At 41.4% G+C, this 57,671-nt stretch carries 42 protein-coding genes, 10 tRNA genes, 1 pseudogene and 1 other annotated feature (2 of these 54 running past the window's edge); of the genes and pseudogenes, 13 read left to right on the top strand and 40 right to left on the bottom strand.

Annotation, left to right across the window (positions count from 1 at the left end; translation table 11 throughout):
- Both T543_RS09135 and T543_RS09130 read left to right on the top strand, forming a co-directional pair.
- Window positions 1-485 carry the end of an MFS transporter gene (locus T543_RS09135; protein WP_035767727.1) on the top strand. Its footprint begins 799 nt before the window's first position, so the window shows 485 of its 1,284 coding nt (coding positions 800-1,284); the start codon falls outside the window, past its left edge; its stop codon occupies window positions 483-485.
- Entirely contained in the window at window positions 475-1,590 is a 1,116-nt protein-coding gene (locus T543_RS09130; protein WP_035767725.1) for a helix-turn-helix domain-containing protein, read from the top strand. Before T543_RS09135 ends, T543_RS09130 begins: the two co-directional genes overlap by 11 nt.
- A 689-nt stretch (window positions 1,591-2,279) precedes the next feature.
- Here the strand turns inward: T543_RS09130 and T543_RS09125 are convergent.
- From T543_RS09125 to T543_RS15265, 15 genes and pseudogenes are all read right to left on the bottom strand, one after another.
- Window positions 2,280-2,363 (bottom strand) — tRNA-Leu (locus T543_RS09125).
- Between the two features lie 27 nt (window positions 2,364-2,390).
- Window positions 2,391-2,474 (bottom strand) — tRNA-Leu (locus tag T543_RS09120).
- A 65-nt stretch (window positions 2,475-2,539) separates the two neighbouring features.
- On the bottom strand, window positions 2,540-3,112 hold the full coding sequence (locus T543_RS09115; protein ID WP_035767724.1) for an anthranilate synthase component II: 573 nt from the start codon (window positions 3,110-3,112) through the stop codon (window positions 2,540-2,542).
- Window positions 3,109-4,614: an anthranilate synthase component I gene (gene trpE / locus T543_RS09110; RefSeq protein ID WP_035767723.1), complete on the bottom strand. Its 1,506-nt coding sequence runs from the start codon at window positions 4,612-4,614 to the stop codon at window positions 3,109-3,111. The genes T543_RS09115 and trpE overlap by 4 nt, the downstream gene beginning before the upstream one ends.
- Complete coding sequence (gene trpA, locus T543_RS09105) at window positions 4,604-5,380, bottom strand: tryptophan synthase subunit alpha (RefSeq protein WP_035767716.1); 777 nt, start codon at window positions 5,378-5,380, stop codon at window positions 4,604-4,606. The genes trpE and trpA overlap by 11 nt, the downstream gene beginning before the upstream one ends.
- Window positions 5,373-6,563 (bottom strand): tryptophan synthase subunit beta, encoded by a 1,191-nt coding sequence (gene trpB / locus T543_RS09100; RefSeq protein ID WP_035768328.1) that lies wholly within the window; start codon window positions 6,561-6,563, stop codon window positions 5,373-5,375. The genes trpA and trpB overlap by 8 nt, the downstream gene beginning before the upstream one ends.
- A gap of 33 nt (window positions 6,564-6,596) precedes the next feature.
- Window positions 6,597-7,163 (bottom strand): annotated as a pseudogene (locus T543_RS16665) (phosphoribosylanthranilate isomerase); the annotation flags it as partial.
- Window positions 7,164-7,173: 10 nt separating this feature from the next.
- Window positions 7,174-7,953: an indole-3-glycerol phosphate synthase TrpC gene (gene trpC / locus T543_RS09095; protein ID WP_035767714.1), complete on the bottom strand. Its 780-nt coding sequence runs from the start codon at window positions 7,951-7,953 to the stop codon at window positions 7,174-7,176.
- A complete protein-coding gene (gene trpD / locus T543_RS09090; protein ID WP_035767713.1) occupies window positions 7,940-8,962 on the bottom strand; it encodes an anthranilate phosphoribosyltransferase in 1,023 nt (340 codons plus the stop codon). Before trpD ends, trpC begins: the two co-directional genes overlap by 14 nt.
- 96 nt (window positions 8,963-9,058) lie before the next feature.
- Window positions 9,059-9,299, bottom strand: a binding site (T-box leader).
- Window positions 9,300-9,388: 89 nt separating this feature from the next.
- Entirely contained in the window at window positions 9,389-9,724 is a 336-nt protein-coding gene (locus T543_RS09085; RefSeq protein ID WP_035767711.1) for a hypothetical protein, read from the bottom strand.
- A gap of 70 nt (window positions 9,725-9,794) precedes the next feature.
- Window positions 9,795-10,577, bottom strand: coding sequence for a hypothetical protein (locus T543_RS09080; RefSeq protein ID WP_035767709.1), 783 nt, complete (start codon window positions 10,575-10,577; stop codon window positions 9,795-9,797).
- Window positions 10,578-10,585: 8 nt separating this feature from the next.
- Window positions 10,586-11,350, bottom strand: coding sequence for an adaptor protein MecA (locus T543_RS09075; RefSeq protein ID WP_035767707.1), 765 nt, complete (start codon window positions 11,348-11,350; stop codon window positions 10,586-10,588).
- A 291-nt stretch (window positions 11,351-11,641) separates the two neighbouring features.
- Complete coding sequence (locus T543_RS09070) at window positions 11,642-12,964, bottom strand: flagellar hook protein FlgE (RefSeq protein WP_035767705.1); 1,323 nt, start codon at window positions 12,962-12,964, stop codon at window positions 11,642-11,644.
- Window positions 12,965-13,135: 171 nt separating this feature from the next.
- On the bottom strand, window positions 13,136-14,095 hold the full coding sequence (locus T543_RS09065; protein WP_035767704.1) for a serine O-acetyltransferase: 960 nt from the start codon (window positions 14,093-14,095) through the stop codon (window positions 13,136-13,138).
- 15 nt (window positions 14,096-14,110) lie between these two features.
- Complete coding sequence (locus T543_RS15265) at window positions 14,111-15,418, bottom strand: CAP domain-containing protein (protein WP_051638660.1); 1,308 nt, start codon at window positions 15,416-15,418, stop codon at window positions 14,111-14,113.
- A 162-nt stretch (window positions 15,419-15,580) separates the two neighbouring features.
- On the opposite strand from T543_RS15265, the gene T543_RS09055 reads away from it, so the two are divergent.
- Window positions 15,581-15,654 (top strand) — tRNA-Pro (locus T543_RS09055).
- A gap of 79 nt (window positions 15,655-15,733) precedes the next feature.
- On the top strand, window positions 15,734-18,439 hold the full coding sequence (locus tag T543_RS09050; protein ID WP_051638659.1) for a translation factor GTPase family protein: 2,706 nt from the start codon (window positions 15,734-15,736) through the stop codon (window positions 18,437-18,439).
- Between the two features lie 95 nt (window positions 18,440-18,534).
- Here the strand turns inward: T543_RS09050 and T543_RS09045 are convergent, their stop codons facing one another.
- The 12 genes from T543_RS09045 to T543_RS08990 form a co-directional block, all read right to left on the bottom strand.
- Window positions 18,535-18,750, bottom strand: a complete 216-nt coding sequence (locus T543_RS09045; RefSeq protein WP_035767703.1) for a DUF1858 domain-containing protein — start codon at window positions 18,748-18,750, stop codon at window positions 18,535-18,537.
- 96 nt (window positions 18,751-18,846) lie between these two features.
- Complete coding sequence (locus T543_RS15260; RefSeq protein ID WP_051638658.1) at window positions 18,847-20,151, bottom strand: putative bifunctional diguanylate cyclase/phosphodiesterase; 1,305 nt, start codon at window positions 20,149-20,151, stop codon at window positions 18,847-18,849.
- A gap of 129 nt (window positions 20,152-20,280) precedes the next feature.
- Window positions 20,281-21,066, bottom strand: a complete 786-nt coding sequence (locus T543_RS09035) for a hypothetical protein (RefSeq protein ID WP_035767702.1) — start codon at window positions 21,064-21,066, stop codon at window positions 20,281-20,283.
- Between the two features lie 69 nt (window positions 21,067-21,135).
- On the bottom strand, window positions 21,136-22,626 hold the full coding sequence (locus tag T543_RS09030; protein WP_035767698.1) for an ATP-binding protein: 1,491 nt from the start codon (window positions 22,624-22,626) through the stop codon (window positions 21,136-21,138).
- Between the two features lie 24 nt (window positions 22,627-22,650).
- The gene (locus T543_RS09025; protein ID WP_051638657.1) at window positions 22,651-23,997 is read right to left on the bottom strand and encodes a vWA domain-containing protein; all 1,347 of its coding nucleotides are present in this window, start codon (window positions 23,995-23,997) and stop codon (window positions 22,651-22,653) included.
- Between the two features lie 2 nt (window positions 23,998-23,999).
- The gene (locus T543_RS09020; RefSeq protein ID WP_051638656.1) at window positions 24,000-24,944 is read right to left on the bottom strand and encodes a leucine-rich repeat protein; all 945 of its coding nucleotides are present in this window, start codon (window positions 24,942-24,944) and stop codon (window positions 24,000-24,002) included.
- 172 nt (window positions 24,945-25,116) lie between these two features.
- Complete coding sequence (locus tag T543_RS09015) at window positions 25,117-25,908, bottom strand: ABC transporter ATP-binding protein (RefSeq protein ID WP_035767697.1); 792 nt, start codon at window positions 25,906-25,908, stop codon at window positions 25,117-25,119.
- 29 nt (window positions 25,909-25,937) lie between these two features.
- Entirely contained in the window at window positions 25,938-26,819 is an 882-nt protein-coding gene (locus T543_RS09010; protein WP_035767696.1) for an ABC transporter permease, read from the bottom strand.
- An 85-nt stretch (window positions 26,820-26,904) separates the two neighbouring features.
- Entirely contained in the window at window positions 26,905-28,035 is a 1,131-nt protein-coding gene (locus tag T543_RS09005) for an ABC transporter substrate-binding protein (RefSeq protein ID WP_035767694.1), read from the bottom strand.
- Window positions 28,036-28,359: 324 nt separating this feature from the next.
- On the bottom strand, window positions 28,360-28,848 hold the full coding sequence (locus T543_RS09000) for a dihydrofolate reductase (RefSeq protein WP_035767692.1): 489 nt from the start codon (window positions 28,846-28,848) through the stop codon (window positions 28,360-28,362).
- A gap of 15 nt (window positions 28,849-28,863) precedes the next feature.
- Window positions 28,864-29,715, bottom strand: a complete 852-nt coding sequence (gene thyA / locus T543_RS08995; RefSeq protein ID WP_035767690.1) for a thymidylate synthase — start codon at window positions 29,713-29,715, stop codon at window positions 28,864-28,866.
- 109 nt (window positions 29,716-29,824) lie between these two features.
- On the bottom strand, window positions 29,825-31,426 hold the full coding sequence (locus T543_RS08990) for an MBL fold metallo-hydrolase RNA specificity domain-containing protein (RefSeq protein WP_035767689.1): 1,602 nt from the start codon (window positions 31,424-31,426) through the stop codon (window positions 29,825-29,827).
- A gap of 241 nt (window positions 31,427-31,667) precedes the next feature.
- On the opposite strand from T543_RS08990, the gene T543_RS08985 reads away from it, so the two are divergent.
- Both T543_RS08985 and T543_RS08980 read left to right on the top strand, forming a co-directional pair.
- On the top strand, window positions 31,668-32,531 hold the full coding sequence (locus T543_RS08985; protein WP_035767687.1) for a DegV family protein: 864 nt from the start codon (window positions 31,668-31,670) through the stop codon (window positions 32,529-32,531).
- A gap of 41 nt (window positions 32,532-32,572) precedes the next feature.
- Entirely contained in the window at window positions 32,573-33,919 is a 1,347-nt protein-coding gene (locus tag T543_RS08980; protein ID WP_035767686.1) for an MATE family efflux transporter, read from the top strand.
- A gap of 78 nt (window positions 33,920-33,997) precedes the next feature.
- On the opposite strand, the gene T543_RS08975 is transcribed toward T543_RS08980, so the two are convergent.
- The 11 genes from T543_RS08975 to T543_RS15255 form a co-directional block, all read right to left on the bottom strand.
- Window positions 33,998-34,079 (bottom strand) — tRNA-Leu (locus tag T543_RS08975).
- Window positions 34,080-34,182: 103 nt separating this feature from the next.
- On the bottom strand, window positions 34,183-37,314 hold the full coding sequence (locus tag T543_RS08970) for an alpha-mannosidase (protein WP_035767684.1): 3,132 nt from the start codon (window positions 37,312-37,314) through the stop codon (window positions 34,183-34,185).
- 18 nt (window positions 37,315-37,332) lie between these two features.
- The gene (locus T543_RS08965; RefSeq protein ID WP_035767683.1) at window positions 37,333-38,625 is read right to left on the bottom strand and encodes a glycoside hydrolase family 125 protein; all 1,293 of its coding nucleotides are present in this window, start codon (window positions 38,623-38,625) and stop codon (window positions 37,333-37,335) included.
- A 42-nt stretch (window positions 38,626-38,667) separates the two neighbouring features.
- A complete protein-coding gene (locus tag T543_RS08960) occupies window positions 38,668-39,777 on the bottom strand; it encodes a GntR family transcriptional regulator (protein WP_035767682.1) in 1,110 nt (369 codons plus the stop codon).
- 252 nt (window positions 39,778-40,029) lie between these two features.
- Complete coding sequence (locus T543_RS08955) at window positions 40,030-43,965, bottom strand: alanine-zipper protein (RefSeq protein WP_035767681.1); 3,936 nt, start codon at window positions 43,963-43,965, stop codon at window positions 40,030-40,032.
- A gap of 301 nt (window positions 43,966-44,266) precedes the next feature.
- Window positions 44,267-45,769 carry a M20 family metallopeptidase gene (locus tag T543_RS08950; protein WP_051638655.1) on the bottom strand — a complete coding sequence of 501 codons (1,503 nt, stop codon included), beginning with the start codon at window positions 45,767-45,769 and terminating at the stop codon, window positions 44,267-44,269.
- Between the two features lie 70 nt (window positions 45,770-45,839).
- Complete coding sequence (locus tag T543_RS08945; RefSeq protein WP_035767680.1) at window positions 45,840-46,616, bottom strand: amino acid ABC transporter ATP-binding protein; 777 nt, start codon at window positions 46,614-46,616, stop codon at window positions 45,840-45,842.
- Entirely contained in the window at window positions 46,600-47,388 is a 789-nt protein-coding gene (locus T543_RS08940) for an amino acid ABC transporter permease (RefSeq protein WP_035767677.1), read from the bottom strand. The genes T543_RS08945 and T543_RS08940 overlap by 17 nt, the downstream gene beginning before the upstream one ends.
- Window positions 47,389-47,391: 3 nt before the next feature.
- Window positions 47,392-48,369, bottom strand: coding sequence for a transporter substrate-binding domain-containing protein (locus T543_RS08935; protein ID WP_051638654.1), 978 nt, complete (start codon window positions 48,367-48,369; stop codon window positions 47,392-47,394).
- A gap of 465 nt (window positions 48,370-48,834) precedes the next feature.
- Window positions 48,835-49,638, bottom strand: a complete 804-nt coding sequence (locus T543_RS08930; RefSeq protein WP_035767675.1) for a response regulator — start codon at window positions 49,636-49,638, stop codon at window positions 48,835-48,837.
- A 70-nt stretch (window positions 49,639-49,708) separates the two neighbouring features.
- The gene (locus T543_RS15255) at window positions 49,709-51,019 is read right to left on the bottom strand and encodes a sensor histidine kinase (protein WP_051638653.1); all 1,311 of its coding nucleotides are present in this window, start codon (window positions 51,017-51,019) and stop codon (window positions 49,709-49,711) included.
- Between the two features lie 184 nt (window positions 51,020-51,203).
- Here T543_RS15255 and T543_RS08920 point away from each other — a divergent pair, with 184 nt between their 5' ends.
- From T543_RS08920 to T543_RS08890, 7 genes are all read left to right on the top strand, one after another.
- On the top strand, window positions 51,204-52,064 hold the full coding sequence (locus T543_RS08920; RefSeq protein ID WP_035767673.1) for a YihY/virulence factor BrkB family protein: 861 nt from the start codon (window positions 51,204-51,206) through the stop codon (window positions 52,062-52,064).
- Window positions 52,065-52,212: 148 nt separating this feature from the next.
- Window positions 52,213-52,286 (top strand) — tRNA-Pro (locus T543_RS08915).
- A 29-nt stretch (window positions 52,287-52,315) separates the two neighbouring features.
- Window positions 52,316-52,386 (top strand) — tRNA-Gly (locus T543_RS08910).
- Window positions 52,387-52,435: 49 nt separating this feature from the next.
- A tRNA-Arg gene (locus tag T543_RS08905) sits at window positions 52,436-52,509 on the top strand.
- A 44-nt stretch (window positions 52,510-52,553) separates the two neighbouring features.
- A tRNA-His gene (locus T543_RS08900) sits at window positions 52,554-52,627 on the top strand.
- Between the two features lie 83 nt (window positions 52,628-52,710).
- A tRNA-Gln gene (locus T543_RS08895) sits at window positions 52,711-52,782 on the top strand.
- A gap of 36 nt (window positions 52,783-52,818) precedes the next feature.
- Window positions 52,819-52,891, top strand: a tRNA-Lys gene (locus tag T543_RS08890).
- 88 nt (window positions 52,892-52,979) lie between these two features.
- On the opposite strand, the gene T543_RS15250 is transcribed toward T543_RS08890, so the two are convergent.
- Window positions 52,980-56,066 carry a response regulator gene (locus T543_RS15250; protein ID WP_051638652.1) on the bottom strand — a complete coding sequence of 1,029 codons (3,087 nt, stop codon included), beginning with the start codon at window positions 56,064-56,066 and terminating at the stop codon, window positions 52,980-52,982.
- 238 nt (window positions 56,067-56,304) lie between these two features.
- Window positions 56,305-57,671, bottom strand: partial view of a glucosyltransferase domain-containing protein gene (locus T543_RS08880; RefSeq protein ID WP_035767672.1) — the 3' portion only. Its footprint extends 193 nt past the window's final position; only the last 1,367 of its 1,560 coding nucleotides appear in the window; its start codon lies off the right edge, out of view; it ends in the stop codon at window positions 56,305-56,307.

Raw genomic sequence — 57,671 nt, 5'->3', positions numbered from 1 at the left:
TTCTAAGCTTTGGAGGTGTTTTTGCTTCACTTGGTGGCATTGTGGGAGCAGCTCTTTTACCCTTGTTCGCCAGAAAGTTTTCAGCCTTGCAGTCAGTCTGCATCGGAACGGGAATCGAAGGCATAGGTCTTTTTGGAATAGCTATGGGAGGTATTGTTAGTGGTAAAGCAATTCTATGCTATATAGATGTGAGCGCATGTTTTTTTGCCATGATGCTTGCCGCCACACTAATTGGTGGCATCATCGGAATACAATTCATGAAAACAGTTGATTTAGAGTATATGGCTCGGGCCTCTGCTGTATTTAATGCTTTTTCCACAGCTGCAATGCCCATTGGTTCACTACTTGTCAGCTTGTTCGTATCACATATATCCACTAAAAATATCATGTTATTTGGTGTTATCTTTGCTGTAATTGTTTTATTTGTAATACTGGTATCAAGACCGTCTTTAGAAAAAGGGGAAGAAATTGTCGATGCAGCTTAATTTATGTGAAAATATAAAAAAATACCGAAAAGAGATGGGATTGACACAAGAAGAACTCGCTGAGGCCTTTGGAATCACTGTTGGCGCAGTATCGAAATGGGAAAGCGCCAGTACCATTCCTGACATAATGACCTTAATCGAGCTGGCAGACTTTTTTGGTATTTCCATTGACGTACTGCTTGGGTATAGCATTTCATCAAAAAATGTGGATGTTACAATCAAAAACATTGACGCCCTTCTTAGGAAAAACAATTATAATAAAGCAATATCCGAAGCTGACAAAGCTCTGATCAGGTATCCAACAAACTTTAAGATAATCTATGGAAGTGCAAAAGCCTATAATGTAGCCACTTCAGCTAACGTATATAAAAAGTATCTGGACAAAACTATCAATCTTTATGAATCAGCCCTTCGATTGATAGACCAAAATACCGATCCCGACATCGATGAATTCTCAATCAGATTATGTATAGCAGAACTCAAAAGTCAGGCTAGTCCCGAGGAAGCCCTTGAAGAATTCAAAAAGATCAACTATAAGGGAATTGCAGATATTAATATCGCAAAAATTCTGATGGATATGGGCATGCATGAAGAAGGAATGGATAGATTTACAAAGGTTCTGGTATCTATCCTATTAAACAGCCTACAATATTCCAATAGTATGGCTATTGCGCTTGTTAAAACCGGTAAAAAAAATAATATCATGGAGGCCCTTGATGTTTTGGACTGGTGCATAAAAATATATGAAGCAACAGCTGGCAGCGAAATAAGCTATCTTACTAAGATGCAGGCCATTTTACTGATTCTTAAAGCTATGACTCTTTCTTGTCTTGGGGACTATGAAAACATGAGACAGTCTATAGATGAGGCATATAAACTTGCTGTGAAATTCGACAGATCTCCAGTCAATAGTATCGACGGAAAGATACGATTTTGGCATGCTAAAGAGAATTATAAGCCAATGCTATACGATGAACTTGGAGTAGGCGCCGTTGAGAGCATTGATTCATTATTTTCTCAGGAGCCTCACCCTACCAATCCCATGCCTGACAACATTCAAAAAATGTTAAAACATGCTGAGAAATACTGGAAAGAGATAAAATGACATGAGCTATAGATTTTTTTAACCATCACAACTTCTTCGTTTTGATACTCAATCATGAATCCATTTTTCAAAAACAATTTATAAGATGGATTATCCGCTGCAATATCATTGGTGAAATACCCCAAGATCATATGAAAACAGCAAGACTTGTTGCTTTTGCACTTTCTGCTCCAGCGCTGCGGAGCGGTAAAAGCCCCAAGTTGCCATGAAATCGCGGGGACTTGTTGCTTTTTAGAAATTCGGAGATGCGATGACAGGACGAATTCTTCTTCTGATATGGGTGAAATACCCCAAGTTCATATGAAAACAACAGGACTTGTTGCTTTTGCTCTTTTTGCCACAGCGTTGCGGAGCGGCAAAAGCCACAAGTTGCCACGAAAACAAGGGAACTTGTGGCTTTTTAGAAATTCGGAGATGCGATGACAGGACAAATTCTTCTTCTGACAAGGGTGGAAAAAGAAAAAGGTCCGGGGATCTACGTTTCACTTCGGTCCGCGCAAAGCCGACGTCCCCCGGACGTCGTGCGCCCTTTTTCCCACCGAACCGACCGACGAAGCCCGTCAGGGCGAGGAGACCTTGAACCTTGGGTTCAAGGGACTCCTCGGCCTATTAACTAAGAACTAGGATGCATGTCATATTTTTTAAAGTAAAAAAAGAACTAGGAATGCATCCTAGTTCTTAGTTAATCGTGCGGAAGAAGGGACTTGAACCCTCACGATGTAACCATCACAAGATCCTTAGTCTTGCTCGTCTGCCAATTCCGACACTTCCGCATAAATCAATATAGAGTTTTCGAAAGATGCAGGAAAAGGGACTTGAACCCTCATGATATTGCTATCACACGGACCTGAACCGTGCGCGTCTGCCAATTCCGCCATTCCTGCACGCAACATATTGATTTTAGCCATCTTTATGCTCTTTGTCAATGACTATTTTTATTACTATCCATTTATGCTGAAATACTTAAAAAATTGGACAGCATTTTCATGCCATCATCAGTCAGTATTGATTCCGGATGGAACTGAACCCCGTATACTTCATATTCTCTGTGTTTCACGGCCATTATTTCACCGTCATCGGTTTTTGCAACCACCTCAAGACATTCCGGTATAGTATCGCCTTTTGCAGCAAGTGAATGATACCTTGCTACCCCGGTGCGCTTTCCTATTCCATCAAAAAGCTTACAATCACCCATGATATTTACATCAGATTTTTTCCCATGCATAAGCGTAGACGCATAGGTAATGGTCGCACCGAAGCTTTCGCATATAGCCTGATGTCCAAGGCACACTCCCAAAATCGGCACTTTCCCCGCAAAATATCTTATAGCATTCTCACAGATCCCGGCATCCTGTGGCCTTCCGGGACCCGGAGAGATTATTATGTGACTTGGATTTAATTCTTCGATCCCGCTAAGGCTTTTCTCATCATTTCTTATCACCATAATGTCACTGTTGATCATCCCAACAAGCTGAACGAGATTGTATGAAAAACTATCATAGTTATCTATAAGCAATATCATTTTTCCACCCACTTTATCGCAGATTCTTCCAAAGCCTTCGTGCATGCCCTTGCCTTGTTTATGCACTCTGTGTACTCCTTTTCAGGCACAGAGTCCGCAACAATTCCTGCTCCGGATCTTACAAACACCTTTCCGTTTTTCTTGTATGCTATCCGGATTCCTATACAGGTATCCATGTTTCCTGCAAAATCAATATATCCGATAGCTCCGCCGTAGATTCCGCGCTTGTTATTTTCAAGTTCGTTTATAATTTCGCAAGCCCTTATCTTTGGCGCTCCGGACAAAGTCCCTGCAGGAAGCACTGCAGATATTGCATCAACGGCGTCATACTCTTTCCTTATTTCGCCTCTCACAGTCGAGCCGATATGCATGATATGTGAGTATTTCTGCACAGACATATAATCCTCAACTTTTACCGAGCCATACTTACTGATCTTTCCCAGATCGTTTCTTCCAAGGTCAACAAGCATGTTGTGCTCAGCACATTCCTTCTCATCTGCAAGAAGTTCCTTAGTAAGAGCCTCGTCCTCATCCGCATCTTTTCCTCTAGGCCGTGAACCCGCAAGAGGAAAAGTGTGAAGAACTCCGTTTTCCAGCTTAACAAGTGTCTCAGGTGATGCCCCCGCAACTTCGACATCATCTCCGCTAAAATAGAACATATACGGCGACGGATTGATCGTCCTTAGCACTCTGTATGTGTTTAACAGGGAGCCTTCCATTCTGGCTTCAAGCCTGTTTGACAAAACAACCTGAAAAATATCCCCTTCGTATATGTACTTTTTCCCTCTTTCAACCATCTCCATATACTGCTCTTTATCAAAAAGAGGTTCAAAATCCGACTTTAAAACAGCCGGCTCATCCTCAATCTCTTCGCCGCTTAGGATAAGCTCAATAATTTCATCAATATCTTCAACTGCCTTGTTATATCCTCTCTCAAAATCCCTGGTATCCACATTTACGATGATAATGATCTTCTGCCTTAAGTTGTCAAAACATATAACCTTGTCAAAAAGCATGAGATCCACATCTTTAAAGCACTCTCTGTCCTTCGCGTCAAGAACAAGCTTTGGTTCTGTATACTTGATGAAATCATATCCAAAGTATCCCACAAGCCCACCGGTAAATGAAGGCATTCCCTGTATCTTTGGACTGGTATATTCGGAAAGAAGCTTTTTAAGCGATGCGATCGGATTTTCCTTATATGTCTTTTCACTTCCGTCTTTCGTGCTTTTTACTGTAACCTCTCCGTCAATGCAGGTGAAATCAAGAAGCGGCTCGTATCCTAAAAATGTATATCTTCCCCATCTCTCCTGATGTTCCACTGACTCCAGAAGATAACAGTATTTACTCTTTAATTTTAATTTTTTCAAAAGATTTATCGGAGTAATGACATCACTTAAAATCTCGCCCGCTACAGGAACATATCTGTAGTTTTCTGCATACTTTTTAGCCTCATCAAAAGACGGAAAAAGCGTATCTTTGCTGCTCTTTTCAGGATGCATGATAAGCCTCCTTCATCTCTGTGACCATTTGTCCGACGTATTTTGGTGCATCCTTTTTGTATTGTCCTATTATCCTTACAATTGCGGAACCAACTATCGCACCGTCCGAGATATCAGCCATTTCTGCTGCCTGAGCAGGTGTCGATATTCCAAAGCCTACAGCGCAGGGAACATCTGTGTTTTTGCGAACTCTCTGAACAAGTGACTTGATGTCACTTGAAATGCTATCTCTTGTTCCGGTCACGCCAAGGCTTGAAACAATGTAAATAAACCCTTTTGCTTCCTGCGCAATTTTATCTATCCTCTCTGCTGAAGTAGGCGCGATCATTGAAATAAAATCTATCCCATACGCCTCACATATTTCCTCAAACTCTCTCTTTTCCTCGAAGGGAACATCCGGAAGTATCATACCGTCAATTCCAACCTCACGGCAGTTTTGAACAAATTTCTCTATTCCGTATGAAAAAACAACATTGGCATAAGTCATAAAAACCATGGGAACAGTTACACTCTCCCTAAGTTCCCTCACCATATCAAAAACGTCATCCGTAGTGATACCATTCTTCAAGGCCCTGATATTGGCCTCCATGATCACCGGTCCCTCAGCAGTGGGATCTGAAAAAGGAATGCCCAGTTCTATAAGGTCAGCTCCGCTTTCCGCAAGTTTTTTTACTATGTTTTTGGTAGTCTCAAGATCGGGATCACCGCAGGTAATAAACGGTATAAATGCCTTTTTATTTAAAAATGCCTCAGCTATCTTACTCATGGATGTCCTCCCCTCTGTAACGTGCTATTGCAGCACAGTCCTTATCTCCTCTTCCTGAAATGGTAACTATTATTATCTTGTCCTTATCCATTGTTTTTGCCAGTTTTCTTGCAAAAGCAACTGCGTGTGCGCTCTCAATTGCAGGTATTATACCCTCTGTCTTTGACAGGTATTCAAAAGCATCAACCGCTTCATCATCTGTAACAGGAACATACTTTGCTCTGCCGATATCGTGCAGATATGCGTGTTCAGGTCCAACACCCGGATAGTCAAGACCTGCGGATATGGAATAAACAGGTGCTATCTGTCCGTATTCATCCTGACAGAAGTATGATTTCATGCCATGGAAAATCCCGACTTTTCCGGTGTTTACAGTAGCTGCTGTTTCAAAAGTATCTATTCCTCTGCCTGCTGCCTCACATCCATACAGCTCAACGCCCTCATCATCTATATAGTTATAAAAGCTTCCGATTGCATTGCTTCCGCCGCCAACACATGCAACCACTGCATCAGGAAGTCTTCCCTCTTTCTCGAGGATCTGCTGTTTTGACTCCCTTGATATGACTGCCTGAAAATCTCTTACTATCGTAGGGAAAGGGTGCGGTCCCATGACGGAACCAAGGCAGTAGTGAGTATCATCAATTCTCTTTGTCCACTCTCTCATAGCCTCTGAAACTGCATCCTTAAGTGTTGCCGTTCCTGATGTAACAGGGATTACTTCAGCTCCCAAAAGCCTCATTCTGTATACGTTAAGCGCCTGTCTCTCTGTATCCTCTTTTCCCATAAAAACAACACATTCCATACCAAGAAGTGCTGCTGCAGTCGCTGTTGCAACTCCATGCTGACCTGCGCCCGTTTCAGCGATAAGCCTTGTCTTACCCATCTTTTTTGCAAGAAGCGCCTGTCCAAGAACATTGTTTATCTTGTGAGAACCCGTATGATTAAGGTCTTCTCTCTTAAGATATATCTTTGCTCCGCCCAGATCTTTTGTCATTTTCTCTGCATAATATAAAAGGCTTGGTCTTCCGGCATAATTGTTCAATAGATCTGTCAGTTCCCTGCAAAAATCCGGATCGTCCTTATATTTGTTATATGCTTTTTCAAGCTCATTTACTGCATTCATAAGTGTTTCGGGAATATACTGTCCTCCATGCATCCCGAACCTTCCTCTTGCTTTAGTCATCTTCTTATCCTCTCTAACTTTCTCTACAAATCTTTTCATCTTCTCTTTATCTTTATCTATCCCAGTCTCAATGCCTGAACTTACGTCAACTCCGTAAGGATGTAATTTATCAACCGCATATCCTACATTTGCGCTATCAAGACCTCCCGCAAGGAAAAACGGTCTATGAAAGTCTTTAATAAGTGACCAGTCAAACTTTTTTCCTTCGCCCTTGCCTGCATCAAGCATCACGTAATCAGCAGGCGATTCAGCCGCCAGATTCAGGCTTTTTTTATCCTCTATCTTAAAAGCCTTGATAACAGGAACTTTCTCATTTTTTAAGGACTTTATGTAGTCATCATTTTCTTTTCCGTGAAGCTGAGCCACGTCGATTATCCCTTCTTTAAAAAGACTAAGAACATCGCTTTTGGGGGCATCTACAAATACTCCGACAGACTTTATTTTGGGGCTGAGCATATTCTTTAATGCTCTTGCCTTATCCTTAGTAATATAGCGCCTGCTCTTATCCCAGAAAACAAATCCAACATACTCGGGAAGGAGCTTGTTTGCTTCTTCTATATCTTCTTTTTTAGTAAGTCCGCAAAACTTTATAACCGCCATTTTTTACACCTTATCCTTTAAGTCTTGAAAGCATCTGCCTTTTATCTGCTGCCTTCATAAGCGCTTCGCCTATCAAAACCGCGTTCACACCTGCTTCTCTAAGTGCCTTTATATCTTTAGCATCTCTTATTCCGCTCTCGGATACATAGATAACATCATCCGGAATCAGGCTTCTTAATTTCCTGCTGTTTTCAGTGTTTACTGAAAAATCCTTCAAATTTCTGTTGTTTACTCCTATGATCCTTGCTCCGCATTCGATTGCAGTCCCGATTTCTTCTTTATCGTGAGCTTCCACCAGAGCACTCATTCCGAGATTGTCACATATTTCTATGTATCTTTTTATCTCATCCCCTGAGAGTATTGAGCAGATAAGAAGTACCGCCTTTGCGCCAAGTACTTTTGCCTCGTATATCATGTACTCATCAACCGTGAAGTCTTTTCTGATGCAGGGAATACTTACATTTTCTGCAATTTCTCTGAGGTACTCATCGCTTCCAAGAAACCACCTGGGCTCTGTCAAAACCGATATGCAGTCAGCACCTGCCATCTCGTAGTCTTTTGCAATCTGCAGATAGGGGAAATCCTCTGCTATCATTCCCTTTGAAGGAGAAGCCTTCTTGCACTCACAGATAAAAGCCATATCCCCTTCTTTTTTCAGAGCTTTTTCAAATTCATAGCTCCCCTTTGGAAGCGAAAGCGCCATTTCTTTCAGGGCAGATAGCGAAACTTTTTCCTTTGCTTTGCTTGTTCTGTATCTTGCATATTCAGCCAATTCATCAAGTATTGTCATTACTAACCTCTATAAATCTTTCAAGTGTTTCAAGCGCCTTTCCCGAAGCAATTATTTCTTCTGCAAGTTTTACGCCATCTTTAAAGCTCTCAGCCTTTCCGCCGATATAAAGTGATGCGCCGGCGTTTAACAGAACTGCATTTGTTTTGGCACCCTTTGCTCCGCCGAGGATATCTCTTGTGATCTTTGCATTTTCCTCAGGTGTTCCGCCCTTTAGATCATCCTTAGTGCATTTTTCAAAACCAAAATCCTCAGGCTCTATAACGTAGGATTTAAACCATCCGTTGTTTATCTCACATACTCTTGTCGGAGCACTCATGGAGATTTCATCGAGTTTATCCATTCCATAAACTACCATTCCGCGCTTAACTCTAAGATTTATAAGTACCTGTGCAAGCGGCTCAACAAGGTATTCATCATACACACCAAGAAGCTGCATCTTAGGTGATGCCGGATTGGTAAGAGGTCCTAAGATATTGAAAACCGTTCTGAATCCCAGTTCCTTTCGAATAGCACCTACATACTTCATTGAAGTGTGATACTTCTGTGCAAAGAAGAAACACATTCCAACCTTTTCAAGTAGCTCTACGCACTTTTGAGGATCCTGATCTATATTTACCCCAAGTGCCTCAAGACAATCAGCGGTTCCGCACAAGGATGAAGCCGCTCTGTTACCGTGCTTTGCAACCTTCATTCCGCCTGCTGCCGCAACAAGTGCAGAAGTTGTTGATATATTAAAGCTGTGAGCGTTGTCTCCGCCCGTTCCAACTATCTCAAACACATCCATGTCGGTTTCTACCTTTGTTGCATGTGATCTCATAGCAGCCGCGCAACCTGCGATTTCATCAGTTGTCTCCGCCCTTGCACTCTTTGTCGAAAGTGCGGCAAGAAATGCGGCGTTCTGAGTAGGAGTACTGTCTCCATTCATGATTTCATTCATTACTTCGAAGGCTTCGTCATAGCTAAGGTCTTCCTTGTTTACAATTTTCTCGATTGCTTCTCTGATCATTTTTTTAGTCCCCTTTTCTTTGATGTTTTGCCTATCAGAGATCTTTCCGTTCCGATTTTTAACGAAAAAAAATCCCTGATAGAAATATAAATTTCTATCAAGGACGAATTATTATATCCGCGGTGCCACCTTGAATTCATAAGCAAGCTTATGCTCTTTTCAGGATACCAACATATCCCTTGCAACTAACGTATGCATACGTTGTAGAATACTCTGCCAAATGCATTTCCCTACACCCTCAGGAGTCCATTCCCAAATTGCTATCCTACTGCATCCCAGCTACGCAGCTCTCTCTTAGGCATCACAAAGAGGTACTCCTCTCCTTCAACGGTTTAAAGCTTTATTAAATTGAAGTAATGTTATCATTCTGCTTTTTTATTGTCAACGCAATTTATTGATAATTTTTATTCAGTTTATTGATGTATTTTACTCTTTTATTGTAAGAAGGTCCGAAGCCTTATATAATTCCTCCAAAATCGAGTTCTTCTGGTAGTAGATCATGATAGATGCAATAAAAAGAAGCACGAAAACAAGCACAACCCCAAGCATCGGAGCAGAGGGGTATGAAAAAAGTCCCGTCAGCGAAACAGCAAGACCTACTATAATCGCAGCTATCAAGATCATCTTTCTGACAAGTTCATTTTGAACTGCCTTGATCAATATCAACAGCTCCTTCTTTTCGTTTATGAGCTCCTCATCGGATAAAAGCTCAATTTCCATTTTTTCAATTCTTCTTAATCTGTCTCTGATTCTCTTGTCCATTATGCTGCTAAGCCCCCCATATATCGTTAATTCTGTCTATAATTATATCACTAATACATTTTTTCACAAACTAAAAACTGTCAATAATCATACTATTAACCGCATTACTTGCAGATATTCCTATATCTGTAAAAAGTCGCTCATCATCCGGCATACATTCCCCACAGACATCAACTGCAAGGATTCTGTCAGAAAACCGCTTTTTCAGCTCATCAAGGCAGTGCCTTAGTCTTTCTATGCTCATATTTCCCTGATCCCAGTTAGTAGCCAGTTCGCTATCACTTATAACGTCCTTGTCTATGGACAGATACACATTTGTTATTTCGTATTTTTCGAGTTCATCTATCTCATGAAGGAAGGCAACTCTTTTAGCATATTCAGGATTTTCCTGTACAACTTCACTTATCAGTTTTTCGTCAGCTCCTATAATGTAGACCCTGCCTATCTCCTCATGATCTTTTAACGCATTAAGGACCCAGCTTCCGCAGGATAATATATCTCCGTATGATGTCCACTTCATATCAGGGTGATGGTCAAACATTATGATATCGAACTCATCGAACTTATCGCTATTATCCTCGCACATGAGATCTATCAGTAGTTTTGACATATAGTGATAATTTCCGGAGTCGAAAAATCTCACCTTGTATTTGTTTATATCAAGTTCTCTTAGTCGTTTTTTTATCTCTTCACAGGCATAGTCATCACAGATACAGTTTGTGCCGGTAACATCTTTAAAACTTGCATAAAATGTATCCTCATTTAAAACTAAACGAGAGCTTTTGTCTCCCGTTAGAAAGGTAAAGCCCTCGTTTTCGTATATTCCTGTAAAATCAATTGCTATAACATTCATATTTCAGGTTATGAAAGCATATCCTTAAGATGTGTAAGCGCATCTTCTTTGATGATACACTTTGCTGTCTCCTCAATGTGTGTCTGCTCAGCTGAATTCATCATGAGTTCTCTTGCATACTCAAGCCCGGTTCTTCTAAGGTCATAAACCGCATTATCTCCGTCGGGTTCAAGTACCAGTGTAAGATAATACTCTGATCCGCTCTTGTAAAGCTTTGATTCCGTGATCGGAAGCGCTGCTGAAATCTTGGCAAATCTCGCTGCAGAATCGATTGAATCAAATATAGCCATGTACTTCTCGGTATTGACCAAAGGCTTTGCCATAGCTTCAATCTCAGGCTCCTGTGCCTCATCCGGTTCATAGATTTTCTCTATAAGTTCTGAAACCTGGCTGATCATCTCATTGAGTGCCTCGCCCTTTTCCATTCCGGCCTTTTGTTTGATGGCATCAACTCTTTCCTGAGTCATCTCTTTAAGTATTGCTTCTGCTGAACCTCTGATCCTGTCTGCAGATTTCTGAATATCCTCGTTGGACATCTTTATTGCAAAGATCCGGACGCTGCCGTCCATCATCATGTTCTTGCTCATCATTAGAACTTCTGTCTCAGGGTTGTAACCCAGCTGCTCTCCTACTTCCCTATTAAGCTGAGCCATGAAGGGTACTGTCTTCTTTTCCCCATTCATGATTGCCTCGGGTGTGAGGCCTATTTCACGAAGTTCTGATGCAGCAATACTGCACTCTACCGTAGTATTGTTCATTTTTACGATTACCATATAGCCTCATCTCCTTCCTTGGTAATAACTTTGCGTTCCATCTTGTGATTATATACTCTTTTATTAGCACTGTCTAGTGTTGAGTGCTAATTGTCGCAAAATTGCTTCTTTCTAACTATATTGTACTATATATTTAGCCGTCTGTCCTCTGTCTAATTATAAGTATTCCATGTTTTATAAATTATATTTTCATAAAAAAGACCGAAAAGGGATACTTCTTTCAAAGCATTCTGTTCGGTCTGTTTTCAATGTGCTTTATTGTTTTTTACCAAATGAGGTAAGACAATCACGTTATCTCTTTAGTTGTCTGAGCTCGTCCAGCAATGTGTCTGTTACTGTGATCACTCTGCTGTTTGCCTGGAATCCTCTCTGGGTAACTATCATATTGGTGAACTCGGTCGAGAGATCCACATTACTCATTTCAAGAGTTCCGGCTGTCATGTATCCGCCGTCATCTGTAACGAACATATAATTGGGCTCTCCTGAGTTACCTGTTACCGAGTACAGGTTCTCGCCTTCTTTTTCAAGACCTGTGACATTGGCAAATTCGGCAACTACTATCTGTCCTGCAAACATTGTCTGTCCATTGCTGAAAAGTCTGGTTATTGTGCCATCGCGTCCTATTGATACGCCTGTCATCTTGCCTTCAGGATAACCTTCCAGATTGCCTTCGGCATCGCCCCTATAGGCTTCAAGTGAAGAACTTGAGCTTCCGTTTAGAGGTGCATAGTTGGTAGTTGCGCTAAAATCAAGTGTAAGTGTTCCAGCTGCAGCTGCATCTCCCTGAAAAGCTACGACAACCTGCCCGTTGTCCTGCCCATCTGCAGCTGTAAATTTACCTGTTGTAGGATCATAAGTTAAAGCTATTGTATTATCTTCAGGCACTCCGCCCGCGATGTCATTGTGGTTTGCATCATATATATTGGAGATTGTTGCCTGATATGTCGTGTCGTTGTCATCTCCTGCATCTGTAAATCTAAGTCTCATGGTGTAGGTGTTGCCATCTGTTCCATAAAACTCAAGGTCGAGTGTTCTTCCGCCTTCTTTGCTAAGCTGAGTATCTGTTCTGCTGATATTGCCGGCAACTCTTGCATAGGTTGTAGCTTCTCCGGCCATTGTCTGTATATTGCCTTCATCATCTATCGGAAGAACCTGGATCCTGCCGAGATTTGCAGCTTCTTGGCCTTCCTCGGTTATACCTCTTACATAGTATCCGTTGCCCCTGGTTACAAGATAGCCGTTGGCATCAACTGTAAATGATCCATCTCTTGAATAATTGAGCTGTCCGCTGGCATTTTCTATTACAAAAAATGAATCACCGGTTATGCTGACATCAAAGGGTGCATCCGTTGTCTGGATGGATCCCTGTTTTGCAACATTTGTCATGATCGCAGATGTCTTTGCTCCAAGACCAATCTGCTTTGCATTTGTTCCGCTTCTTACCGCTGAAGGTGCATAAGCCTTCTTCGAAGTCTGATAAAGCAGATCTCCGAAAGTGGAACGCTGCGATTTATATGAAGTGGTATTGACGTTTGCTACGTTGTTACCTATAACATCCATTTGCTGCTGATGTGTTTTGAGCCCTGCAACTCCTGACCATAAAGATCTAACCATAAACTCACCGCTTTCTAAATGTAAAAAAATCATCCGTGATATAGTTTGCGGTCACATCCTTGTGCCGGCGCATTGCGTAGTTATATTATTCCTACGTCTTCTATATCGGATGATTTCTCTACTTACTTTATAGCTTTTTTTATTTTTTTGAAAAACAATCTCTTTTTATGATCAGAACCTCTGGTTGCAGTCAAGATCTTTTCTTTCCACAGATTCATCTGAGCCGTTATTGTACTGAAGCTCCTGGTTTTTGATGCTCACCTTGGTGCCGGGGCAGATTGAAGATGTTATGAAAGCATTTGATCCAATAACACTGTCATGCCCGATTATCGTCTCACCGCCAAGGATAGAAGCTCCTGCATAGATAGTTACGTTATCCTCAATAGTAGGATGTCTTTTTGCCCCCTTAAGTGACTGACCGCCTCTGGTTGAAAGCGCACCTATAGTTACTCCCTGATATATCTTCACGTGCTCACCGATAATTGATGTCTCACCAATAACTATGCCTGTTCCGTGATCGATCATGAAGTATTTTCCAAGTGTTGCACCGGGATGAATGTCGATTCCCGTTATGGAATGAGCATATTCCGTCATCATTCTTGGAATAAGCGGCACCTTGAGAAGATAAAGCTCATGCGCGATCCTGTTTATTGTACCTGCCATGAGTCCGGGATAGGACAGGATTATCTCTTCCTTGTTGTATGCTGCGGGGTCTCCGTCAAAGGTTGCCTGAAGATCTGTATCAACAAGCTCTCTTATATGCGGTATTCTTCTGAAAAACTCAAGTGTGATACATCTTGCACCGCAGGTAAGAGTGTCATCAGTTGCACTCTTGTAATCCTCGCTGTGCCTGAAAGCAATAGCCATCTGCTTTTGCATGTTATAAATGACATCTTCTATAACAACCGCAATACGGTTGGTATCATTATAGCTTCTGTAAATCTTATCTCTGTAATATCCGGGGAAAAGAATGCGCATTATTTTTCTTACGATATCAACAACCGCATCCCGGTCAGGCTGGTTAAACACATCAAGGTTATCAACATCCCTTCCCTTGTTGTAATCATCCAGTATAAGACCAACGATCCCTTCTATTTCATGATTAAGATTCTGACGTTCTCCTATGTCCATCGATATCTCCAATCCTTATGTTCTTGCTATGATAATGTTAGATTTTTTGCCATATATTTTATCACCATGTGCAACCCTGTAGGGAACAACATAGTAATAATATTTCTTTTTTCGGGATGCCTTTTTGTCTGTAAAAGTAAGTGTATCCTGCTTTTTCACAGTGCCAACCTTGGTGTAGCCCTTGTTTTTCTTTGTAGAGCGATATATTTCATATCCTGCAGCACCATTTGACCTTGTGTATGTAAGAGCAACCTTTTTACCCAAAACTTCTGCGGTATTTATCGTCACCGCTCTCGGAGGATAATCCTTTATCTTGGCATTGAGGCTCTTTATGGTCTTCTTATACTGGCTTATGTCATCAGCCGCAACATCTATCGACACCTTCTTGAAGCCGTTTACAGCCTTGGTGTAGTCGGAGTCTTCAGTGGTATTGGCAAATTCCTGAACCCAGTAATTAACTCCGTTTAGCTTCACGTGTCCAAAAGCACATACATTGTATGAAGTACCAAGCATGTTTCTTCTGTGCCCCTGACCGACGTAATAACTATTTGTTTCCTGAAAAGCTTTAAAAGCGGCAGATGCTGATTTATAGCCGTATGCGATATTCTCTCCCGCTGCGGTATAAATATATCCCGACTCGCCGTAGGCACTAAAGCAGTCCTTTCCGTTTGGACGCTCATGCGCAAATTTAATGGCTATTTCCGCAGCCCTGAGCATTGCTATCTTTTCAAGAGTGTAGTCATAGCTTAGCTTCGCAAGCCCTGACATATAGACCTTCTGGCTATTTGTCGAATTCCAGGCCCATGCTTCAGAGCCGGTCCTGAACTCATTAACCATCTTGTGCATCTTTCTTGCTGCTTTTTGTCCGAACTTTAGCTTCACTTTTATTCTGGACTCGATAACTCTGGTAATAGTCTTAGTAGCTGAGTCTGCAGAAACATTTTCTCCGCAAAAAGCCCTCACCATATATGTGTATATTCCGCCATCCTTCATGGCATCATCATCAACATAAGATGTGGCATCAGCGCCATATACAGTACCGACCAAAAGCCATTGCTGCGTAGATTTCTGCCTTCTGAAGACATAATAACCTTCCGCATCAGATGATCCTTTGAAAGTAACCTTCACGCCTTCATATTCATTTGAAAGTTCTGTGATAGCCGGTCTGGAAATAACCGTTTCAGCTGCATTTGCCGTAATGCATGTCCTTATCCTAGCCCCGGGAACACCCCCGCAGACTGATATTGCAGCTACCGTCATACAGACAGATAATGACAGACATGCAATTCTTTTTAATCCGTTTTCCACCAAAAACTTTTTCATAGCATTTCAAACCATCCCTCATTTTGTTTTGTAGTCGCGCATATCTTGCTTAGTTTATTGTAAAAGAAAACAGTAAAAAACAAAAGTTTTATATAAAAACAAAATTTTTTTAATTTAGGTGTTGATTTTATTCTCATGGCATGATAATATACTTTTCGTTGCCGGGGTGTAGCGCAGTTGGTTAGCGCGCTATCTTAGGGAGGTAGAGGCCGCGAGTTCGAGTCCCGCCACTCCGACTATTAAAAGACATTCGTTTGAATGTCTTTTTTTGCGTTCAGCTAGTTATTTTCCAAGCGATGTAATAGAATAGACTCCATGAGCGATAAAAACATAAACAACAAACATTTAAATATAGGAATATATGCACACGTTGACTCCGGTAAAACAACATTATCGGAGGCACTTTTATTTCTTTGCGGAGCTATAAGAAAATCAGGAAGAGTCGATCACGGTGACACCTTCCTTGATACCTATGCCCTTGAAAGGAGCCGTGGAATCACCATCTTTTCCAAGCAGGCGGAGCTTGATCTTTCAGAAAACACTCATGTTACATTGCTGGACACTCCGGGACATGCTGATTTTGCTCCCGAGACAGAAAGGACCATGAAAGTCCTTGACGCTGCCATACTTATAATAAGCGCAGCCGATTCTATCACTAATCACGTGCAGCTTCTGTGGAAACTTCTATCTCACTACGAGGTCCCCGTTTATATCTTTGTCAACAAAATGGATCAGCCTCAGGCAGATAAAGAAAAGCTTCTCAAGGATATACAGGCAAGACTTTCTGAGCATTGCCTTGATTTTTCCGGAATTATTGCAGATGAAAAATGTCTGGATGACCCTGCTATCCAGGAAGAACTTGCAGTTTGCGACGACGATCTCCTTACAGGTTTTCTTGAAAATGAAACTCCTGTCGGACATAGCGATATCATAAAGCTCATAATAGAGCGCAAATTATTTCCCATTCTGTTTGGCAGTGCGCTAAAGATGCAGGGCATAGAAGACCTCATAAAGCTTATAGACCTCTATGCCCCTGCCCCTGAATATCCGGGAGAATTTGCTGCAAGGATCTACAAAATATCCCGTGATCCTTCCGGTACAAGGCTATCCTGGATGAAAATAACAGGCGGAAATCTTGAAGTCAGATCAGAGATCATCCCCGGAGAAAAAGTCGATCAGATACGCATATACTCCGGAGACAAATATGAATCTGTAAAGAAAGCTTCGGCAGGTCAGATTGTTGCCGTGACAGGTCTTAATTCATCACGCGCAGGCATGGGCCTTGGCGCCTTAAAAAATGAAGCACCTGATATACTCCAGCCTATCTTATCTTCACGGATCATACTCCCTGAAGGCACAGATACCTTTAAGGCCTACAAACAGCTTATGGAAATAGCTGAGGAAGAGCCCTTATTATCAATTAAAAGATCTGAAGAAACAGGTGATATCTCAGTCCAGATAATGGGTCAGGTTCAGATGGAGATTTTAAAGCATCTTTGCAATGAACGATTCGGACTTAATATAGATTTTGGTCCGGGCACCATCGTATATAAAGAAACTATACGGTCGGCAGTTGAGGGTGTAGGTCATTTTGAGCCGCTTCGCCACTATGCTGAAGTTCATCTCATGCTTACTCCGCTCGAACCCGGAAGCGGTCTTAAGTTTGACACCGACTGCAAAACCGATATCCTTGCAAAGAACTGGCAGAATCTTATTCTGTCCCATCTGCATGAGTTCAATATAAAAGGTGTCCTTACAGGTTCCGAAATTACTGATATGAAGATAACCGTAATTGGCGGAAGAGCGCACGAAAAGCATACCGAAGGCGGAGACTTCAGGGAAGCTACCATGAGAGCCGTAAGACAGGGACTTATGATGGCAGAAAATATTCTGCTCGAACCTGTCTATGATTTTTCAATAGAAGTTGGAAGTGAACATGTTGGCAGAGTTCTAAGTGATATCCAGAAGATGAACGGATCCTGTAATCCTCCTGAAATCATTCAGAATAGCACCGGGGATCCTGATGACTTAATTTCTCTCATAACAGGAAGCGTTCCTGCGGCAACCCTTAAAGACTATGCAAATGAGCTTATCTCCTTCACTCACGGAAAAGGCAGGATAAGTCTGTCATTAAAAGGATATGAGCCCTGTCACAATGCAGAGGAAATAATATTGGAAAAAGCTTACGACCCTGAAAGCGATCTAAATCAGCCCACAGGAAGTGTATTTTGTTCTCACGGCGTTGGAACTGTGATCCCATGGGACCGCGTAAGAGATTACATGCATGTTGATCTGGGATTTTCTTTTGAAAACGATAATGCAAGTGGTCAAAACGATATTCCTATTACAGACCTTGACCTTATGGGTGATAAGCTAAAAGCCTTCAGATCCGGTGAAGTAAAAAAGGAAGAAAACCTATCATTTGCAGAAAGAAGCAAGGCTTTTGACGCATCGATCCAGGAGCTTGACAGGATCTTTGAACAGACCTACGGACCTGTAAAGCCAAGGTACGACAGAAAAGCTGATGAAGAGAGAAAGCGCCGTGCAAAAGAGGCTCCTGCCCCCAAGAAATACAAGGCAAAAAGCAATTTTTCGCCGGATGATGCCTACATTCTTGTAGATGGCTACAACGTAATCTATGCAAATCCGGAACTTAAGGCTCTTGCCATTAAGGATATGAAATCCGCAAGAGACAAGCTCATGGACATTTTATCTAATTTCCAGGGTTTTAGAAGGGAAACCGTGATCCTTGTATTCGATGCCTATAAGGTGCCGGGCGGAAGTGAACATGTACTTAAATACCACAATCTCGACGTTGTATTTACAAAAGAGGCTGAAACCGCCGATCAGTACATCGAGCGCACCGCTCATGAATACAGCAAAAATTCAAGAGTGACCGTTGCAACTTCCGATGCGATCGAGCAGGTGATTATTTACGGAGCAGGTGCTATCAGGATGTCTGCCGGCGATTTCTGGATGGAAATAGAAAGAACTGAATCCGAGATACGTGATAAGCTCTGACATATACTAAGCACAACGAAAAACGGAGTCGTTAATCCTCTTATGAAACAAGCAGGATAAACGTCTCCGTTTTATTCTTCATGCACCTATATATCTCAAGAATTATGCTCTGACAGATAGTCATTTAATGCATCTGTAATCTCATCACCATCGATACCATGTACAGCACATGCTTCTGCAAGTGATTCCATCTGTGACGCAGGACAATGAATGCAGCCCATTCCACACTCCATAAGGAACTGTGCAGCTAAAGGGTGCTTCGTAATAATCTCTCCAACAAGCATACTTGAATCGATCAATCCTTCGCTCATTATTGCCTCCTAGTACTAATAAATAGAAATCGTAAAAAGTTTTGTTACGTTTTTGAATTGTACACGATATATTATCATTTGACAAGCTATTACTATTCACAACTTGTACTCTTTATTCACAAGTCTCTTCCTGAACTCATCCTTAGGAAGAGGTCTGTCATAGTAAAATCCCTGAATGACATCGCAGCCAACAGTATTTACAAACTTCACCTGATCCTCGCGCTCAACACCTTCCGTCACAATATCCATTCCGAGCTGTTTTGCCATATGGATCACATCCGTCAGGATAATCTCATCCTTCCAGGAAAAGTCATCCGTATTTATAAATGACCTGTCTATCTTAAGTGTGTGTACCTGAAATTGTCTAAGTGTTGCAAGTGATGAGTAGCCCGCTCCAAAATCATCGATCGCTGTCATAATATTGTTCTTATACAGAGTACTTATAAATGTCGCCAGTTCTCCATGTTCCTGTTCATCAACAGTCTCGGTAACTTCTATTTCTATATATTTTTTATCAATACCGGATTCTGTAATGATATTATCAATATTTTTAGCAAGATCCGTATCAATCAGATCTTTTCTTGAGAAATTAACAGATACCGGAACAGGTTCTACGCCCTCTTCTATCCACTCTTTGATGTCCCTGCAGACCTTCTTTAGCACATAATAATCAAGGTGAAGTATATCCCCGTTTTGTTCAAGAGGCGGAATAAAAACACCGGGAGAAACCATTTCTCCGTTGTGCATCCATCTGACAAGTCCTTCTGCGCCAACCAGCTTCTGCTTTTTGGAATTGACTTTTGGCTGATAATAAACAAGAAACTCCTCTTCCTCCAGTGCTTTCTGATAGCTCTCAAGTACAGTTTTCTGCATTGCCACGCGCTTCATCATATCCTCTGTAACTTCAACTACGGGCTGATGAAGAATATGCTTTGCATGCTGAAGAGCAACCGATGGTCTTCCTATTATCTCTCCGTGATCTTTGACTTCTCTGTCTATATCCCACACTCCCAGCGTAGCACAGATCTGGACTTTCTCCGTCTTATCCCCTACCTTGAATGATATCTCGATACCGCTTAAAAGTGCGCAAAACTGCCCTTTTCTTTCCTTCTTGATCATTGCCACAAAGTTGTCTCCGCCCAAATGACCAAGAAGCTCATCCTCAAGAAGAAAAGCGCTCACTTTGGCGGTAAACTGGATCAGTATTCTGTCGCCGACATCCATACCATATCTTTGATTAATTGTTGCAAAGCCCTTCAAATTAAAATAAAAGGCAGTGTAATTCTTAAGATCGGTCGTCTTGGACAACATGATAATGTTCTGCAGATATCCTCCTGCATTTGGAAGCCCTGTTAAATAATGAACCATTCGTTCATTACCAGGCTGTAGTATGTTTTCCATCCACAATTTCCTCCGGTTCACCCTGTGGATTAAGTTTAACACAATTTATTATATATTTGTATTCTTATAAATACACAAAAAGAAGACTCCCCATATCACTACCGAAAGCCTCCTAATAAAAATTATTCTTTACCCATTTTTGATCCTTATAAAGTGTGATAGCTTCGCAGTTTTTTTCTTGTTTCCAAGCTTAACATGCGTAGTGTCTGATAATACGGTAAAACCATCGATAAAGCCCTGATTCCAATCAACCATCTTATCGTAGTTACTTATATGAGTTCCGCAAACACCTACGCACAAATCCTTATATCCTGCAGGAACTTCTATGGTAAAGCTCTTTGCGTAAGATACGTAATAGTCATAGGAGCCGCCATTCCACCTTACAGTCTGAGGCTTATATACTTTCCAGCCATCAAATTCCTCATTGGCATCCGATTCCTTGTAGTTGAAGCCATATTGTTGATTTTCCTTAAGCTTCAGATTCTCACCTGTACGATAGTCAACTATACATATATCCAGATAATCTATGAAGTAGGCTCCACTAGTTACTCCATTATCAAGTTTTTTCTGAAAAGCTTGTGCTATCTTTTTAGGCATCCTCTTAGGGAACTGAACCTGAATTGTTATCTTATAGCTGACTCCGCTTCCGGAGCCACCGCCTGAACTTCCACCGGATCCTGAGCCTATCGGCTTTGTACTGTCATAATACTTTGTGATCTTGGCATATATCTTCTGAAGCTTCTTTGATCCCGGTAGCTTCGTATAAACAGCTACCCAATTACCTTTTTGAAGATTAAATGCGACTCCGCTTCTCTTTAGATCCGCAAATTTAGCACTTGCATTAAAGGGAAAAGCAGTAAACATCAAAGCAAAAATAAGGACTACTGACAATAGATTTTTTCTGATTCTCTTCATCTTATCCCCCTCACCGGAAAAAAATCATTTTTTTATCAGCTATACCACATTTGTTATATCGTCAGTTTCTTACAAAATACTTAGTACTTTTTCTCTTAATTCCTGTTTTTTATCGCGCAAAAGCAAAAGCTTATTGTACTCATAATATTTCTCGCAGCCCTCATTCTGAATAAAGCTTAGGCTGTAATGTCCCGAATCAAGTCTTGTAAGGAAAAGCACCATCTCCTGCTCTTCCCCGTATACTTTTGCTATGAAGTCAAAGCAGTTATTTAAGTGTGCTGAAGTTTTTTCAGCAGCCTCTCTTCTTCCTATCTCTCTTCCTGTAAACCACTCTTTTAGAAGCGCTTTTACATCATCACCTTTCTTGCCGATTGCAAGCTCTTCGAATTCCCTGGAAGCATCGATAACTTTTTTAAGTACAATCTCCTGCTCATGATCCATAAGATGTTCACCGGCCTTGGATTCATATTCCCTGATAAGAACCTCCTGCCTCTCACGCAAAAGATCAGACAAGCTGCCCTCTTCAGACTTCTTTACGATGTTTGTGATCTCATCCCTTAGCCTAAGCTGAAGTGAAAGGTCTCTGTTATACTGCACAAATTCCTGAGTGAGCTTATCCATAAACAGGCTGAGTATGCTTAATTTTTCATCAAAAGGAGCCTTCCTTAACTTATCCCTGTCAACCTCTGCCTTCCCTTCCATGATCTCTGAGATGTTGTACGCAGCCTCATATTTTTTATAGAGGGCATAGAACATCGCAAAGTCTCTGGCTATTTCAGGCTCCTGTAGGTACTGCCTTGTTACCTTCTCATCAACCTCTATTCCCAGCTTTTCATACGTACGGATAAGCTGTGAGAGGTCTTCCCAGCCTCTTGCTGTCACGAACTGCTTGCCGTTTATGTCATTCTTTATTCTGTAGAAATTGTCCTTGTGAATATCAAGATATGCAAGCACTGCTCCGTGAATGCCGGTCTTATCCGCATATTCCTTGAAAGTATCCAGATCCTCTTCAATTTCAATTTTCTTTACTCTATCAAGTGTAACTATATCAAAATCCCTTACAGCCTTGTTGTATTCCGGCGGGTTACCTGCGGTCACGATTATAAATCCGTCCGGCACCTTATGAGCTCCGAAGGTTTTGTACTGAAGGAACTGAAGCATTGTAGGCATCAGAGTCTCCGATACGCAGTTTATCTCATCAAGGAAAAGTATTCCCTCATGGATTCCTGTCTGCGCTATCTTATCGTATACAGAAGCGATGATCTCACTCATCGTATATTCTGTTACCGACATTTCTTTGTTGTCATATTTCTTTTTGGAAATAAAAGGAAGTCCTATGGCGCTTTGTCTTGTATGGTGAGTTATCGTATATGAAACCAGATTTATCGAAAGTTCCTCTGCCACCTGCTCCATGATCGCAGTCTTGCCGATTCCCGGAGGTCCGATGAGCAGTATCGGTCTTTGCTTCTGAACCGGAATAAGATATCCTCCCATATCATCTTTTTGCCTGTAGGCCCTGATAGTATTTATTATTTCCTGTTTTGCCTCTCCTATATTCATGTTAAAGCCTTTCTAAAAAAAATATTAGTCTATATACAGCTCTATAGCCCAGTCAGGCATGTGCTGCGTATCGGTTTGTGTTCCAAGCGGAAAAACAAATGCTGTCTCGTAATCGGTAGGCTCCGTTGGATAATCTCCAAAGCCATCCGTAAAATACATAAGTCCTCTAAGATTCCTTAGTTCACCCTTTCTCCTTAGCTTATCCACATACTCAAAAACCGGTCTGAAGTCCGTCCCGTATCCACCTGTTATCTTGAAATTCTCTGCATACTTTTCCATTTCGGAAGGATCCTTGATCAATATATCATTCTGAAGTCTGTTATCACATTCCAAAATATGAACATGGATCTGCCTAAAGAAGTTCTCACTTCTTCTCAAAATAGCTGCCGTCTCATTAAGGAATGTCTGGACCAGGCTCTCCGAGCAGGAAGCGGACGTATCTATTGCTATCACAAATTCATCTATTTTGTGGTTCTCGCTATATTCATTTTCTTCAAAAAGCGGCATATTTCCGTATAGTTCCAGACCATAATTGTACAACCCGTAGTCAAAGGAATCGGGATCAACCTTAAGCTCCTCCCTGACAACCGCTATCTTATTTAGAAACTGCGTGAAATACGTTTTGTCGGAATACTCCGCTTTCAGATAAAAGCTAAGGCTTCCGGTGGCTTTGCTCTTTTCATCACCAAGACTTGCCAGATCGCTTTTTACTCTCTTTGCAACCTGTTTCCAGGCATCCTCGATTTCTTTCTTGTTTGCCCTTCTAAGCTGAAGTCTTGCCTGCAGGTCTATATCTTCGGGAACATCCTTTTCATTGTCATTTGGCTTATCCTCAAGTCTCTCCCATATATCGTGGTCATCAAGCTTAAATTCCCTTACGAGCTTATCAAAAGTTACTTCTCCATACAGATCCTTCTCTTCGATGAAGCGATATATTCTCTCTGCGGTAAGCACACTTACCTCATCCTCTAAAGTCTTATACCACCTGTCTCTTAGATCTGACGAAACCCTGTAAATGCACTGATAGTCCATTGAATCAAGCATATGCTCAACTGCAATGTCGCAGGAGAGAGCCCATATTTCGGTATTTTCAAACACCGGAGGTCTGTACATATGCCTGAACAAGCAATGCAAAAGCATATGCAGATATGTCCTGTTAAGTTTAGAGGGATCCTCTACAAAAGTCCTCAGAACGTAATCGGGATTGTATAAAACATTCTCTGCGTCCGTTCCTACAGTCCTTGTAGACAGTTCAAGCCTCGTACCAAGGAGCGACAGCGCAGGAGCAAGAAACCTCATATCAAGAAGAAGCTCTGTTTTTACCGCACTCCATATTTGATTTGATGTAGATTCAAGTTCAGCTTTTTTCACTTTTAAAAATCAAGCTCCAACATATTATTTGATGTGACATGATTGTCACCACATTCATTTTTGTAATCCATAAGCATACTTACCATAGTGGTATTTCCCGCATCTGTAGCGGCTTTCACTATATCTGATATATGCTCTTTTTTAATAAATTTCCTTTTTATATAAAAATCAGTAACTTCTTCAGGTCTTCTGTAATCATCAAAAATCGTTACCTTTTCGGCTGCCGGATAATCTTTTTTGACCCTTTCAGTCAGATTCTTTTTCGCATTTTCACACAGCCAGTTTTCATACATTTCCTTGGCATCATCAGATAACTGGTATGGATATAAAAGCCTTGCCATTGCTATCTTCTCCGCGGTGACACGATCGTCACATGATGCCTTTACAAAGAGATTATCGTACTCTCTGTAGTTTATTTCACCGGGCTTTACACATTCCCTATACGCATAGCCCGTTCCCTCAATTGCAAATTGAATCGTTCTGGCCATGGTGTTTTCCACAAAATCGTAGTTGAATCCGGGAAAGACAATTAAAGCATCCCCGTCATTTTCATGGATCATAAAAATGATACGTCTGTCATTATCTTCAAGGATACGCCTTATGATCCCGTAATTTCCTCGTTTTATCAAGACATCGATCTCTTCGAGGTTCTCGCACTGTCTTGTTGTTCCGTCAAGATATTCTGTAACAGAATCTGTCAGCGATATTTTCCTTAGATTACTGCAATTATGGAAAGCAAAGCCAAGAATAGTCTCCACGGAATCCGGTATTTCAACCTCTTCCAAGTCTTTCCTTGATGAAAACGAGTGGTTGCCGATTTCCCTTACAGGCACTTTAGAATCATTTTCTGCCGGGATCATCAGCTTTTTACAAGGGCCTTCACACCCCTTTATGACTGCATATTCTCTATCTTCCCTGTCTTTTTTTATCTCAAATTCAAATTTCATTATCCTGTCCGTTTTTCTTCGCTATATGTTGCGCTGTTTTGATCTGCACGATCCTGGAAGCGCTCCCATATCTCTGTGCTTAATTATTACCACAAAATAACCGAATTTCAACCGTAAAAATATAGCGGATGAAATTCGGTTATTGTTTTTTCTTAATCTTCAGGATGCCTTTTTATGATAAAACCATGGCATCGTTTACTTCGTCGTTTCCGGCTTCTTCAAATTTCTGAAGAAGATCCGAAACCTTGAGGTTTTTCTTCTCTTCACCTGATACGTCATAAATGATCTTGCCTTCGCTCATCATAATAAGTCTGTTTCCGTAAGCAATGGCATCCTTCATGTTATGCGTAACCATAAGCGCCGTAAGATTGTGCTCCCTGATGATGTTCTCTGATATCTCAAGGACCTTTTTGGCAGTCTTGGGATCAAGAGCAGCTGTATGCTCATCAAGAAGAAGCAGGTCAGGCTTTTTAAGAGATGCCATAAGAAGTGTAACTGCCTGTCTCTGACCACCTGACAAAAGTCCTACTTTGCTGGTGAGTCTGTCCTCAAGTCCAAGATCAAGAGACTTTAAAAGTTCCTTATATTCGCTTCTCTCTTTTCCGGTAATCCCACTCTTTAAGCCTCTGCTCTGTCCTCTTCTCTTAGCAAGAGCAAGGTTTTCTTCAATCTGCATAGTAGCTGCGGTTCCCATCATCGGGTCCTGAAAAACTCTTCCGATGTATTTTGCTCTCTTGTATTCGGGAAGCCCTGTAATATCATGCCCGTTTAAAACTATGCTTCCTTCATCCACCGGCCATACACCTGCAACTGCATTTAAGATAGTTGATTTTCCTGCTCCGTTGCCGCCTATGACCGTGACAAAATCACCATCGTTAAGAGTCAGGTTCACTCCGTTAAGAGCAACTCTTTCGTTGATCGTTCCCTTATTAAATATTTTTACTAAGTTTTTTATCTCTAACATGATTTTGCTATTCCTTTAAAAAAGTTGTATTATCTCTGCTTTACCTTAATTCCAAGATAGCTCTGGATTGACGGTATTCCAAGGAATACTGCAACGAGCACTGCACTAAGGAGCTTAAGATACGTTGAAGGAAGTCCAAGCTGTAGAACAACCGCTATTACAATGTAATAGATGATTGCACCGACTACCGAAACACCCATTCTTACTGCAAAATTATGTCTTGAACCAAAGATAACTTCGCCTATGATAACAGCAGCAAGACCTATTACAATGGCTCCTCGTCCCGCATTTACATCGGCATTGCCCTGATACTGCGCATATAATCCACCGGCAAATGCTGTAAGTCCGTTACTTACAACAAGTCCGATCCTGATACATCTTCCGGTGTTGATACCCTGAGCTCTTGCCATATTCTGATTGCAACCTGTAGCTCTTATAGCAGAACCAATCTCACTTCCGAAGAAGAGGTACAGAAGAGCAATTATTATTGCAATAATGATCACACTCATGAGAATAGAATAGTTGATGAAACGAAGGCTTACTATAAGTGCATACTGGTCGACACTTATTGCCTGGTTTGATTTTCCCATGATCGCCAGGTTTATCGAATATAATCCGAGCTGTGTCAAAATACCTGAAAGGATCGGCGGTATCTTAAGCATCGTATGAAGAAGACCTGTGACATAACCTGCTATCATACCTGCAAGGAAAGAGCAGATAAGAGCAACATATACGTTTTGTCCGGAGAGCATCATCATTACGCAAGTGGCACCACCCGTACAAAAAGAACCGTCAACGGTCATATCCGCATAATCAAGAACTTTAAAAGTAAGAAAAACACTTATTGCCAGGATTCCCCAGATAAGTCCCTGGGCTACAGACCCCGGCAGGGCATGTAAAAGCGAGATCATAAAATACTCCTTAATAATAAAAAATTAAAACAAAGGCACTCAAATATCTATGAGCGCCTTTGCCTCTTAGATCAATCTGATTATATTATTCACCCATCTCGATAGCTGTAAGATCTGAAAGCAGAGTCTCGTCAAACTCAATAGCTGTTGCTGTCTCCGGGTTGTACTCAGCAGTGATTCCCTCTGAAACAAATTCGATAGGCATCTCTGCAGGGTTCTTACCGTTTACAAGAATCTCGTAAGCCTGTTTTCCAGCTGTAACACCGAGGTCGTAGTAGCTGATTGAAAGAGTAGCAAGACCACCGTTTTTGCACATGTTCTCTTCACCGCAGATTACCGGGATCTTGGCAGGTACTGTTTCATTCTTAACAATTGACATGTTATCTGCAATTGTGTTGTCTGTGGGAATGTAGAAAACATCACAGTTTGAAACTGCTGTGGCTACAACTGACTGAATCTCGTTTGAATCAGCAACTGTATACTCTTTATAAGCAATACCGGCTTCGTCAAGGTACTGCTCAGCAAGCTTAACCTGGAAATCTGAATTTGCTTCGGATGAGCAGTAGAGAATACCTACCTGCTTTGCATCCGGAACAAGCTTCTTTAAAAGTTCGATCTGCTCATCAACAGGAGCAAGATCGGAAGCACCTGTAACATTGGTTCCGGGAGCATCGTTATCGTTTATAACACCTGCTGACTTGTAGTCTGTGATAGAAGTTCCAACGATCGGAATATCACCTGTTGCTGCAGCTGCTGCCTGAAGTGCTGCTGTAGCATTAGCCATGATAAGATCATCTTTATCATTTACGAATTTAGTAGTAATGGTTGCACAGTTAGCCTGCTCACCCTGAGCATTCTGATAATCAAATGAAACTGTATAACCATCAGCTGAAAGAGCCTCTGAAAGGCCATCCTTAAAGCCCTGTGTTGCAGCATCAAGTGCAGGATGTTCTACAAGCTGGATTATGCCAACCTTAAACTCTTTGCCTGCCTCAGCTGTGCTCTCTGCAGAATCATCAGCAGCTTCCTCTGTTGTTTCCTCAGCTGCATCATCTGCTGCTTCCTCTGTAACCTCTGCCTCTTCAGCTTCCGCTTCAGAAGTCTCTTCTGTTGCTTCTGTATTCTCAGTGGTATTGCCTCCTGCTGTGCGGGCGCATCCTGCCATACTAAGAACCATAGCACTTGAAAGAACCATAGCCAGTATCTTCTTTTTCATACTTTTTCCTCCTCGTATATTATGTGTTGGCACGATTGCTCCGCAATCCTGCCCTATCGGTCGGAACCATTCCAAATCATGACTTCGTCATGATGGTTCCTCCCTCGTATTGTATCCCGGTTTGAATCGTTGTCAAAACCCGCAGATACATAGTTAATTATACTTTCACATTTTGACGCTTTAAACCGTCAAAGTGAAATATTTATAATAATATCGCAAATGATGAATTTGGTCAACATTTTGACCAATAATTTAATTAGAAATTATGACCGGGAATATAGTTTGACAAATAGGAAAAAACTGCGCCCTAAGGCGCAGTAACTATCATTTTCTCTTATATACCCTGAAGGTGTAGGTTGTGTCGAAATATACCTGTTCTTCGCTCTCCTCTGAAAGCTCCCACTCATCTGACTTATCTAAATCTGTGAAAAAGCGGTCTGCCTCGAAAGCTCTGTCAATTTTTGTCACAATACAGGTATCTGTCATGGGAAGAAGCTCTTCATATACCTTGGCTCCTCCTATGCAGTAAACTATGTCTGTATCGTAATCCGCAAGAACCTCTTCAAGCTCATCCAGGTTGTGCACAACTGTAGCATTTTTTACAGTATAGTCAGGATTTGAGGAAAGAATGATGTTTTTTCTACCCTCAAGAGGCTGCTGCCCGGGAAATGTCTCAAGTGTCTTTCTTCCATAAACAAGAACCTTTCCCATTGTTTCCGCCCTGAAGTTTTTCATGTCACTCGGAATCCTTATAAGGAGCTGGCCCTTATTTCCAATCCCCCAGTTTTCGTCTGCTGATAAAATTATTTTCATTTTGTCACCTCGTATTTATACCGCTATAGGAATATTTTTTATCTGCTCTCCCGCTACTTCGTAGTTTTCCACAGATACGTCATCTCTTGTAAACTCATAGAAATCATGCACATCAGGATTCAGTCTGAATGTCGGAGCAGGCTTAGGCGTTCTGGTAATAAGTTCCTTGATAAGGTCAACGTGCCTGTCGTAAATATGCGCATCAGCTATTACATGCACAAGTTCTCCCACGTTCATATCACAGACCTGAGCAAGCATATGCACCAGCACAGAATACTGAACCACGTTCCAGTTATTTGCAGCAAGAACGTCCTGTGAGCGCTGGTTTAAAACCGCATTAAGAGTCAGTCTGTCATCGCCTTTTTTCTGGGTAACATTGAAGGTCATGCTATATGCGCACGGATACAGATGCATCTCTGATAAGTCCTGATGCACATACATATTGGTCATTATTCGTCTTGAAAAAGGATTGTTTTTGAGGTCATAGATCACCCTGTCCACCTGGTCAAACCAGCCTTCTTTATATTTGTGCTTTATTCCCATCTGATAACCGTAGGCTTTTCCGATGGAGCCAGTCTCATCAGCCCATTCGTCCCATACATGACTGTGAAGATCATGAATATTATTGGACTTTTGCTGCCATATCCATAGCATCTCATCAGTTGCACTCTTAAGAGCTGTTTTCCTAAGTGTCATAATGGGGAATTCTTCCGCCAGGTTGTAGCGGTTTACAACTCCGAACTTCTTAATGGTATATGCGGGTGTTCCATCCTCCCAGTGAGGTCTTACCTTCTCACCCTCTGTACTGGTTCCGTTTTCCAGGATGTCCCTGCACATATTTATAAAAATCTCATCTGCTTTGCTCATCAATCCCTCCCCTGTTAACAAATGTCATATCGTCAATAATGATGTAAGGGTCAAAAGTACCTCTTGACCCTTACACCATTATATAAAAAAACAGCATTCATTCAAATACTTAACTTTCCCACTTATCACAAAGAGCGATGATCTGGTCTGCAAATTTGGCCTTGTCTTTATTTGTCATACCTTCGCTTCTGGCAATAATAGCGGTCAGGCGTGCTCCTGCTGCCTTAAGTCTTGTGAATACATCAGATACAAGCTTGGACGTCTTCTTAACAGCAGCCTTGGGTACTCCTTCCTTGACGATCTGTCCGGATATAAGGTCAAATTCTGTCCCGCTGTAAGGCGCATAGGTATCAAATCCGTATTCTTCGCGAAGGTATCCCGCAAATGCCGTGCAAGTTCCATCTTCGCCATGTACAAGAAATACCTTTTTGGGCTTTTGCTTAAATCCCTGTATCCATCTAATAAGTCCGCCCTTGTCTGCATGTCCCGACAATCCGGTCAGTTTGCATATTTCTGCCTGGACATCTATCTCTTCTCCAAAGAGCTTCACCGAATCCGCACCTTCGATTATGGCTCTTCCGGTAGTTCCTATCGACTGATAACCTACAAACAATATCGTAGATTCCGGTCTCCAGAGGTTATGTTTCAGGTGATGCCTTATTCTTCCGGCTTCGCACATACCTGATGCAGATATGATGACTTTGGGTGTCTCCTCATCATTTATCGCTCTTGACTCCTCAGTTGTGATGGCCAGATTAAGTCCCGGAAAAGCGATGGGATTTATGTGCTTTTTTACAAGAGCCATCGCTTCCTCATCATAGCATTCCATTGCATGATCCGAAAAAACTTCAGTAGCTTCAACTGCCATAGGCGAATCCACATAAACAGGGAAATCGCTTACTGCCGTCACAAGATGTTCCTTTTTTATGGTCCTTAAAAAATACAATATTTCCTGCGTCCTTCCAACAGCAAAGGAAGGAATAACAACATTGCCGCCTCTTGCGAAGGTTCTGTTTAATATCTCCGTAAGCTCCTTTACATAATCAGGTCTCTCCCCTTCATGATATCTGTCGCCATACGTCGATTCCATCACAACATAATCTGCGCTGTCAGTCATAGCGGGATCTTTTATAAGCGGCTGATCATTATTTCCGATATCACCTGAAAATACAATCTTCTTTTCTGTATTTTTTTCACTGACCCACACCTCTATGCTGGCAGAGCCAAGAAGATGCCCTATATCCGTAAAGCGGATCTTCACGCCTTCACACACATCTATTACAGTGCCGTAATCACAAGGCACTATAAGGCGGAGAGTTCCGTCTGCATCTTCCATCGTATATACAGGTTCAACCTGCTTTATATCCTTGTTTCTCTTACCTTTCCTGCTTCTCCACTCCGCTTCCTGCATCTGAATGTGCGCACAGTCCCTCAGCATTATGCTGCACAGATCGGCAGTAGGACGAGTCATGAATATTTTTCCTCTGAATCCTCTTGAAAATAAAAGCGGAAGATTACCCGAATGATCAATATGTGCATGGGTAAGAAATACGTAATCAATCTGCGCCTCGGGAACCGGCAGATCTACATGTTCGAAGGATATCCGACCCTGCTCCATTCCGTAGTCAACCAAAATGTGTTTGTCACCAATCTCCAGATAGTGACAACTTCCAGTAACTTCATGGTCCGCACCGATAAAAGTAAGTTTCATAGGCGAATCCTCCTCGTATATTATGTATTGGCACGATTGCTCCGCAATCCTGCCCTATCGGTCGGAACCATTCCAAATCATGACTTCGTCATGATGGTTCCTCCCTTTGATTGTAGATTAGATATATTAATTATAATGTTTATCTGTCTTTTCTTCTATCCAAAAAATGGAAAAAACTATTTGAAACGCCTCCGTTTTCTCTTATAATAGTATGTGATTTTCTATATTGGAGGACTTTCTTATGTCATTTGCAGTTTTTGTTGACGGCAGTGCAAATCTGCCAAAGGAGATGCTTGACGGAATTGAGGTTTTACCTTGCGATTATCTCATTAACGGCGAGCAGAAAATTTATACCGGAGATTTGGAATCATTCGATTCACATTCATATTATGAAGGCTTAAAAAACGGGGACAAGGTAAAGACCAGTCTCTTGAACACTCAGACATTTATCGATCATTTCACTCCCGTTGTCAAAGAGGGAAAAGATATCGTTTACATCGCCATGAGCGCAGGAATAAGCGGAACTTACAATGCAGCAATTGCAGCTGCAGATGAGCTCATGGAAGAATATGACGGATGCTATGTTCACATTGTGGATTCCATGGGTTGCGGATTTGGAAGCGGTCTTCTTGCACTTAAAGCCGCACAGCTTTCAAAAGAAAACATGCCCTGTCCTGAGGCTTCAAAGATCCTTGATGCCGCAGTTCCACATGCATGCCAGTATTTTACAGTAGACGACCTTAATTTTCTTAAAAACACAGGTCGTGTAAGCGGCGTTACAGCAAGTATCGGTACTGTACTTAATATCAAACCTATTCTTTTTGGTGACAGCACAGGCCATATCATTTCCTGCGGAAAAGTACGCGGAAGAAAAAAATCTATCGATGCTATCGTAGAGAAATACAAAGCCAAGAGAATGACTGACGGCGACCAGACTGTCTGCATTTCCCATGGCGACTGCTTAGATGATGCCAATGAGCTTGCATCACTTGTAAAAGAAGCAAACCCGGATGCTAAGATTACGATTGCCTCTCACGAGCCTTTTTCCGGTTCACACGTAGGCCCCGGTATGCTTGGGCTCTTCTTCTGGGGAACCGAAAGATAACGTAAAACAGCATTTATTAAACCTTGGATTTTTAATCAAAAATGAAAAAAATAGATTTTGAGAACGGAGGAACTCTGCGTAATATCTTAGCTACAGCCATTCCAATGCTTGTAGCTCAGATATTAAACCTCCTGTACAACATAGTTGATAGAATATATATAGCCAGAATTCCTGTTATCGGAACAGTTGCCTTAGGCGCAGTAGGGCTTTGTTTCCCTCTTGTAATACTTATCACAGCTTTTACCAATATGTACGGAAGCGGTGGTGCTCCACTTTTTTCCATCGCCAGAGGAAGCAGAAATGAAAAAGAAGCAAGAGGAATTCAAGATACATCATTCTTTCTTCTTATTTCCACAGCCGTTGTTCTGACAATATTCTGTGAGATATTCTCAAGCCCCATCCTTACACTTTTTGGAACATCTAAAGCATCGATGGTATATGCTCTGCCCTATCTTAGGATATATCTTCTCGGAACAATTTTTTCCATGATTGCAACAGGTATGAATCCCTTTATTACCGCTCAGGGTTTCTCAGTAATAGGAATGACTACAATAATTGTAGGCGCCCTTGCCAATATCATTTTAGATCCCATCTTCATATTTGTTTTTGGCCTTGGCATAGAAGGCGCAGCTATTGCAACAATCCTCTCGCAGGGACTTTCTGCTGCTTACGTTCTTAGCTTTATATTTGGAAAAAGATGTGAATACCCTGTACATATCATGAATCTGACTGAAATAAAGAAGTGCGGTGACAGAGCTAAAAACATAATCGGCCTTGGAACAGCTGCATTCATCATGCAGTTTACCAATGCTGCGGTACAAATTTCCTGCAACAATGTCCTTGCTGATGTGGGCGGAGATCTCTATGTCTCAATAATGACAATTGTAAATTCTGCCCGTCAGATGATGGAAACTCCAATCCTTGCAATCTCAGAGGGAGCTTCTCCTATCATCAGCTACAACTACGGTGCAAAACGAATTAAAAAGATCAAAAAGGCAATCGTGATTCTCTTTGCACTAAGCTTCACCTACACAGGATCTGTCTGGATACTCATAAGACTGTTTCCGGCATTTATCATCAGCATCTTCAGTAACGATACTACAATCCTTGCAGATGCGATACCGGCCTTCAATCTGTACTTTTCGACTTTTATCTTCATGACTTTCCAGCACACAGGCCAGGTTACCTTTAAGTCACTGGGCAAAAAAAATCATGCTATCTTCTTTTCACTATTCAGAAAAGCCATGATCGTTGTGCCGCTCACCTATCTTCTTCCCTATCTGTTTAATATGGGAACAAACGGTGTCTTCGCAGCAGAGCCCATAAGCAATGTCATAGGCGGTCTCGCCTGCTTCATCACAATGCTGATAACCGTAAGCCATCTATAATCTCAGAACATATCGGTCCGCGCATCTTCTGCATAAATACAAGAGGCCACACCCAAAGGGTGTGACCTCTTGTATTTATGCAGAAGATGGGACTTGAACCCACACGCCTTGCGGCACAGGAACCTAAATCCTGCATGTCTGCCAATTCCATCACTTCTGCGAACTTATATAATATACCGCATATTAAGCCATACGTCAATTTCAGTTTAAGTTTCGAGGTCGGCCCCTCCGCAGGATGCCGACCTCGAATACTAATTAAATCTTTAAATCTCAAATCTAAATGTCCTGATCTCGAAAGGCTTAAATGATACATCAAGCTTACCGCCTTCAAGTACTGCATCATTAATCTTCTCTTCCAGAAGATTACATTCACATACGCCCTTAACATCAGCAGCAATATGAAGAGATGTATTCTCCCTCTTATCATAAGGCTCATAGCATCTTACAATAATAGCTTTTCCATCCTCAGACTTCTTAACAGCTTCTACTATAACGTCTGATCCTTCTGTCCATACAAAGCTGTAATCGGAAGCGAGCTTCTCGCCTGCCTTATTCTTAACAACTGCCTTAAGCGGATTGTTGAAAAGATAAGCCTTTGCAGCAGTATTTCCTTCTACAAATGTTCCCTCGTGAGGGCAGAAGGAATATGTAAAGCTATGGTGCTCCTTATCTGCATCCGGATTAGGATATGTTGCGCTCTTGAGCATAGTAAGTCCGATCACGCCGTCATGAATGCTATATCCGAATTTGCAGTCATTTAATACGCTAAGACCATAGGTTGCTTCGCTAATATCGATCCACTTCTGAGCACATACTTCAAACTTGGCAAAATCCCATGAAGTATTGTAATGAGTAGGTCTCTTAACATTACCGTACTGGATCTCGTATGTAGCCTCAGTAGCATGGATATCAACAGGGAAATATCCTCTAAGCAGGATATGATTTTCCTTCCAGTCAATCTCATGTCTGATATCAAAACGATACAGATCGCGATAGAAGTACATGTACTGTACAAGTGTTGAGTCAAGGTACTTGTATGTAACCTTGATACATCCGCGAAGAGGTCCTTCTTCGATAACTTCTACAGATTCAGCCTTATCAATTTCCCATGACTTCTCTGTGTAGTAGTTGTTTATATCCCAAGCATCAAAATTGTGAGGCTGATCCTCATAGGTCATAAGGACATTTCCGAGCTCGCCGCTCTTTAACAGCTCTCTTTTTGCCTTCTTATCAAAAATGCTTGTAAATCTTCCGTCAGCATCAATCTTTATGCTAAAGAAAGGTGTTTCAACAGAATTCTTTGTAATATCAAGGCTGCCCTTTGACTCACATTTATCAGCTACCTTAAATGAAGAATAGCCGTGTGCGGAAGCAGAAGGTATAACGACAAATGCGCCATCTTCTGTCTGCTGAACTTCGTAGGTACCATTTTCATCAGAAACTGCTTTTACATCCTTGGCACCGGGAATAAGTACAGGAGCAGTCTCATTTATGCCTGTAGCATTAAATACTACAATATCTCCCTTTTCACCCTTGATCTCATCTGCTACGCTCTCTGTGATCGCATCGATGTTCTTTGCAGCAATACCAAGAATCTCTTCATACTCTTCCTTGGACTGCTCGTAAACTTCCTTTATTGATGAGCCCGGCAGAATATCGTGGAACTGGTTTTTAAGGATTGTCTGCCATCCGCTTGTCAGCTCTTTTTCAGGATATGCAAGTCCTATGAGGCGCTCTGCCATTGTTCCGAGGAACTCAAGATTCTCATAGGCAAACTCGGATTTTCTGTTAAATCTCTTATTTCTTGCCATGGAAGTATATGTTCCACGGTGATACTCAAGGTATAACTCTCCGCTCCAGATAGGCATATACTTGTTCCCCTTTGTGTTTTCCTCGAGCACATGGAAAAACTCTGTGGGAAGTGCCTGCTTTGTCTCAGGACATCCGGGGATACCCTGCTGCATTCTTCTCTGGTTTTCAAGCATTTCTCTTGTAGGGCCGCCGCCGCCGTCTCCCCATCCATAGGACATGAGGACTTCGTCGTTGATATGCTTCTGTGAATATCTCTGCCAGCTTCCCATTACCTGAGTGGGACTGAGCATTCCGTTGTAGGTTGTGAAATGATCGTTTTCCGCACCACCCTCAACAGCTCTTGCATTGTAGTCCCTTGTAGGAATAAAGTGAGTAAGGATGCGTGTTCCATCTATGCCCTCCCAATAGAAAGTATCATAGGGCATCTTATTAAACTCACTCCAGCTGATCTTGGTGGTCATGAAATATTTTATGTTTGATTTTTCCATGATCTGAGGGAGAGCTGCGCTGTAACCGAAAACATCGGGAAGCCAGAGTATCTCGCTTGGCTTGTCGAACTCTTCCTTGAAAAATCTTATTCCATATAAGAACTGTCTTACAAGAGCTTCACCGGAAGGAATATTGCAGTCTGCTTCTACCCACATTCCGCCTTCAGGTTCCCAGCGGCCTTCCTTAATGCGCTCTTTTACCTGCTCATAGATATCCGGAGCTTTTTCTTTTACATACAGATATTCCTGAGGCTGGCTGTGCATGAACTTATACTCAGGGTATCTTCTCATAAGCTCAAGAACTGTTGAAAAGCTTCTTACAGTCTTGTCTTTTGTTGTATCAATTGACCAGAGCCATGCAAGGTCTATATGAGTATGGCCTGTGCAATATACGGTCTGTTTTGAATTTCCGCCGTATTTCTTATAGAAGTTCTTATCAAGGTAATCATCTGCCTTTTTAAGTGTTTCAAAGAACTCTTTTGAAAAAGGCTTTCTCATATCAAGAAGATTGAGAGACTCATTAAGAGCCTGAATGATCGTTATATGCGAAGTATCTTCTGCGGGAAGAAGTCTTGCAACATCATAGGGCACCTTGAGGTCATAATAGTATTTTTCAACATCCGCATGATAGATGTGGAAATTGGAATCAAGGGCTATCTGGAAATTGTTATCTCCTGTAAATGCAGCAAGAACTATTCTGAAGGTCTCACCTGCATGGGCCGACTCTGTAAGCAGAAGGTCTCTGTGATTTACGTCCATGCCCATTCTCTTTTCACCGTTTACGTATACAAGGAACTGAGGATTAAGAGCATCCCAGCCATCTTCCCTGCCGGTCCTAAGTGTATATACAAGTGCTTTCCCCTCGCACTCTGAAGGCACAGTTATTGTAGTATCAAAATAAAAATACTCTCTGTGTCCTCCCCATATCTCTGTGTTTTTAAGTTCATCCCAACCCGTTGAATCCATTGTTTCAACATCAGGATATCTTTCATCAGAATGCTTCATTCTGTAAGTCGTTATCGGAAAAGACTTCTCATATCTCAGATCACCAAGTATTCCTATGAGTCTTCCGATTCTTTCTTTTAAGAAAACCATACTAATCTCCTTTTCTCTTTAGTGTATCTTTACTCTGTATCCGCAGTAATCCATGACAGCTTCACAAAATACTGAGTTTGCCCATGAAAACCAGGGTCTTGTGTACTCATTAGGGTCATCAACATTAACGCCCTCGTGCATGAGGAATGTACCTGCATCCGTTTCAGTAAGCAGATTTAAAAGCCTCATCTTTTCATCAACATCATCTGATGTTATAGCCTGCATGCAAATTGACATATCCCAGACATATCTTGTAGGCGTATGCGGACTTCCTATACCCTTTAGGCATTTACCTTCGTAATAATATGGATTGGCATCACTTAAGATATGATTCCTCGTCTGAAGGTATCTGTCATCGTCTCTCTCAAGATATCCCATGTAGGGAATTGACAGAAGGCTAGGCAGATTAGCATCATCCATGATGTTATACTGTCCGAATCCGTCTACCTCGTAGGCATAAATATTCTTATCAAACAAAACAGGATGTGCATATTTTTCTACTGATTCCCTGACCTGACTTGAAAAACTCTCCGCCTCTTTGGAAAGCTCATCATCCTTATAAATTTCTGCGGCAATCTCAGAAATGTAGCCAAGTATTACTGATGCCAGCATATTTGAAGGAATAAGGTATCCGTATGTGCACGCGTCATCGGAAGGTCTAAAGCCCGACCAGATGAGACCGATATTATCCTTGCAAAGTGCGCCCTTTCCATCTCTGGAAAGAGTATCGGTGAATACCACGCAGTTTCTTTCAAATCTGTAATTAGATTTGTGTTCGTGATCCTGCTCCGTGCGGAATGTTTCAATAACAGTCTTTGCAGCCTTCTTCCAATCTTCTGTAAACTGAGCAGTTTCACCGCTGTTTTTCCACAGTAGATATGAGAGCTGAATCGGGAAGCAAAGTGAATCTATCTCATATTTGCGCTCCCATATCTCAGGTTTCATATCTGTCTTATCATCCTGGAAGCCGTTACCGTTTGGACCTTCATTAAATGCATTGGCATAAGGATCTGCCAGAATGCATTTTGTCTGCTTGTCTATCAGTTTAACGATGACATCTCTTATTTCCTGTTCTTTTTGGGCAAACAAAAGAAAAGGTCTAAGCTGACAGGATGAATCTCTAAGCCACATTGCAGGGATGTCTCCTGTTATTACAAAAACAGAGCCATCATCCAAAGTCTTAATTGTTGTCTGAAGTGTATTGCTTATACATTTTTCAAACATCTCCGGGATTTTGCTTTCCTTAGGAAACTTTTCCCTGACTTCTGCACACATATCCTTTATTGCTGCGTATTCTCCGGAAATATTCATTACCTCTAAACTCCTTTCAAATCAGAACCTGTTATATCAAAGTCATTCATCAATAAGCTTATAGGGGACATTTACAATTCCCTGCTTTTTTTCACCCTTTATTATGGAGGAGAGCATCTGAACAGCTTCTATTCCTATCCTGTTTTCATCCTGCCTTATATGCAAAAATGTTTTACCGCCATTGTAAAAAGCTGCGATCTCATCAAAGGTTGCGATAGCTATATCCCGCTTTAGTTCGTTAGCCGCCATATTAAGAAGCACTGCGATCTTATATTCGGTTGCAAGGAAGGTATTACAGTCCTTATGAGCCTTAAGGAGTTTTAACGCACCGGAATAGTCCACCTTGAATTCTCTTGTATTTTCTGAATAGCCGTCCTGCATCTCTATATGAGCGATAGTACCGGATACGTTGTCATGTTCCATAACAGCAGCAGTAAATCCGTCATATCTTTCAGAGAGGGTTGGCATCTCCACATCCGCATGTGTCACAAAGCAGATCCTGTCGTCTCCGTTTTTTAGAAGCTTGTTCGTAAGCTCATAGGCTGCCTTGTAATTATCCGTTTTTACGCAGGGAATCGGAATTCCCTTCATAGGTCTGTCAACAAGCACAAGCGGATACCCTTTAAGGCCTAGCTCAAGCAAAGTGTTGTTGTACACCTCTCCGTGAACGCACATGACTATAATTCCCTTTGCGCCAAGCTCTATAAACTGCCTGACCGTATCATTTTCCGACTCTATGCTTCCATAGGTACAGCCAAACAATAACCGCAAGTTCTGTCTGTGACATTCTCTCTCGATTCCCCTTAGCATCTCACTACCAAAGTCCTCGCTGAAAGTATCAACTATAACGCCGATCATGTTTGCATCTTTTGAAAATGATATATCTTTTGGTTTTTCATGTGAGAAAGCTGTCGCATTCTCAAGAATGTCCTTTGCATCCTCAGTGACATAAGACCCGCGACCTCTTGTCCTTATAGCGAGTCCTTCCTGCGTTAGGATCTCCATGGCTTTCTTGCTTGTAATCCTGCTGACGCCGTATTCTTCAGCGAGTTCAAGCTCAGAGGGAAGTTTATCTCCGGATTTTAATTCTCCGCTTTTAATCTTGCCCTTCAAGTCACTATAAATTTTTTCATATCTGAGTTCTTTTGACATAGGGGTACTCTTTCTTTTTAAATGATATATCTTTTTCGGTTATTTGTTATATCATTTGCATATCATAATATAATACTTATTTTTTTATCTCAATAGTGAAAATCACACAAATTTAAAGGTGAAAATTTGTTTAAATCCATAGCGGAGCTTTTTTGAATAGGAATTTCGGAGGAACTTCCTATTCAAAAAAATGCCATAGAGTGGTTTTATCCACCCTATGGCATAGGTCATTAAAGTATTTATTTATTCAAATTATTTATCTGAATTTTTTACAGTCTGCTTCTTTGCGATTTTCTTGCTTACTGCAACACCGCTTCCAACAACTGCTATTCCGAGAAGTCCAAGCATCCAGTATAATCCTTTGTTTACAGGGATAGAATCTGACTTAGCAGTTTCCTCGTCTTCGATATTTACTGTTTCAGCATTGTCTTCAGTTTCTTTTTCAGTTGTATTCTCAGTAGCTGCTTCCTCTTTTACTTCATTTTCAGTCTCATCAGCTTCTGCATCCTCTGTAGCTAATGCTTCTGCATCTTCCTTAGTCTGATCATTTGATGCAGCCTTAACAACCATTGTGTTACCTGCAGGTGATCTTCTTGCGCCAAGTACTGCAGCTTCTTCTGCATTATTTTCTGACTCTGTCACATTGCCGTTATCAGCATTTGAAGCTGACTCTGTGTTCTGAGCCTGGCTGTTTGATACTGATACATTTTCTGCAGCACTATCATCACCGTTTTCATCTGAAGCTGCTGCCTGTGATGAGCTTTCATTCTTAGAAGAGTCTGTCTTCTTTTTCTTCTTTGAAGAATCATCCTTGCTGCTGTCTGAATTGTTGTTATCAGAGCTGTTGCTATTGTTGTCTGCGTTGTTTGCCTGCTGGCTGTTTTCACCGTTTGTCTTTGTAAGTTCGTTTTTCTTCTTATCAAGGTCATCTTTTGCTTCGTTTAACTTCTTTGTAACCTCGTCTTTTGCTTCGTTAGCCTTCTCAAGATCATCAGCAGCTTCCCCTAACTTTCTCTCAAGTTCCTCAAGCATATTCTTGTCAGGATCTACAACCGCGTCGCCAACTGTTGTTGTTCTCTTTTCCTTATCGATAGCGTTCTTGAGCTCATCAACTCTCTTCTGAGCTTTATCTACTGCATCCTCAGCAGCCTTAGCAGCCTTACCTAACTCTTCGTAAGCAGCTTTTGCCTTCTCAAAATCATCTTCGGCTTTAATCTTTGCATCAGATACAGTTTTCTTCATATCTTCAAGTGAATCAGCAGCTTTATCTGCCTCTGTTTTCTTATTCTTTGCAACGTCTTTTGCATCAGATGCCTTTTCAGCAAGTTCAGATGCTGTTTTCTGTGATCTGTCTGCAGTATCTTTTGAAGCATCGGCAAGCTTCTTAAGTTCATCAGCTGTATCCTGAGCCTTACCTGCTTCGCCCCTCGCAGCCTTTGCATCAGCATCCTTTGATTTTGCTGTTTCCTGTGCTCTTTTTGCTGTAGCAGCTTCTTCATCTGCTGCATTCCTAAGCTCATCTACAGTTTTCTTAAACTCATCAGCATTCTGCTTAGCATTATCTGCGTCATTCTTGAGATCATCTGCTCTCTTTTTTGAATTAGAAGATGTTGTCTCTGCGTCACTTGCAATATTCTCAAGCTCTGATGCAGTTTCTGAAGCTTTGTTTGCTTCTGACTGTTTTGCAACATATTCGCCCTTCTTAGATGCTGCAGCTTCCTGAGCTGTTTCGGCTACTGAAAAAGCATTGGCATACTCTGTTTTTCTTGCATCTGCTGTCTTATTTGCTTCTTCAAGCTTGCCCTGTGCATCACTTAAGTCGCTATTATATTTCTTTTCAATGTCCTCTAATGCTGCTTTTTTGATGTCTGCTGCTTCTCTTGCTGTTTTTGCATTTGAATTTGCATCGCTTACTCTCTGCTTAGCAGCCTCTCCGTCGGAAATATCTTGTTTTGTCTCTTCATCCACTTTGGTAGCAGTTGCAGCAGTTTCATCTGCCTTCTGCTTTAAAGAGATGTATTCATTCTTTAATTCACCGCTATTTATAAATAAAGAATCATTTTTACGGGATCCAGGATCATTATTTTTTTTCTCAAAAACTGTTATAGAGTTCTTATAAGTATCAAAATTAAAATAGTGGTCTATTCCATTTATCTTAACTCGTAAGTAATGATAATCGCTTCCGCCCCAATCAAAGAAATCTTTTTCTATATTTTCAAGGTCTATCACTGTGTCAGGATCAAGCTGTTTAAAATAGTAGCAAACTATATCAAGCGCTATATCAGCATTATAATAGGCTGCCAAAAGTCCACTCGCCAATGAACTACCTGCAACTTTTATTGCATATTCCTCAGCTTTATCATTGTACTTATTGTCAAACGCATCCTTTGCATCTTTTGCCGCTTTATCAGCTTCACTCTTTCTATTAGCTGCTGCGTTACCTTTACTAATGGTATCCTTTTCAGCTTCAGCTATTTCAGAAGCTGTTTGTTCTGCCGCAGATGCGTTTTCATCCAATCTTTCATATGCTGACTTAGCTTTATTGTACTCACTTTCAGGGTTAGTCGCATTTTCTTTAAGTTCTGTGATTTCTTTTTCAATCTCCCCTGCAGCTTTAGCAGCTTCATCTGCAAGTGTCTTAGCATCATCTGCCTTTTTACTGAGTTTATCTGCTTCGCTCTTTGCCGTATCTGCAACGCCTTTAGCTTCATCAGCTACTTTCTTCTTGTCTTCGGCAGTTTTCCTTGCATTATTAGCTGTATTTCTGGCAGCATCTGCCTTTTCCTTAAGATCATCTGCTACCTTCTGAGCTGCATCTGCCTCATCTTTAGCATCCTGAGCCTTCTTATCGAGATCCTTGGATGTTCCTTCTGCTCTATCAGCTGTGTCTGCAGCAGCATCCGCCTTCTCTTTCAGATCATCTGCTGTTTTCTGTGCATCTGCAGCATCCTGCTCAGCCTTGTCAGCCTTCTTGTCAAGAGCATCAGCTGTTTCCTGAGCTCTTTTAGCTGTCTTCTGGTCGGCATCTGCTGTTTCCTTAAGTTCATCTGCTGCTTCCTGTGCCTTATCAGCAGCATCCTGTGCAGCCTCTGCTTCAGCATTTGCCTTTGTAAGAGCTTCATCAGCTTTTTTCTTTGCATCTTCTGCTGCCTCAAGCTGCTTATCTGCAACATCATCTGCAGATTTTTTTGCTGCCTTTGCTTCCTCAAGAGCCTTATCAGCTGCTATGCGGAGCTGTTCAGCTGCCTTCTTTGCGTTATCAAGATTGGTCTTTGCTGTTTCAAGATCACTTGAAGCATTGTTCTGAGCTTCTTCGTACTTCTTCTTTGCAGCTTCTACTTTTTCAAGTGCTGCTTCATAATTCTTCTTGCTGTCATTATACTTATTAAGCGCTTCGTTACATGCTGTATTAGCTTTTTCAGCAGCCTTTGATGCCTCATCATATGCTGAAGTTGCTTCGTCAACTGTTGAAGCATTGTTTATCTTCTGTTTCTGCTCATCGATTTTCTTTTCAGCTTCAGAAACAGCATCTTTGTAATCACCTGCTGCATTGTTTGCGTCTTCCTGAGCATTCTTTGCTTCTGCCAGAGCACCATCAACATCTGCAGAAGCATCGCTTATAGCCTGTACATTCTCCTGTACCTTATCTCCTGTAGGAAGATTGGAAACTGCCTCTGTGAGGTTTTCCATTGCACCTTCGATTTCCTCTGCTGTTGTTTTTGCAGCTTCTGATGTATTCTCTGCTGCGCCATTAACTGTGTTATCTTCTGCTGTAGAACCTTCGCCGCTTTCATTATTTGCTTCTGATGCTGCGTTTTCCTCAGCAGGAGCAGATGCCTGATTTGTAACCTCTTCTGCTTCAGTATTTGTTGTTGCAGTTTCTGCTACAGGAGCTTCTTCGGTATTACTATCTTCTGATGTTGTCTCTTCCTGCTTTACTTCTTCCTTAGGAAGATTTTCTACTGCTTCTTCAACCTTGCCGGCTGCGTCATCAATATTATTAACGGCATTTCCGTATTCCTCTGCCATTTTTTCTGCACTTGTATCTTCAATACTCAGTGTATTTGAATCTTCTGTTGTATCAGTTATCTCCTCAGCCATTACCGCTATGGGATTCATCATCATAGCTGCGCTAAGTCCAAATGTTGCTGTTTTGATCAGGTACTTGTTGATGTTATTTCTTTTCATATTTAAAACCTCTTCGTATCACAAAACGATTTATATTTGTCTTATAAGAGGATTATATGATATATTATTTCAGAAAAAAGCGCTGAAAATGAAACGATTATTTCAAAACTCGTACTTGACTTATTTCCGTTTCTATGAAAGAGCCTATTTTCCTGTAAGTTCCCCGCAAAATCCGCAAAGGTTTACATTCTTTAATTTTCTATTAACTATTTCTTTAGAAATGATTAATTCGGGCTTCCAGCGCAGTCTACATCTACGTTTGCAGGAAACCCGAATCTTGAAAAACTACCTGTATTTTGCTTTAAACCCTGGCTATGGCATCGTCAGGAATGGGACATACATATCCCTCTTTTGTCCTTTCTTTGAATTCTTCGTTTGCTTCTTTTAGTATCTGATCATGTTCATATAAATCTATTGCCGTTGCGCACAGTACCTTGCCTGCGTGCAGTTCCGCCTTGTGTCCGATAGACGATCCGCCCGAAGATACATTCTGCCAGCTATGTCCGGGACATCCGTTTGGCCATGCAGCCACATGGATCTGAAGTGTCGGGCACTGCCAGCTGACGTCTCCCACGTCTGTTGATCCCGGCTCAAATGCATCTTTTGTAAAATGAGGAAGGAGGAAATCATTCATAGCTCTCTCAAAGGCACATTCCGCAGCTTTCTTCTTTTTCAAAGCTTCAATCTCTTTTTTATATTCAGGATCAAAAGGAGTTCCAAGTCCCGGAATACCATCATGTTCCTCATAGGTATGTGCCAGTTTTTTGGCAAATTCAAACTCATCATTTGTATATGTGGGAACACCTAATTTCTCGAAGTTTTTATATGCAACCTCTTCAAGAGTCCTGTTTGTCACTGTATCAGAGAGGCCATCTACGAACTCCCTTGTAAATGTAGTCTCAGTCATAAGAGCAGCGCCTTCTGCTATTTTGTCAACTCTCTTTTGCAGTTCAACCGCTTCTCCTACATGATTTGCCCTGACCATATAAAGTACCTGTGCATTTGACTGAACAACGTTGGGGCTGACTCCACCCGCATCTGTTATTGCATAGTGTACTCTTGCCCTGTCACTCATGTGCTCTCTCAAAAACTGAACGCCTATGTTCATGAGCTCTACGGCGTCAAGAGCACTTCTTCCTTTCTCAGGAGTAGCAGATGCATGTGAAGCTATTCCATGAAAAGTGTATCTCACCTGAATGCATGAGTTTGAAGAACCTGTCACAACTTCGTTGCAGTCCTCTGGATGCCAGGTAAGAGCAGCATCTATCTTCTTCCACTCTCCGTCTCTTGCCATGAAAGCCTTAGACGCGCAGCCTTCTTCTCCGGGACATCCGTACAAAATAACTGTACCTTCTCTTCTGCTCTCCTCGAGATATTTCTTTATTCCGAGTGTTGCCGCCATAGCGCCTGCCCCAAGCATATTGTGACCGCAGCCGTGTCCTGCATCCTCACCGGTTCCTTCTTGAGAAATATATATTTCTTTTTCAGTACAGGCTCTTTTCTGGGCAAGTCCTGACAGAGCATCGTATTCTGCAAGAATACCTATTACAGGTTTCCCTTTTCCGAACTTTGCACGAAAAGCTGTAGGAATATTGCAAATTCCTTTTTCAACGTCAAATCCCTCTTTTTTCATAACTTCACAGTACAGGTCACAGGATTTATATTCCTTTAATGAAAGCTCAGCATATTCCCATATCTTATCAGACACTTCTGTTACAAGATCTTTTTTGTTCTCAATTTCTTTTATGGCGAGTTCTTTTAAACCTTCAATATCATCAGGTGAATTTATTTTATTACTGTCCATTTAGCCCTCCGTTTTTTACTATAATGCACAAAGGAACTGCCGGGATAATCCATGCAGTTCCTCTCTTCATTTATAATACTTTCCCAAGAAATTCCTTCAATCTGTCACATTTAGGATTTTCAAAAATATCTTCGGGAGTTCCCTGTTCAAGCAGTTTTCCGTCTGCCATGAAAAGAACCCTGTTTCCTACTTCTCTTGCAAATCCCATCTCATGCGTAACAACAACCATCGTCATTCCTTCTGCCGCAAGTTGTTTCATAACATCGAGAACTTCGCCTACCATCTCAGGATCCAGTGCTGATGTAGGCTCATCAAAGAGCATCACCTCGGGTTCCATCATGAGCGCTCTCACTATTGCAATACGCTGCTTTTGTCCCCCGGAAAGCTGTATCGGATAAGCATCAGCTCTGTCTTCAAGGCCAACCCTCTTAAGGAGCTCCATGGCTTTCTTTTTAGCTTCTTCCTCCGGAACATGCTTAACCTTCATCGGTGCAAGGATCATGTTCTGCATAATTGTCTTGTGCGGAAAAAGATTAAAGTGCTGAAATACCATGCCCATTTTCTGTCTGTGGACATCTATATCGATTTTTTTCCACTTGCCGTTTTCATCCTTGAATTTCTTCTTGGTTATATCGACATCATCAAAAAGTATCGCACCGCCTGTGGGCTCTTCAAGGAGATTGAGCGATCTGAGGAATGTTGATTTTCCGCTTCCGGAAGGACCTATGACAACCATGACATCGCCCTTATCTATCTCAACACTCACTCCGTCAAGTGCCTTGATCTTGCCGCCATTATAGTGCTTTTCAAGATCTGTTATCTGAATAAGTTTATCTCTTGTCGCCACGGCTCATCCTCCTTTCAAAATATGCAATGAGCTTACTTGTAGGGAAGCACAGGCAGAAATAAATTGCTGTTGCAACAAGCAGTGGCTCAATGATAATGAAAGTTGCACCTCTTACCGCATTGACTGCAGACATAATGTCCTGAACACCGATTGTATAAGTAATAGCAGACTCCTTGATGATAACTACGAATTCGTTTGCTATTGCGGGAAGGATGTTCTTTATCGCCTGAGGCAGAATAATGTATCGCATATTCTGGAACTGACTCATGCCAAGTGATCTGGCAGCTTCAGTCTGTCCCTGGTCGATCGACTGAATTCCGGAACGCATGATCTCACACAGATAAGCACCGGAGTTCATTCCCAGAGCAACAACTCCGGGGAAAAATCTTTCAAACTTAATGAATCCCAGAAATGTAAAGTTCGGAAGTTCAATAAGTGCTCCAAACACGCCGTAATAGATGATCGCAACCTGCACAATAACAGGTGTTGATCTAAGTATCTCTACGTATGCTGTTGCAAGGAAACTCAAAGGGTTAAATTTACCTATTGCAACACCAAGACCGCTTTCCTTCTGATGCCCCTCCTTATCAAGTCCAAGAAAAGCAAATGGATAACATCTGGACATTCTCATGGCAGAGAGGATAAGAGCGAGCACAAAACCTATAGCAACGGTAAAAAGAGAGAGCATTACCGTTACAAGGATTCCCTGCCAGAACAATGTCATGTATGGAGTTAGTTTTGAAAAATTCTCTATTTTAATAAAGCTGTCCATAAATTAGTCCTCTAAAAGACCTTCTATAATTTCTCCGCTTGCCTGCTCATTGGCTGTAGCTACGAATTCATCCATTTTTCCTGAATCAATAGCGCTCTTTATTGCTTCGTTTACCGCATCCTTAAGTGCTGTGTTGTCCTTGGAAATACCAACTGCTGAACCCTCTGCTCCGTCATAAGGAACATCAAGTACTACGCAAAGCTCAGGATAGTTCTTGGCATAACTTTCAGCAACAGCAGTTTCGATATATGCACCATCAAGCTTGCCTGCAAGAAGCTCTGCAACTATATCTGTTACCTTGGTAAGCTGAATGATATCTGCATCAGGACTGTTTGTCTGCGCAAGATCAACCTGGATAGAACCTGTCTGAGCACCTATCTCATACTCAGCATTGTTTGTATCCTCAAGACTTGTGAACTTGTCCTTGTTTGCCTGAGTGCATACAAATGACTGTCCGCCTTCATAGTAAATATCTGAAAAGTCCATGATAGATTCACGCTTCGGATCCGGTGAAAGACCAGCAAGTCCAAGGTCAACAGATTTGGTCTGAAGCTCCATAAGAACACCGTCAAAGTCAACCGGTACAACCTCAAGCTCAAGGCCAAGGTAATCAGCAATGTAGCCGGCAAGAGCAATGTCAAAACCAGCAAGCTGAGGTGTTCCCTCATCATCTACTGCATAGAACTCATAGGGAGCAAAATCAGGTGATGTTGCTACTGTAAGCTTTCCTTCTGTTACTGTTGAGATCTCTGCCGCTGTGCCTGCTGTCTCTGTATTCTCCTCAGCTTCTGATTCCTCTGTACTCTCTGCCTCTGCTGCGTCCTCAGTGCTCTCAGCCTCTGCTGCATCTTCTGTACTCTCAGCCTCAGTAGTTGTGCTCTCTGCTTCATTAGATGCTGTATCTGCGGATGATCCTCCACAAGCTGTCATACTAAATACCATAACACCTGTCAAAATAGCTGCGATAAGTTTCTTCTTCATAATGTTCCTCCTTAAAATATTCATATATGCAATGTATTATGCATAAATATTCATTTCTTTAATATTTTATACATAATAATACACTTGATGTATTTTATCAACCCCCTAAATTAAAAATAATCAAGAAATTACTTTCATAATAATTACCATACCATATTCCGTTAATTAATATTGTAAAAAGTGTATAAAAAATTCCCACATCCTTAACAGGTATCGCTAAGAATGTGGGAACTATTGTAAATATTGTCACATACAATATTTATCCACAAAATGAAAAAAACGCCTGCAAAACAGACGTTTCTCTCATCCTTAATTATTATAGAGGGAACTATATAATAGAGGAAATCATTTGGGACTTTATTATCTCACAAAGTATGTCACAAAAGTGTCACATGATTCAAAGCCGCATAAATAAGCCATTTCCATGTCATTATGATTCTTTATCACATGGTTTTGCACAAAAAATTAGAAGTCTTCTTCTGACATCTGAACCAGTTTTCCCAGAGTCATTTCTCCCCAGCTATACTGGGACATATATTCTCCTGCAAATACATACTGGGCCTTTTTGCCCTCCAGAAACATAAAATAGTCACACACAAAATAGTTCCTGTCTATTCCGGCAGCTCCCCTTCTTCTTATAAGAGCATCGCCTACTCCCTGATCGGAAAAGACTCTTTGCATGTCAGCAAAAAGATTTCTTAAATATGAGCCATGGCTTCCTGCATCAAGCTCATCCATCCACAGATATTCCATTATCTGATCGAAAGTCCTCATTGCCCCGTTAGCATCTATAAGGACTGCGAGCAGTTCCTTAGTTTTGCTGTATGCAAACTCAACCGGTTTGCCATCTACCCCGAACACTTCAAAATTGCCGAATGTACGAATGCGCATCTTCTTTTCAAGACTTTCTTCCACAGGATATCTTAGATGTTCAAGCGCATCTTTTACTTTTCCTGCTGTAACCGGTTTTAAAATATACCCACTAGCATATAAAGAAAAAGCATCCTGCATAAATTCAGAGTAACCGGTAACAAAAATGATATTTATCCTCGAATTAAATTTCTGAAGCTCTTTTGCCACTTTTATTCCATTTTCGCCGCGCATCTCTACATCAAGAAAAGCAATATCAGGAATAGATTTTTTCAGATATTCTATAGCATCTTCTCCACTTTCAAATCCTTCCACTTCAATCGATGGATCTGCCTTTTTTATAGCATTCAAGCACCCCTCAAGTGCAAGATATTCATCATCAACCGCTATAGCTTTCATATTACTTACTCCTGTCTAACGACCTAAGGGATACCGCTTGCGGTAGGTTCCTTAAGTCAGTCCACTGTTTTTATAATTGGTTTGACACTACCCTCACATTTTTAGGAATCCTTACTACTGCCTTGGTTCCCTCATTATCCTTACTTTCAATCTGCAGATTTCCGCCTGCCATCATTGCTAATCTCTCTCGAAGATTTTTAAGTCCCACGTGAAGTGATTCGTCATTTTTTAGCTTCTCCATGTCAAATCCCACACCATCATCTCTAACCTCGATAACATAATTGTTTTCTTCTGAATATGTGGTGATAATTATTTTTCCGCCTTCTTTTCTGTTTTGTATACCGTGCTTTACAGCATTTTCAACCAATATCTGAATGGTAAGCGGCGGAACCCTGAAATTGTCTTCCTGGATGCAGTATTCGACTTCAAGCTTATCTCTGAATCTCATTTTCTCAAGACTCACATAGTTTTCAACGTGACTTAGTTCTTTGCTAAAAGGAATGTTTTCTTCCTGCTCAAGACTGTTCAGGTTGGATCTTAAGTACTCTGCAAAATTACCTATTGCTTCCTGAGCCTGTTCTGCGTCCTTGTCGCAGAGGACATATATGGAATTAAGAACATTATACAAAAAGTGTGGTTTTATCTGACTAAGCAGGATTTTTATCCTGTCTCTCTCTATTTTATCCTGCTGCTTTAAGATACGTGTTTCCTGCTCGTATTGAATTGTATTATTCATAAGTATAAGTGAAAGAAGGATCATAAATGGCATATATTCAGGTCCCGGATATATTTCCCTCAAAATAACGCCAAGAAGAGGAAGAATCATGAATGAACCCAGGATAATTCCATTCTTTTTATCCACACTTTTTCTGTATTTAACAGCAAAATAAAACGGCTCAATGATCAGAAGATATCCCCCAACCTGCCCCAGCGTATATAAAGGGCCAGGGATAAACTCGTCTCCGTCAAAATAAAGTATCATCCCGTTAAATGCAGAAATCAGCCACGCGAATGCATAGATCACCGTTACCGGAACCGTATAAAAAGCAGTTTTTACCTTTTCTCCGCAGAATCCCGAGATATAATCCGCAGAATAATACACAAATGTGCATAAAAAAACATAATATGCAAAATAATATACCGCATACGAAATATCACAAAGAATGATCATCAGCTTACGGTCCTGAATAAAAAAGTGAAATCCATGCGCAAGAATAATGGACAAGATCATTATTCCCTCGTAAAGGAGCAGTTCATAGAAAAAACGCCTTTTCCCTTTTCTTATGGTATTTATCCTGGCATCTCCTATCAGTTTAATTATGCATACCAGCAAAGCATACAGCCCAACTGCTATATTTAGGATATCCATGTTTTTGCTCATAATCTTCCCTTATCCATTCGCTTTATCTTAGATTCCTGTTTTCCCTCAAAAAAACGGAGCCCATACTTATATTACGATAATATTCTATTATTATTTTGGAAAAATCACAATTAATGCTAACATACTCTTGCAAGATACATCTGTGTATTTATGACAAAAAAGTTTTTAAGGGGACTTCTATCTTATGAAGGGTTTTAATTTAAAAAGAAAAATTTCTCTGATCAAGGATTTTTCCGCTGATATGCAAAAGAAAAATATAGATATTCTCTCTGCAAGTACTGCTTTTTTCCTGATCTTATCGCTTATTCCGCTTCTGATCCTTTTGGCATCAACACTTCTGTATACTCAGGTCACAGAGGATTTTCTGATTGAAACGGTACTTGAGCTTACTCCGGATTTTGTAAACGATACCCTCATTCAGATGATAAGCGAAGCCTATGAAAAGACTATTTCCACTATTTCAATATCTGCTTTTGTCACAATCTGGGCAGGTGCACTTGGAATGCTTGCACTTATCCGTGGATTGAACAACATATATGAAGTTGTCGAGCACAGAAATTATTTTCTTGTAAGACTGATAGCAACACTTTATACGATTTCCCTCATTGCAATCATACTCATAATGCTGGTTCTTTTGGTATTCGGAAACATAATAAAGATGTTCCTGATTCATACATTGCCTCATTTTTCAAGTACGATCATCATTCTATCTCATTTTAAGTATCTGATAATTATAGGCATTGCCACATTATTGTTTGCACTGATCTACACCTATGTCCCGAACATAAGGCTCAGATATATACACCAGATTCCGGGTGCATTTTTCTCTGCTGTGGTATGGTACTTTTTCTCATGGCTGTTTTCTATCTATGTAAATAACATCAATAACTACAGCCTGTACGGAAGCTTATCTACTCCGATAATCATAATGTTCTGGCTATATTTTTGTATTTATATCTTCTTTATCGGAGCATTTATTAATCACTTTTTACGTCAGCGAAACATAAATATCTTTAGAAAAGTCATAAATCTTTTCAAAAAATGATCACTATAAATCCAGTATTTATGGGGCTTTAATGACTTTTCTAAAAAAAAATAAAAAAAATTCAAAAATAATGTTGACAATAATCGTATATGCATTATATAATTCTACTTGCGTTACGGGTCCGGCAGTGAACAGAACGCTTCCAAGACGGGGTGTGGCTTAGCTTGGTAGAGCGCCTGGTTTGGGACCAGGAGGTCGCAGGTTCGAATCCTGTCACCCCGATTTAGCAGTAACGTAAACCAAAGAATCGTGCGGGTGTAGTTCAATGGTAGAACACCAGCCTTCCAAGCTGGATACGTGGGTTCGATTCCCATCACCCGCTTTCATTATGCGATAAAACATAATGAGAGCTTTTATTTTTTATTCAGTATGTGTCCGTAGCTCAGCTGGATAGAGCAACGGCCTTCTAAGCCGTGGGTCGGGGGTTCGAATCCCTTCGGGCACATTTTCAGATTTAAGGATCTGTTCCTATTATATCTGGGTAGTATGGTGGGTATGGCGCAGTTGGTTAGCGCGCCAGATTGTGGTTCTGGAGACCGTGGGTTCGAGTCCCACTATCCACCCTGTTTTTATTAAAGGGCATTTAACTCATTTATTTTTTTTGATTTTTGAGTTATCATTTAAGGAGCACATCTGCTGTGTATGATGGGCTATCGCCAAGCGGTAAGGCACAGCACTTTGACTGCTGCACTCGTGGGTTCGAATCCCGCTAGCCCAGTTTTTGATATATCACTGCTCTGCAGTTTATATATATGAGATACTAGCTCAGTTGGTAGAGCACTTGACTTTTAATCAAGTTGTCGTGGGTTCGATTCCCACGTGTCTCATTAGAAGGGGCTGTCGCACTAAGAAATTAATTAGTGCAAGGCCCCTTTTTTGTATGCGAAAATACTGTATCTTCCTTGTATCATCAAATCAAACTTCCACTGGTTTTATAAGTTTCTCCAGGGTCTCAAACAAAACTGCCGGCTCAACAGGTTTACTCAGATGTGCATTGAGTCCTGCCTGAAGGCTCTGCTGAACATCCTCATCAAAGGCATTGGCTGTCAGGGCAATAATAGGTATAGAAGCAGAGTCCTCCCTTCCCAGAGCTCTGATGTTTCTGGTGGCTGTAAGGCCGTCCATCTCAGGCATTCTCATATCCATGAGGATTGCATCGTAGTAGCCCTCTGGCTTGTTCTTGTACAGTTCAACAGCCTCTTTTCCGTTGACTGCATGATCCGCCTCAATCTTTCTCATAGAAAGAACCTTCATCATGATCTGGGCATTGACCTCAATATCCTCAGCCAGAATCACACGCCTGCCTTCAAGCTCAGCTTTCCTGATACTTTCCGCAGCTATCTTTTTCTTTTTAAGTACGTTCTTAAACTCGTTTATGAGATTCTCGGTAAACAGAGGCTTTGCAATAAAGCTGTCCACACCGGCGTCCATGGCTTCTTCGTATATATCATCCCAGTTATAGGCTGTAAGAATGATCACAGCTGTATCTGCACCTATTAACGAGCGGATGTTTTTGGTTGTCTCAACGCCGTCCATCTCAGGCATCTGCCAGTCGACAATTATAAGGTTGTAGGGTTCCTGTCTTGCCTGAGAGAGTTTCACCATCTCGATGGCTTCGCTTCCTGACGTGACAGCCTCTGAATGAATTCCGGCCTGATTCATGACAAGCCTCGCCTGATCGCAGGCAAGAGGGTCATCATCTATGACAAGAACCTTCATGTCCTCGGGATGAACCTCGAGATCATCGTTATCATCTGCCAGCACCCTATCAGAATCCCTTAATGTGACGTTTACAGTGAAGGTTGTTCCAACATTCTTTTCACTCTCGACGCTTATCTCACCGTTCATCATCTCGACAATTCTCTTGGTGATGGCCATTCCAAGACCGGAACTGCCGTATTTGTTGGTAGTTCCTGCATTTTCCTGAGTAAACGCATCGAATATCTTGGGCAGATATTCCTTGCTCATACCTATTCCGGTATCTTTTATCTTGAACTGTATCGTGGACCTGTCATCAAATCCACCTGTCTTTTCCACGGTAAACTCAACGCTTCCGCCCTCAGGGGTAAACTTTACGGCGTTTCCGAGAATATTGATAAGAACCTGTCTGAGCTTGGTGCTGTCACCGATGTAATAGTCATTTAAGTGTCCGTTAATGTGGCAGTTATACTCAAGGCCTTTTTCCTGGCACTGTCCGCTGAATATTACATTTATCTGCTCAATGAGTTTGGAGAATGCAAACTCCTCATTCTTAAGCGACATACGTCCCGACTCGATCCTGGACATATCAAGAATATCGTTTATAAGACTAAGAAGATGCTGTGCGCTGCTTCCTATCTTTTCAAGATAATCCTTGGTTGTATCGGAAATATCCGGCTCATTGAGGGCAAGGGAATCAAGGCCTATGATGGCATTCATAGGCGTTCTTATCTCATGGCTCATGTTTGATAAGAATACAGTCTTTGCTCTTGATGCCTCTTCAGCAGTCTTGAGGGCATCTGAAAGAGCCTGATTCTTGGCAAGAGAGTCCCTCATCTCCTCGTCTATATCAGAAAATCCTACACCTATCGCATTTATTGAGTCATGATTTCTCGCAGAGCCTGTTCTGGCATCAGCCATTCTGAGCATTTCATAGCTCTCGACTCCATCCTTTTTGACCAGATATCTGAAGGCGATAAGAGGGCTTTCCTTTAAGCCTTTACGGATATTCTCAGGCTTAATAAACTCAAGGAACTGCTCTCTGTAGTCCTCGGATACGAATTTATTGGCATAATCGGTAAAGCCCTCAGAGAAGACAAAAACATCATCCTTGCGGATATTGTCATGAGCATCATCATTGCTAAAACAGGTGGCACTGTCCTTGTTGAGATTTACGTAGTACACGCTCCTGTAGTCGGAAGCAAGCGCTGTGATCATCCTGTCAAGCCTTGCCCTCTGCTTTTCCTGCTCAAGAAGTTGATCCTGAAGAGTGATCCTCTCCTCAAGTTCCTGCTGCATAACCTCCGAGGTCTCTTTTTCCATGGCTAGCTTGGTGGCTTTTCTGGTCTGAACCAGCATCATGAAAAAAACAGTCGAAAGAACAATGGTAGTCAACAATGCAAGAACCAGGCTCCTCTTTATGATACCCTCTGATATCTCATCAATCTGCTGGCTGATAACGCTCTCCCTGATAAGGTATGTCAGCATCCAGTTTGTCCTGTGTACGGGAACATAGTACAAGGTCTCCTGTACACCGTTATAGGTAAAAGAAACTACACCGGTATGTCCGTTTTCGAAATCTTTCCTGACATCTTCTACAGTTCTGTCATTTTCGATGTCAGCGGTTTCAAAAGCGGATAAGAGGTTATCCTCATTGGCAAGTCCCCCCAGTACCATATTGGCAACCGAGTATCCGTCGGGAGTGTAAATATTACAGAAGGTGGTATTGTTGGAGCCTGACTCAAAAGAAAGATTAGCGAGCATGTGCTCCATGTCCATCTCCATAAAGCAGACAACAAGGTTATGTCCCTCATAAGGAAGACGATCCGTGGGAACTGCAATGACGACCTTTGTGTTGTCACCATCCTCATTCTTCAATGAGATTTCAGGTCCGGAAAGAGTCTGATAGTCGAAATGATACTGATCTATATCTGTTCTGGTCCCCCTGGAGGTATAAATAAGTCCTGTTTCATCAACAAAGGCAAATTTTTCAAGGTCATAGAGCTGTTTCATCCTAAGCTGATATGCCTGGAGATTTGCTGTGCTTGAGAGGTCCTCCGGAGTCATAAGTCCTATGGCCACATCAAGGTCACTGATATAGTCATTTAAAGTTGACGCCACAACCTGTTCTCTTCTGCCAGCCAACTCCTCAAGATATAAAATACTTACGTTTCGAACTGCCTTCCTGGCGCCTGAACTTGCACTTCGTCCAGTCCAAATCGTTCCGATAATCATAATTGCAACCACTATAATGCTTCCAATGATAGCAAGAGACATGATCTTTTTAGTATTTACACCCTTCATATACCGCCTCCGGTTTATTTGAGTCTTGATTGCAAACTTCTCCTATTACTATATTATCATTTTAATGATGCTAATAATATGAAATTTTAGTAAACGAAAATGGGGCTGGGCTGTCTATGAAAAAAGGTCATCAAATCCACCATTCATGATAAGAAAAAGGGACCTCGCCCAGATTAATCTAAAGCTACAGTCCCTTTTTGTTTCCTCAGAAATAGAAGCTTCTGAGCATGCCAATTTATTACTTACTATCATCGTTATTCATCTTAACTACCCATACCCCATGTATTTTTGATACGCAGCCTTCATCCGGATAAGATGGCATCTGTTCAAATTCTTTAGTGTCCATTATCTTACTCTTCTTTTCCATGCTTACATCACCTGTTTCCAGGCCAAACCACAACTGTAATACTCTGTCTCTGTTAGTAGGTAAAAACAGAAGATCTTCTAATGTAGCGCCTTCAAAATCAAATAGTTCTTTGCCATTCATATCATGATTGGAAACAGGAAGCGGATCCGGATAGAAGCCTCCTAAAATCGTCATAGGCTCACCGTATTCAAATCCTTCTGTCTGCTCAAACTTTGCAAGGATCCTGTTGTAATACTGCATAACACGATTCTGAGCAATGTAGCTCCTGTAATATGCATTATTTATTACTCTGGCACTTGCATAGAATTCCACTATCAATGCCAAAAACGCTATAGAAGCAAACAAAACAATCACTTTGTTTTTGTTATCAAGATCAAGTAGCCTCTCGGCTTGAGCGATTATCAGAAAATAGAATACACTGTACGAAAAGATCATTACTGTAGATGCATGGTCGAGCTTTGGTGCCATTACATATACAAGCCCGAGAGAAAGCGGGAATATTGCAAAAAGAATAAGCAATAATATTCCTCTGACAGGCTGCAGATATACCTTTTTCTTTATCACAAGATAAATAAGCAGTCCTATCTCGATCATTATCAGTACTCTATTTACTGTAGTAGGAAAACCTCTCATAAAGCTCTCCGGTGATGTCACAAAGTATTGCAGTACTCTGTGGTATGCCCTTAAAACAGAATGTATAACTTCAACTGCAGAGGTATTCCCTATTTCATCTAGGCCTTTGTAATCGCTTAGATCAATAAACTTTAGGCTACTAAGATAAGCTATCATAGCTATTCCAAGCCCGCCTAGACTCACAATGCCTTTCTTTACAACGCAAACAATATCTTCTCCATCTATAAGCATAAGCATGAATACCAGTACAAAAAGCGATACTGACAGTCCAAAATATGCTTGGTAGCATGCCATACTAAAAAACTGCAGCACAGCGCCTATTATCACCCCATATTTGTATTTCGTCGTTACCCACACATTTATGGTACATGCCAAAACAGCTAAGGCAAACGTAGGTGCCAGATACATGTAATACATATTGCTCGCTGTGCTAGGCAATGTCATAATTGCGGCTCCAACAAGAACGGCTCCTGTTATGCTCTTTAGCTTTAAAATATGAGCAATAACGCAGGCTGCAATTGACAGTATTATGATCGCCATTATTCCATTCAATGAAGGACTGGACCATGGCGAAAACATATCATGAACAGGTTCCTGAAACCACC

Source organism: Butyrivibrio sp. NC2002, assembly GCF_000702265.1.
Classification (GTDB): domain Bacteria; phylum Bacillota; class Clostridia; order Lachnospirales; family Lachnospiraceae; genus Butyrivibrio.
This window is presented reverse-complemented; position numbering and strand designations above follow the sequence as displayed.

Coding starts and splice junctions, on each gene's coding strand:
- T543_RS09130 (WP_035767725.1), top strand. CDS start 475: ATGCAGCTTAATTTATGTGAAAATATAAAAAAATACCGAAAAGAGATG.
- T543_RS09115 (WP_035767724.1), bottom strand. CDS start 3,112: ATGATATTGCTTATAGATAACTATGATAGTTTTTCATACAATCTCGTT.
- trpE (WP_035767723.1), bottom strand. CDS start 4,614: ATGCATCCTGAAAAGAGCAGCAAAGATACGCTTTTTCCGTCTTTTGAT.
- trpA (WP_035767716.1), bottom strand. CDS start 5,380: ATGAGTAAGATAGCTGAGGCATTTTTAAATAAAAAGGCATTTATACCG.
- trpB (WP_035768328.1), bottom strand. CDS start 6,563: ATGACTAAAGCAAGAGGAAGGTTCGGGATGCATGGAGGACAGTATATT.
- trpC (WP_035767714.1), bottom strand. CDS start 7,953: ATGACAATACTTGATGAATTGGCTGAATATGCAAGATACAGAACAAGC.
- trpD (WP_035767713.1), bottom strand. CDS start 8,962: ATGATCAGAGAAGCAATCGAGAAAATTGTAAACAAGGAAGACCTTAGC.
- T543_RS09085 (WP_035767711.1), bottom strand. CDS start 9,724: ATGGACAAGAGAATCAGAGACAGATTAAGAAGAATTGAAAAAATGGAA.
- T543_RS09080 (WP_035767709.1), bottom strand. CDS start 10,577: ATGAATGTTATAGCAATTGATTTTACAGGAATATACGAAAACGAGGGC.
- T543_RS09075 (WP_035767707.1), bottom strand. CDS start 11,350: ATGGTAATCGTAAAAATGAACAATACTACGGTAGAGTGCAGTATTGCT.
- T543_RS09070 (WP_035767705.1), bottom strand. CDS start 12,964: ATGGTTAGATCTTTATGGTCAGGAGTTGCAGGGCTCAAAACACATCAG.
- T543_RS09065 (WP_035767704.1), bottom strand. CDS start 14,095: ATGGACATAGGAGAACGTCAGAATCTTAATCATGAAATAGAAGGGATC.
- T543_RS15265 (WP_051638660.1), bottom strand. CDS start 15,418: ATGAAAAAGTTTTTGGTGGAAAACGGATTAAAAAGAATTGCATGTCTG.
- T543_RS09050 (WP_051638659.1), top strand. CDS start 15,734: ATGAGCGATAAAAACATAAACAACAAACATTTAAATATAGGAATATAT.
- T543_RS09045 (WP_035767703.1), bottom strand. CDS start 18,750: ATGAGCGAAGGATTGATCGATTCAAGTATGCTTGTTGGAGAGATTATT.
- T543_RS15260 (WP_051638658.1), bottom strand. CDS start 20,151: ATGGAAAACATACTACAGCCTGGTAATGAACGAATGGTTCATTATTTA.
- T543_RS09035 (WP_035767702.1), bottom strand. CDS start 21,066: ATGAAGAGAATCAGAAAAAATCTATTGTCAGTAGTCCTTATTTTTGCT.
- T543_RS09030 (WP_035767698.1), bottom strand. CDS start 22,626: ATGAATATAGGAGAGGCAAAACAGGAAATAATAAATACTATCAGGGCC.
- T543_RS09020 (WP_051638656.1), bottom strand. CDS start 24,944: ATGAAATTTGAATTTGAGATAAAAAAAGACAGGGAAGATAGAGAATAT.
- T543_RS09015 (WP_035767697.1), bottom strand. CDS start 25,908: ATGTTAGAGATAAAAAACTTAGTAAAAATATTTAATAAGGGAACGATC.
- T543_RS09010 (WP_035767696.1), bottom strand. CDS start 26,819: ATGATCTCGCTTTTACATGCCCTGCCGGGGTCTGTAGCCCAGGGACTT.
- T543_RS09005 (WP_035767694.1), bottom strand. CDS start 28,035: ATGAAAAAGAAGATACTGGCTATGGTTCTTTCAAGTGCTATGGTTCTT.
- T543_RS09000 (WP_035767692.1), bottom strand. CDS start 28,848: ATGAAAATAATTTTATCAGCAGACGAAAACTGGGGGATTGGAAATAAG.
- thyA (WP_035767690.1), bottom strand. CDS start 29,715: ATGAGCAAAGCAGATGAGATTTTTATAAATATGTGCAGGGACATCCTG.
- T543_RS08990 (WP_035767689.1), bottom strand. CDS start 31,426: ATGAAACTTACTTTTATCGGTGCGGACCATGAAGTTACTGGAAGTTGT.
- T543_RS08985 (WP_035767687.1), top strand. CDS start 31,668: ATGTCATTTGCAGTTTTTGTTGACGGCAGTGCAAATCTGCCAAAGGAG.
- T543_RS08980 (WP_035767686.1), top strand. CDS start 32,573: ATGAAAAAAATAGATTTTGAGAACGGAGGAACTCTGCGTAATATCTTA.
- T543_RS08970 (WP_035767684.1), bottom strand. CDS start 37,314: ATGGTTTTCTTAAAAGAAAGAATCGGAAGACTCATAGGAATACTTGGT.
- T543_RS08965 (WP_035767683.1), bottom strand. CDS start 38,625: ATGAATATTTCCGGAGAATACGCAGCAATAAAGGATATGTGTGCAGAA.
- T543_RS08960 (WP_035767682.1), bottom strand. CDS start 39,777: ATGTCAAAAGAACTCAGATATGAAAAAATTTATAGTGACTTGAAGGGC.
- T543_RS08955 (WP_035767681.1), bottom strand. CDS start 43,965: ATGAAAAGAAATAACATCAACAAGTACCTGATCAAAACAGCAACATTT.
- T543_RS08950 (WP_051638655.1), bottom strand. CDS start 45,769: ATGGACAGTAATAAAATAAATTCACCTGATGATATTGAAGGTTTAAAA.
- T543_RS08940 (WP_035767677.1), bottom strand. CDS start 47,388: ATGGACAGCTTTATTAAAATAGAGAATTTTTCAAAACTAACTCCATAC.
- T543_RS08935 (WP_051638654.1), bottom strand. CDS start 48,369: ATGAAGAAGAAACTTATCGCAGCTATTTTGACAGGTGTTATGGTATTT.
- T543_RS08930 (WP_035767675.1), bottom strand. CDS start 49,638: ATGAAAGCTATAGCGGTTGATGATGAATATCTTGCACTTGAGGGGTGC.
- T543_RS15255 (WP_051638653.1), bottom strand. CDS start 51,019: ATGAGCAAAAACATGGATATCCTAAATATAGCAGTTGGGCTGTATGCT.
- T543_RS08920 (WP_035767673.1), top strand. CDS start 51,204: ATGAAGGGTTTTAATTTAAAAAGAAAAATTTCTCTGATCAAGGATTTT.
- T543_RS15250 (WP_051638652.1), bottom strand. CDS start 56,066: ATGAAGGGTGTAAATACTAAAAAGATCATGTCTCTTGCTATCATTGGA.